Genomic DNA, 47,204 nt, shown 5'->3' with positions numbered 1-47,204 from the left:
AAAAACACATGTCCATGACATCAATTTTCATGATGATTATTGCAGTGGGGTTTTATGGCATAGGATTTGCATATTTCTGTAATAAAGCTTTTAATGGAAAAGAAAATAGACAATAACTCAGTAGCAATGATTGCTTTGATAAGTATGGAATTTTACGTTCCATACTTTTTTTATGTATAAAAACGTAAATGTTTTTAGCAAAAAATTGTAGAATTAAGATAAAGTCAATATAGATGTTTTTCATACATAAATATATTAGAATGGAGAAGTATAATTATACCTAGATTTTTTATAGGAGCTTTAAGGAGATGTAAGATGATTTGATTCAATATCTAATATATTATGTATGAGTTGTAAATTTAAATGCTTAAAAGCTTATATTTTAAATATCAAGAAGATATTAATAACATGCTAGAGGTATAAATTGCTAATGGAAAATCTGGGTTATATCATCAAAGGAGGAGATTAGAAGATGAAAAGAGCAAAATTTGTTGGTGTAATTAAAAATAATGATAATACAATAATTAGTGATTTATTATTTTCAATGTTTAAAAACAATGGATTTCAAGTGGGTTTGATGAATAATAAAACTATTAGAATAAATGAAAATTGTAAAAAAATAAAGATAAATGATAATAAAGGAATTGAAGAATTGTTATTAAATTTTCAAAACCTAGATTATATAATACTTGACAACTTGCATGAAGAATATTTATATAAATTAATAGAGAAATTCGAAATTGATGCTTTAATAGATGATAGTTTTATAGAAAATTACGAAATAGATAAAAATGTTGAAGTGAAAAAAATAATGTTTAATAATTTAAAGAGAAATGGAATTAGCATCATTAATTCTGATAATAAGTCATTAAACAAATACTTTAAAACTTTGAAGGATAAAATTGTAGTAACCTATGGATTAAATTCTAAGTCAACAATAACAGCATCAAGCTTAGATATTGATGAAAAAATATCGTTTAATTGCTGTATACAAAGGGGAATAACAACTTCTAATGGTAATGAAATTGAACAAATGGAGTTTCCTATAAAAGTTAGATCATATGATACCTTTAAGGTATCGGATTTTCTAGCTGTTATAGGATTATTTCTCATATATGAAGTATCAATTGAAATAATTCAAGATACAATATATAAGTTTGATGTAAAAATGTTTGTATAAAGGAATACGATATATTATTGACATTGAAATCCTTTAAAGTCTAAAAAAATAATATAGATTAGTTCTATTAAGAAAAGCTAATTTTTTAAATATATTTTCTAATCTTTTGTTCTATTTTATTAAAAAGAAGAATAATATATTTGTAGATTGGCTATGGGTTATTTTAAAATAACTCTACAACACAAGAATCAAAGAAATTTAAGGAGCGTAAGGGGGCTAGAAATTTGAGAGTGTTTGAAAATAATTCAGCTATTGTTATTGGGATACCATGTTCAGATCTAGAATTTAGCCATGAGGTATATGGTGAAGGTTTTTATGTTTTTAAACTAAGAATACCAAGATTAAGCAATTATGAAGATGTTTTACCTATAACTATTTCTGAAAGGCTAATATCAAATTTGAATTTTCAAAATCAGAAAGTTTTTAAAGTGGAAGGGCAATTGAGGTCTTATAATAAAGTTGTGAATGGAAGCAATAGGCTTATATTAACAATATTTGCTCGAGATATAAGTGAGGAGGATAAAAATAATATTACAAATCCAAATCAGATATTCTTAGATGGATATATATGTAAACAGCCAATTTATAGGACTACGCCATTTGGAAGAGAGATTACAGATATGCTTATAGCAGTAAATAGACCCTATAGGAAATCCGACTATATTCCTTGTATTGCATGGGGAAGGAATGCAAGATATTCTCAAAACATGAAAATAGGAGATCGTATAAAGATTTGGGGTAGAATACAAAGTAGAGAATATCAGAAAAGAATAAATGAAGAAAAGATACTTAAAAAAATAGCCTATGAAGTTTCTATATCAAAGATGAAGGTAATTCCTGAGGAAAATAATAGGCTAGAAAATGAATGAAATAATAAAACTAAATATAGTGTAATACTAAATCATATTTTTCCTTATTAATTTTTGATATCTAGAGAAAATAAAGGAAAGGTATGATTTTATTTTTTAAAAGATTTACAAAATAAGAAAATAGGCCTAAACATAATTTCAAAGTTTGAATTTCCAACATAACAAATAAATACAATATAGTTATTCTGATTTCCTTGATGATTTGGTTTAGAAATAAACCCTTGAAAAAATAACTAAAAGGAGTAAAATAATAGTTAAAGCCCATAAAAATGGAGGAAAAAATATGTATTATAAATTCATTGGTGCTTTTATTCTTTTAATTATTTTAACGTCTATTCAATACTCTTTAAATAGAGTAATAGTTTTATTAAGAGAGATTAAAGAAATTCTTTATAGATTAGATAAAGATAATAAATCATCAAGTTAATTTTATAATTTCCTGGGCAATAGATTTTTAAACCTCTATTAAATAGAATATATGGGATTTAAATAGTAAAACTTAATTTATACATGTATAAATACCCAGTTTTTCTAGGCTTTTGAACATATATAAATTAAAGTTTTTACTTAAATTCATATATTAAGAGACAAAATTTGTAAAGATAATCCCTTTTATAGGTAAATAACATTGACATTTAAAATAAATTCAAAAGAAAATAATGAATGATTCTACATTTTTTATATAATCCAAACTTTACATTCCCTTTTCTATAATGTATAATACTACTTGTCTTTAAATCTTAGTATTCAATTATATATGTCTTTTTTATTTGAGACGTTTCATTATTTTTGAGATAAAACATGTTATAATATATATCAAATTACATATTTATTAACATTATGATATAAATATTAGGTAACCATTTACTAAAAATCAACATTTGTTAAAGAAGGGATAAACATGATTACTACTGTAACTTTAAATCCAGCAATTGATAGATCCTATATAATAGGAAATTTTCAACTAGACAATAAATATAGAATAAATGATGTAACTGTTACAGTGGGAGGAAAAGGGATAAATGTTGCTAAAACTGCGTCTATATTAGGACAGAAAATAAATGCCACTGGATTTCTAGGTGGACTTTCTGGTGAATATATAAAAAGAGAACTGGTGAAACTAGGAATTTCAACTTCCTTTGTAAATATCGATGGCGAGTCCCGAAATTTTACTGCAATTATTGATCCAGTTAATAAAACCGAAACTACTGTCAATGAGGTAGGGCCCTTTGTAACAAAGGTTGAACTAACTAGATTTATTAAGGAATATATAAAAATTTTAAAATATAGTAAAATTATCATTGCTTCTGGTAGCGTTCCTAAAGGTGTTCCTAAAACCATTTATAGAGATATGGTGAAAATAGCTAAAGATAATAATGTAATACCTATTATAGATGCATCGGGTAAATTTTTAGAAGAAGCAATAAAAGCAAAACCATATATGATAAAACCTAATATCAGTGAACTTAGAGATTTAGTCGGGTACGATTTAAAAAATGAATTCGAAATAGTTCATGAATCTAGATATATATGCAAACAAGGAGTAGAAATCGTAGTTATATCTTTAGGAAGTGAAGGAGCTATATTTGCTACTAAAGAAAGGGTTTTTAAAGCTAAAGCACCTGAAATCACCCCAGTAAATACAGTGGGTTCTGGTGATGCATTGGTAGCTGGTTATGCTACTGCATTGATTGAGAACTATACCTTTGAAGATGCAATTAAGTATGGGGTGGCTTGTGGAACAGCAAATGCCCTTGAAAAAGAAATTGGATATGTTGATAAGAAGAATGTGGAAAGATTATATAAAAATATTCAACTTTTAAGATTGGAATAAGAACGATTTGCTAGGTGTGGTTAAGTTTATAGAAGGTGGTAATTAACTTAACTAATACTTTTAAAATTTTACTAGTAATATTTTAAATTCATTCTCTGCTGTTTGAATTTACTTAAATTGAAATATTCAATTTTTATATAAAAAAATTTAAGTTTCTTAACAAAAAAAGCGCACAAGCGCTTTTTTAAAATATCAAAGTATAAAATAGATATAAATAGTGTGCAAATATACCGCCGCACAAACCACCTATTGTATGGCTAAATATAGCCTTATTAGCCAATTGTCTAACGCCAAGGGCATCCATCATACCTACATGAGTACTTAAGTAACCACTCCAACACATTCCCATTGCAGTGAATACTGCAATCTCATTTGAACCTATCAATCCATTGCTTAAAAATTCGGAAACTAAAGCTAAAGCTGCTCCTACTGAGCCTAGAGATGTAATAGGGAAAGCAATGGCTTCAGCATGTTTAAAACCAAATAAAGGCTTTAATATTGGTGAAAGATATTTACCTAGTTTAGGAAGAAGATTTACGCCTTCAAAGGCGACTCCTTTATAAACTGCTATTCCATTTTCAATACTACTTGGACCAAATGTAAGTATCATAACTATTGTACATATAAATAATACCCCTGGAATAATTGCCAGTCCCATTTCAACTCCGTTTTTTCCACCCTCTAATATGGCATCCAAGGCTCTTTCCAGTATATTACCAGAACGAATTTCTCGAAGCTTATTGTAATTTACATTTTCTTCTGAGTGTAAGGGTACAATATTATAGTCTACATTATAATATTTTTTTGTATACCTGAGCATAAATTTAACACTTACTATGCTTCCGAATATTGCGCCTAGGTTTCCTATTACAACGGGGATAATGAATTCAGTTCCTTTACCTTGACTAATCATAAATGTTGATAATATAAGTCCCATGCCAAAAGCAGTTCCAAGATTACATAATACAGGAATCTGATATTCCTTAAAATATTTGGTAAACCCCTTATCCTTTGATAAAGATATTATTGCAGGATTATCAGATAAATAAGTAGTTATAGCACCTATTGAGGCTGCACCAGGAAGACCATAGAGAGGTTTCATTATAGGTGAAATAATCATATTTATGAGTGCAATAAAACCAAATTCTGATAGAAGAGCGGAAAAGGAGCCAGCTAAAACTGCAATGGCCATAATTAAAAATACTGTGTTCAATAGTAATTCATGGGCTGTTTTCATTATTACATTAAACATCACTCCAATACCCATCTTTGAACTTAAATAACTAAAGGATAAAATCATAAGTGCTAAAAAAACAAAAGTTTCCTTTGAAACAGATTTTTTCATTGTAGGTGTTGAATCAGCTATTACGATTTTTTTGTTAACGTTTTCCATAAGCATACCACCTTCTATACATTTTTAGAAACCTTTATTAGTTTTAATTTTACAATGGGTATCTATAACTTTCAATTGATTACTGACAATTAAAAACTTAAAATATTGTAATACTTTTCAACTTTCAAAAAAAAATTAAAAAAATCTCTATTTATGTGACAATCTCAAAGGTTAATATTAATAACTTAATTGACAACTTAATTAATATTAATTAGAATAATAAAATATAACGTAAAAAATGGAGGTATTACATTATGGATATAGAAAAAAAGCGAAAAGAAATATTGTTTAGTAGAGAAGATATACAAAGAAAAGTTGAAGAACTAGGTAGACAAATAACAAAGGATTATCAAGGAAAGAAGTTGTTGGTTGTTTCTTTATTGAAGGGAAGTTTTATTTTTACAGCTGATTTAGTTAGAGAAATTAAAATACCTACTAAAATAGAATTTATGGCTACGTCAAGCTATGGACATTCTACAGAAAGTTCTGGGAAGGTACAGATTTTATATGATATAAAAGGAGATATAGAAGGATACGATATATTAATAGCCGATGATATTGCAGATACTGGCATTACTATGAAATATGTTATTAATTATTTAAAGTCTAAAAATCCAAAGAGTATTAAAAGTTGTGTTTTGCTAGACAAGCCCTCAAGAAGAAAGGTAGAACTAAAAGCAGATTATGTAGGATTTACTATACCCGATAAGTTTATTGTAGGTTATGGATTGAATTATGGAGATTACTATAGAAATGTCCCTTATGTTTTTTCATTTGTTGACTAAAGAAAAGAACTCACTCGAATTAGAGGTAGGAAATTAGAGGCAAGAGACTTAGGTCCCTTTCTTTATGGTTTTGAAAGATGTGACCTATATTTTTTTACTTGGAAATTGTAACTTGTAACTAAAAAAGCGGCAATTAGCCGCTTTCTTATCCTCTTAAATCATCTAATATCTGAGTTTTATCGATGGTTTTTTCATCTTTTTCTTTTATTACTCTAGCTGGAGTACCAGCTACAACCATATTTGGAGGTACATCCTTGGTTACAATTGATCCTGCAGCAACTACGGAATTTTCACCAATTGTTACTCCTTCCAATATAACTGCGTTAGCCCCAATCATAACATTATCTTTTATTGTGACTGGAGTTGCACTTGGAGGCTCAAGAACACCTGCTAAAACAGCGCCAGCGCCAACATGTACATTATTACCTACAGTTGCTCTTGCACCTAATACAGCATTCATATCAATCATTGTACCATCACCGATTTCAGAGCCGATATTTATTACAGCCCCCATCATAATAACAGCATTTTTACCAATTTTAACTCTATCCCTAATAATAGCACCTGGCTCGATTCTAGCATCAATGTTTTTTAAGTCTAATAAAGGTATTGCAGAATTTCTTCTATCATTTTCTATTACATAATCTTCTATCAAAGAACTATATTCTTTTAAAAAGCAAGCTACATCATCGTGTTGACCAAATATCATCCAAAAATCACCATTACCAAAAATTTTGATATTTTCTTTATCTATAGATTCTAAATTACCCTTAAGATAGACCTTTACTGGAGTAGTTTTTTCTGCATTTTTAATAAACTTTGCTATTTCGTATGCATTAGTAAGATCAAAATCCTTTGTATTGTTTTTCTTTGTCATTTGTTGCACCAATCCTTTCTTTAACCAATATTATATTATTATTTGAGAAACTTGCATAATTAACACTAATAATTTTTCAATATAATATGTAGGTAGCTTTCTTGACTCTCTCTACTACATTTTGTATTGAAAAATTCTTTAAATGTATTATGCAATTTCCTCATTTATTATAATAAATCATCCATATTATATAAACCGCTTTTTTTAGTTATTAAAAATTTAGCTGCTTTAATTGCACCAGAAGCGAATATTTTTTTTGACATTGCAGTATGTTTTATCTCAATAATTTCATCAGTTCCAGCATAAATAACTGTATGCTCACCTACAATAGTACCGCCTCTTATGGCATGGATACCTATTTCTTGTTCTTGTCGTTTTGTGGATCTTCCATACCTTCCATATGTGAAGGTTTTGCGGTTTTCTAACTCTTCATTTATGGACTGGGCAATCATATAAGCTGTTCCGCTGGGAGAGTCTACTTTTTTATTATGGTGTTTTTCTATAATTTCTATATCAAAGCTGTCATTAAGAAGCCTTGTTGCTTTTTTTGCTAAATCTATGATGAGATTTATACCTAAAGACATATTGCCAGATCTAAAAATAGGAACTTCCTTTGATGCGTCTTTTATTTTTTCAATAGTTGCATCATCTAATCCCGTTGTGCAGATAATAGCTGGAGTTTTTGTCTTAATGCAATAATCAACTAAGTTAGAAGTCATGCTATGGTGTGAAAAATCTATAACTACATCTGCTTTTATATTACAAGCACTAAAACTACTAAAAACAGGATAAGAATATTGTTGTGTTTTATTCTTATCAATACCAGCAACAATACTCAAGTTACTTTCTTCATCAATTATTTCAGTTAGAACTCGCCCCATACTTCCACTACATCCACAAAGTAATACTTTTATCAATATAAACCCTCCTATTATTAAAGCAGACCATATTCTTTCATCGCTGTTTTAAGAATTTCTAAATTACTATCGGACATTTCTACCAATGGCAGTCTAAGATTACCCATAGCAAAGCCCATTAAATTCATAGCTGTTTTGACAGGTATTGGATTCACCTCTATGAAAAGTGCATCAATTAAAGGTTTTAGTTTTAATTGAAGGTCACATGAACCCTTTAAATCTCCATTAATAAATTTATAAACTAAATCATGGGTATCTTTAGGAACAATATTAGCCACTACTGATATTACACCATCTCCTTTAAGGGACATTAAAGGTACGATCATATCATCATTTCCTGAATAAATATAGAAATCATCAGGTACTAAGCGTGCAATTTCAGCAACTTGAGATATATTACCACTTGCTTCTTTAATTGCTTTAATATTTGGAAGCTTAGCAAGCTCCGCTAAAGTTGAAGGCAGCATGTTTACACCAGTTCTGCCAGGCACATTATAAATAATAATTGGAATTGAGACTTCATTGGCTATAGCAGTAAAATGAGCAATAAGGCCTTTTTGAGTAGATTTATTATAATAAGGAGTTATGACTAAAAGGCCATCAGTGCCTACTTGCTCTGCATATTTACTTAAATCAATAGCATGCTGAGTGCAATTGCTTCCTGTACCAGCGATGACAGGAATCCTTTTATTAACCTTTTGAACAGTAAATTTAATTATTTCTTTTTGCTCTTCATCACTTAGAGTTGTAGCTTCTCCAGTAGTACCGCAAATAATTATTGCATCAGTATCTTGTTTTATATGCCATTCAATCAATTCTTCAAGTTTTTCATAGTTCACCTTATTGTTCTTAAAAGGGGTAACTAATGCAACTCCACAACCTCTAAATAGGCTCATACAAAACATCCTTTCATATTTTATTTAATAACAAATAAATCTTTCTTACTCGAGAAACTTGCATAATTAACACTAATAATTTTGAAATACAATATGTAGATAGCTTTCTTGACTCTTTCTGCTACGTTTTGCACCCTAAAATTCTTTAAATGTATTATGCAATTTCCTCACTCTATTATTATACGTTAAAATTAACTTAAGAAGTAAAACAATGTATTGTATAGAGATTTAGGTAATTATACACGTCTAAAACGCCCAGAAACATTGCTTATTTGTACATGTATAAATAAAGTTCTACTATGTAAATCCTATACACATTATTATTTTTTAAAAAGCAAAAAATTAAACAGTCAAGAGCAAAAAGTGCAATTGACTGTTTGGAAGTCAGCTTAGTTTCTTTTTGCCCTGTGTGAAATAGCACACCATCAATAGACTGGGCAATCTATTGGGGACAGTACTATACTTGTTCAGCATAGTCCCAACACATAACTATGGGGTTAGAAATGTGTTTCGGCAGTCGCACCTTTCCTACAGAGAAATAATTTCCCCAAAAGTTTAATCTGAAGTACTCTTTGCAAACTGCAGCCTCTATATCACAACAACGTTATTTATTTACAAATTTTCTTTAGCATTTTAAAAGGACTTTAAAGATTTTTAATTAATTCTTCAGCAATTTGTACTGCATTAGTTGCAGCACCCTTTCTGATATTATCAGCAACAACCCAAAGATTCAAACCGTTTTCTACACTGTAATCTCTTCTAATTCTACCTACATAAACTAAATCCGTTCCCTTTGCATTAGTTGCAAGTGGATATATGTTATTATTAGGATCATCTTGTAAAACTATGCCTGGACTATTGCTTAATAAATCTCTTATATCTTTGACTTCAAAGCTTTTCTCAAATTCAATATTGACACATTCGCTATGGCAATCAAATACTGGTACTCTTACAGTAGTGGCTGTAATTTTCAAATCATAATCCCCTAGTATTTTCTTGGTTTCATTTATCATTTTCATTTCTTCTTTCGTATATCCATTTTCTAAGAAAACATCAATATGGGGAAGACAATTATTAGCTATTGGATGAGGATAAGCTTTATTTATATTATTGCCCTTTAGGCCTTCCTCTAAATCCTTTACACCTTTTACCCCAGATCCAGATACAGCTTGATAGGTAGAATAAACAATTCTCTTTATTTTGTATTTATCATGTAAAGGTTTTAAAGGAACAACGGCTTGGATAGTAGAACAGTTTGGATTAGCAATAATCCCCTTATGCCATTTTAAATCTTCAGGGTTTACTTCAGGAACAACTAAAGGTATATCCTTCTCCATCCTCCATGCACTACTGTTATCTACAACAATTACCCCTTTAGATGCGGCTATAGGTGCGTATTTTTTGCTTATATCACCTCCTGCTGAAAATAGAGCTATGTCTATATCTCTATCAAAGGAATCTTCCCTTAATTCTTCAACAGTATACTCCATACCCTTACACATTACTTTTTGACCAGCAGATTTTAATGATGCAAAGGCATAAAGGTTTTCATATGGGAAATCTCTTTCTTCTAAAACCTTTAAGAAAGTTCTGCCTACCATTCCTGTCGCACCTACAATGGCTATATTAACTTTTTTCAAAACAAAACCCCCTACTCTTCATTTGATTTAATTATAATTGATCATTGTATAGTATTATTAAATTTTATGTAGTATTATAGCAAGAACTAGTTCATTTACAATAAAAAATAAATACATCTTTAAATGTATAATATGCCCAAAGAACATAGATTGTTACATGTAATTGCTATAAAGAAACATTAACAAAAATACTGAAGTTTTCACTGGTTAACAGCAAAAAGAAAATCGCCTTCTTCACTCATTGTGTTTAAATTATATATATGGTAACATTAGAAGAATGTTATGTCAATATAAAAGATTTTAGATTATTATACAATCTATTGTGTTGTATAAAAGAATAAAAAAGTATAAAATTAAATTGTTATTCTACAGAATTGTCTATTTTATATTATATGAAATTATTGCAATGAGGTGAGTTTATGATTATAGTAAATAAGGCTTTACAGGACTTAAGTGAAGAAATAATTCAGATAAGAAGAGATTTACATCAGATACCAGAGCTAGGGTTTGAAGAATTTAAAACAAGTAATTATATTTTTAAATATATTGATAGTTTAGATGTTGATTTTGTAGAGAAAACAGCTGGAACTGGGGTTTTAGTATATTTTAAGGGAAGTAAAGGCGAAAAAACTATTGCTTTTAGAGGGGATATTGATGGTCTTCCAATTAATGAAAATACAGATGTCTCTTATTGTTCGTTACATAAAGGCAAAATGCATGCCTGTGGACATGATGGTCATACAGCAATATTATTAGGATTGGCAAAATACTTATCTATGAATAAATCAAAGATTAAAGATAATATACTTTTAATTTTTCAACCTGCTGAAGAAGGTCCAGGAGGGGCTGAAGTGATCATTAAGGAAAAGGTCTTAAAAAAATATAATGTAGATCATATTTATGGACTTCATTTATATCCTGATATTATACAAGGAAAGGTAGGAGTAAAATCTGGTCCTATGATGGCTCAGACAGGAGAATTTGATATTATTATCAGAGGAAAAAGTGGACATGGAGCAATGCCTCACAATGCCAAGGATTCCATAGTTATTGCATCGGAATTAGTAGGGTTAATTCAACAGATCATTAGTCGAAATTTAGACCCTGTTGAGCCTGCGGTTATAACCATAGGAAAAATTAAAGGCGGTGAAAGAAGGAATATTATAGCTGGAAAAGTTATTATGGAAGGAACTATGAGAGCCTTCAATGATTCGATATATAAAAAAATGAAAAGAAAAATTACTATTATAGCCAAAAGCTTAGCTATGGCCCATGATTGTGAAATTGATATTATTTTTAGAGATATGTATCCATTTGTTAATAATGATAAAAAATTAGTAGATGAATTTATTCAAGCAATAGGAAGAGAAAATATTGAAGTTATAAAACCTCAAATGACGGCAGAAGATTTTTCATATTATCAAAGAGAGCTTTCAGGATTGTTTTTCTTTTTAGGAACTAAAAATGAAGATAAGGGATTTATTTATTCACTTCATAATTCAAAGTTTAATTTTGATGAAGAAGTGTTATTGATAGGAATTCAAGTTTTCATAAATATACTAATTCATAATGATACATTATTAATGTAGAGGTGAAGCATATGGAAAAAGGGAAAATTACAATATTAGAGACAAATATATTATATCTGCTTACTGCCCTATTACTAGTTACTATAGGAGCATATACCCAAGCTTTAAACATAAAGACAGGACTTATAATTACGGAATACATGTTAGTATTATTACCTGTTATTATTTTGCTTAAGATAAAGAATATTAGCTTGAAGGCTTTTTTAAGAATTAATAAACTGAGATTAAAGCATGGATTAATTATTGTAGGAGCTACAATACTGCTTTATCCAGTGGGAGCATTTTTAAATTTAATTGTAATAATTGGTTTAAATTATTTAGGGCTGGATATCAAGCCTGCACCTATACCTGTTGCAAATAATGTAACAGAATATATTGGATTATTTTTTATTATTGCAATTTCAGCTGGAATATGTGAAGAGTTTTTTTTCAGAGGTTTTTTGTTAAGAGCCTATGAAGAAAAGTATAAGATGGCTGGAATCGTAATGAGTGCAATTATGTTTGGAATATTTCATTTTAATGTACAAAATTTATTAGGACCAATATTATTAGGTCTGTTTTTTGGATATTTAGTTTATCTAACAGATTCTATTTATGCTGGAATTATAGGGCATATTGCCAATAATGGTTTTGCTGTGACTTTAATGTATGGATTGAATATACTACAAAACAAGCTAAGCAAATATGCCGATATTACTCCAGACAATACTATGCCAGAAACCATACAATTATTTGCGGCAGCTATAATGATAGGATTTTTTTCTGCCATAACTGGTACCCTTGCTTATCTTCTTATAAGAATGATAAAAAAGGATATGACTAAAAATTCTAGTAATAATCAATATTTAGATAATGAAAACTTATCAAATGAGATGGACATAATAGTAAATCCTGATATAAAGGTTGAAAGATTCAAATTCCTTAGATTTATTCCTGTAATAATTGTTTTTGCTATGTATACTATATTTACTATTAAACAATTTTCTTAATGATTCCTATAAAAAACCTCGAAAACCAAAGGTTTTCGAGGTTAAATATATATTCTTCAATATATATTTAAAGGGGGAGTGGGGAAACAACATAACAACCATATAAAAGAATATCATCTATATATAAAAATATCAACTATAAAATGAATTTGTTACAAATGTTTAAAAAACATACAAGTTTTATGTATAAAAACTAACCCCTTACTCAATAATATTTGAGAGGGGAGTGATAAATTTGTCAAAAAAGAATAGGGATAAAAACAAGAAATTTAAAATTGAAACCCTAGAAGATAAATGGAAGTATGAGATTGCTTCAGAATTAGGGCTTTTGGATAAGGTGTTGAGTAATGGATGGGGAGCCCTTACTGCTAAGGAGACTGGAAGAATCGGTGGGTTGATAACGGTGAAAAAAAAGAAATTAAAAAAGATGCAGGAGCTACAGGAAAAACAAGAGCAAGAGGGATAGACTTTCTATCTCTTTTTTATTTCTTGCAATTTGCTTTTTACTATATATTATGTATAATTTATTATAGATTTTAATTATATGAATATTGGAAGTGGTAGTTATGGAAGCTTATACTGGATTTGCAGAGGTTTATGACTTTTTAATGAAGGATGTAGATTACATAGGATGGGTAGACTATATAGAAGAAATTTTTGGTATGGAAGGTGTAAAACCCCAAAGCATTTTAGAACTTGCCTGTGGTACAGGGAATATAACAAATAAACTAGCAAAAAGAGGATATGATGTAGTAGGGGTAGATATATCTAGTGATATGTTAACCTTTGCTAAGAATAAGGCTCACGATACAGGGGTTTTTGTTAAGTATTTAAATCAAGATATGAGAGAATTGGATTATAATAAAAAGGTTGACACCGTATTATGTCTATGTGATGGATTCAATTATATACTAGAAAAGGATGATTTGCTGAGTATATTTAAGAAAATATACTCTTTGCTTAAAGAGAAGGGGTTATTTGTTTTCGATATAAGTTCTTATTATAAACTTTCTGAGATTTTGGGAAATAATGTATATGCTGAAAGCTTTGAGGATATATCATATATATGGGAGAATTATTTTGATGAGGAAACAAGCATATGCCAATTAGATTTAACTATTTTTAAGAGAAAAGATAAATTGTTTGAAAGATACAAAGAAATCCACTATCAAAGAGCATATAAAATAGAAGAAATATTTCATATTTTAAAAAATGCTGGATTTAATAACATATGTGGGTATAAAGCTTTTACCTTTGAGGAGTTTGAATTTGATCATGAAAGGGTAAATTTTGTATGCAAAAAATAAAAAAATGTATAATATTTTTAAAATTAAACATTTTAATATAAAGAGGTTTTTTAGATATATTTGTTTGACACTGTAAGAGGGCTGTGTTAAAATTATTATGAGCTAGCTTAATTATTTTTTTAAATTTTAGGAGGATTGATTGTTACATGAAAGGTAAAGTAAAATGGTTTAACAGTGAAAAAGGTTACGGATTCATCACTGGAGAAGATGGAAAAGATGTTTTCGTACATTATTCTGCAATTCTTGGTGAAGGTTTCAAAACATTAGAAGAAGACCAAGAAGTTGAATTTGGTGTTGTTGAAGGAGAAAAAGGACCTCAAGCAACTCAAGTATCTAAGCTTTAATTTATATAAATGAATTAATAAGCTTATCAGCCCTGACTAGTTCAGGGCTTTATTGTTATGGGTCAATTTAATTACAAAATGTAAGCAGAAGCTTTTGTACTTGTCTAGGAATTTAAACTTTTTTCACAGGAAATTGCATGTTTGAAGTTAAAAAAATTCAAGCAACAGAGATTAAATAAAAATTATTACCAGTAAAATATTAGTAAAAATTGTTTTCTTTTAAAACTTATTAGAAAGACCCTAGTACTTGCAACATGGAACGCATCAAAGACGCCTTTGTCTAAACAAAGCAATTGGAGGGATTGGATTGAAAAATTATATTGTAAGAGGATTGGCTGCTAATAAAAATATAAGAGTTTTTGCAGCAATAACAACAGATATGGTAGAAAAAGCTAGGCAGATCCATAATACTACTCCTGTTGCCACTGCTGCCTTAGGAAGAACAATAACTGCTTCAGCAATTATGGGGTATATGCTAAAGGGAGATAAAAATACTTTAACCTTACAAATTAGAGGCTCTAATCAAATAAAGTCTATTGTTGCAGTTTCCAATTCAAAAGGAAATGTAAAGGCATATATTTCAAATCCCTATATTGAAGTAGCATTGAATGAAAAGGGTAAATTAGACGTGGGTGGAGCTATTGGTAAAAATGGTAAATTAATAGTTATAAAGGACCTAGGACTTAAAGAACCATATGTTGGACAATCAAATTTAATAACTGGTGAAATAGCAGAGGATATAGCTGCATATTATATGTATTCTGAACAGCAGCCTTCTATAGTATCCCTTGGAGTTTTACTTAATACTAATTGTTCAGTTAAATCTTCTGGAGGTTTTATTATACAACCTTTACCAGATGTGGGGGAAGATATTTTGATTAAGCTTGAAGAATCAATTAAAAATATACCCCCTATTTCAACCATGATAGATGAAGGGTTGACTGGTGAAAAAATATTGAAAAATATATTAAAGGATTTTGATGTAGAAATAATTGAGAAGAGTGAAATAGACTTTGTATGTGATTGTTCTAGGAAAAAGATAGAAAAGGCTTTGATAAGCTTAGGAGAAAAAGAACTAAAAGACATAATTGAGGAAGATGGTAAAGCGGAGATATCATGTCATTTTTGCAATGAAAAGTATTTTTTTAACAAAGGGGAGCTTATAAAGCTTTTAAGTAATGCTATGAATGATTAATAATTACTTTTTATGTATATATATTTATAAAGGTGAACTCATTAAAGTAGTGTTAATATAATATAAAAAATCTATTTGTTTTAGGATACAAGTATTCTAGCAACAACGAAAATTTTTATCCTAAAACAAAAGATTTTTTGTATTTTATTAATTAAAGATTTTCAAAAAAGAGATGAGAGAAAACCTCTTATTCGCATTAATTTCCAAATTTTTATGAGTCTATAACTATGTTTTATAATGAATTTTTTTTGCTAATATATATAAAAATTAGTTGACAATGATGAAAATTTATTGTATTATAATATTTGTCATCTTAAGTAAAGGGGCGCATAGCTCAGCTGGGAGAGCACCTGCCTTACAAGCAGGGGGTCACAGGTTCAAGTCCTGTTGCGCCCACCACTTAATTGAGGTGAGAAGCTAGAGGTTAGAAGTTAGACAAGATTAAAAGACCTATTAGGGTCAGACTAAGATTCTAGCATCTAACATCCAACTTCCAGCATCCAAATGCCCAGATAGCTCAGTCGGTAGAGCAGGGGACTGAAAATCCCCGTGTCGGTGGTTCGATTCCGCCTCTGGGCACCATAGGCGGTAGTGGCTCAGTGGTAGAGCATCGCCTTGCCAAGGCGAGGGTCGTGGGTTCGAATCCCATCTACCGCTCCAATATCAAGATATAGAATAAGACCAAGATTTACAGTAAGAGTGATATTAAGAATTTAAGGTATTCTTTATATTTTTTTAAAAGGTTCTTGAGAAATGACTATAAAAAGTCTTAATCTAAAACTTAATACTTAACTTCTCATGGCGGCATAGCCAAGTGGTAAGGCAGAGGTCTGCAAAACCTTTATTCCCCAGTTCGAATCTGGGTGCCGCCTCCAGTAAAAGACATCCAAAGGATGTCTTTTTGTTTTGAGTATTATCTCTAGAATAAGGTAAAGATAATAGCAATAAAACATTAGTATACTATGTATAATAGATGCAAATCTAAGCTTTTTTATATAGAACTCAAATACTTTTTAAAGAAATTTTATGTGATAGATAAAGTGATTTCAACTCATACAAGAATTTAAAACTATCACCAGTAAAATATTGGTTCGAAAATTTTTAAAAACTTATTAGAAAGACCCTAATACTTGCAACTTGGAACCTAGAACTTGGAACTCAAAGCACGCCCTACGGGTGCCTTTGTTCCTAATAAGAAGGTGAGTTTGTTTTATGGAAAGATTTATCAAAAATCCTTTTATACCTAATAGTAAAGTACAAACAGTTATAGTAGATAAAAGAATATCAAAATGTGTACGGAATAAAATACGATCTAATGGTATAAATATTATTGAGACTCCTTATTGCAGTAGTCTATATAAAGCAGTTTCATGTCATCCTGATATGCTTATACATCATATTGGAGGGAACGAAATTATTGTTGCTCCAAATATTTATGATGAAATATATAAGAAACTTAAAAAATTAAATTTTAAAGTAATTGAAGGCAATACTGTATTGAAGAGTACCTATCCTGATAATATTGCATATAATGTATGTAGGATAGGGAAATTTGCTATACATAACTTTAAATATACAGATAAAGAAATAATTAAAAGACTCGAGAAAAAAGAAGTAGAACTAATAAATGTTAAGCAAGGTTACGCTAAGTGTTCGATCTGTATAGTAAATGAAAAAGCTATAATTACATCGGATAAAGGAATTGCTAAAGTACTTGAAAAACACAATATAGATGTACTCACAATTAAAAGTGGATACATTGACTTACCAAGCCTTAATTATGGATTTATAGGTGGAGCATCTGGATTAATTAGTAATGATAAAATACTTTTTTGTGGTGATATTAGGAAACATCCTGATTTTAAAATTATCCAAAAATTTTTGGATATTTATTCAGTTGAAATTGAAATAGTAGATAACAAAAAACTCATTGATGTAGGTTCAATAATACCTATTACAGAAATAGATGAAAATCATTAAAATTAAATATCTAGAGAAAATTTTATTTTGATATGTTTAAAGATTAGGTTGATTTATCCATAAATAACATTAGACACAAAAACTGACAAAACAATATATGCATATGCTTTATTAAACCCCGTATACTACTACTGAAGGGAGGATTATAATTGTGGATTTGTTTTCTATTACTCTTTATGATGACAAGGAGAGTACTGAAAGTTTAGTAAATATGATACTTAAAAATTATAATAATAAAGATATTTTTATAAATAAAGAAATATATGAAAGTGATAAATTCAATACAATTAAATTTTGTGTTGATGAAAATATTATAAATAGAAATTATAGTAATTATAATGATTTAGTTAATGCTTTTAAGCATTGTGCGGCTATAGGAATTTCAAATTATATAGTAGATGTTTTAGAATTAAAAATAATAGAGAAGATTCTTAAGTCTAATTATTATTTCTTGAAGCCTAGTGAAAAAACAATAATAATTGAACAGCTTCAAAAAGATATAGATAATGAAATTTATGATGAAAGTGTCAATATTCCATATAAAGTAAATAGAAAAGCAAAAATAATTTATAAGTTAATGGATTTTTTGGAAGATAGCAATTCTTTAAATATAGAGGGATTTGTCAATTTTAGACTAAGGAATTATTTGGAAGATATATATGAAGTAATTGACAGAGTTATAGAAGAATACGTGATGGAAAAAGAATATAATGAATTTATTAAGCTTTTAAAGTATTTTGTTGATATACAAGAACCTAAGATTGATTTAATAAATATTATTGTAGATAAAAGAGGGAAATATCACTTTTTTGATGATAAAAATAGGGTATTAGATGATAATTACATAAGGGGATTAATTGATGATTTGGATGATAATAATCTAAATAATGATGATTTGCTTATTAGCTCCCTTATAACTATTGCACCGAAGAAGATCATTTTTCACTTTGCTAATAATGTTAAAAATACAGAAATTATTGAAACTATAAAGAATATATTTGATAAACGGGTTTATATATGCAGAAACTGTAAAATTTGCAATATGAATAGAGATATAAAAGGAGAGTAGAGTTTTTCTGCTCTCTAAAATTTATTATATTGAAATTTATGATTTGTCCTATTGAAAGGACATAATTTATATGTTATACTTTATTTTGTTTACATAAGATTAAGGGGCAAGAGGTGAAAACAATGGTTTGGGTACAAATAATATTATTATCTATAATAGGAGCAATAATAGGATGGACTACAAATGTAATTGCTATAAAATTGATTTTTAGACCCTTAAACCCTATAAAAATTCCTATTTTTAATTTTCATATTCAGGGCTTAATTCCCAAAAGAAGAACAGAAATAGCTCGCAGTATTGGACATATAGTAGAAACAGAATTGGTTTCCATTAAGGAAATAATAGATAAATTGATTGAAGAAGAAAACAAAGGTCAAATTATCTCAGAAATCAAGAAGAAAATCAGAACTATTGCTGAAGAAAAAATGCCTTCGATAATTCCTGGAGCTATTAGGGGGATGATACTTGTTTATGTAGATGAGATTATTGATAGTGAAGGCGAAAATGCAATTAATGAGTTGAGTGAAAAGCTTATTCATAAGGCAGCTAGCAAAGTAAGCATTTCTGAAATAATTGAAGAAAAAATCAATAAATTTGAGCTAGAAAAATTAGAAGAAATTATTATAAGCATAGCAAAGAAAGAATTGAAACATATTGAGTTATTAGGAGGACTTATAGGATTTGTTATAGGACTTATGCAGGCAATAATAATTTTGCAGTTTTAGAGTATAATAAATTAATAATAAGTAAAAACTTATTGACAAATAGATTTTTAATAATATAATTATAAGTAAACCTATAATGATGAGATGCTATGAAAGGGAAGAGTACTGTAGATTCTGTCTTCAGAGAAGAAATGTCATTGGCTGAGAGCATTTCTGATGTGGCTATAGGAAAACTAACCCTAGAGCAGTAATTTAGTAGTCTTAGACGAAAAATTACCGGGTAGCAACGTTAATGCTAATAGAGTGGATAACAGATCCATTAGGGTGGAACCACGGGAACAACCTCTCGTCCCTACGTAATGTAGAGACGAGGGGTTTTTATATTTGGAAATAGTTTATAAGTATATATTATTGTTTAAGAACTTAGAGGAAAGGTTAAAAGAATGGTTGAAAATAATCTGACAACGACTTGTGAGATGGACTCAAGTAGCTTAAACTCAACATAAGACTTAACCTTGACCATAAGGGAATCTAAACAGATGATAAGGAGGGCTATTTTTATGGAACAAATAAAAATTACTTTGAAGGATGGTTCTGTTAAAGAAGTAGCTAAAGGAACTACAATATTAGAACTAGCTAAAAGCATAAGTGGTAGACTTGCAAAGGAAGCAATAGCTGGTGAAGTAGATGGTGAGACCAAGGATTTAAATTATGAACTAAACAGAGATTGTAAAGTTAATGTTTTTAGATTTGAGGACGAAGAAGGAAAGGATGTATTTAGGCATACAAGCTCCCATATATTGGCACAAGCTGTTCAGAGATTATTCCCTGGAACAAAGCTGGCTATAGGTCCAGCTATTGAAAATGGATTTTACTATGATTTTGATTCTGAACATAAATTTTCACCAGAGGATTTAGAAAAAATTGAAAAGGAAATGAACAAGATAGTCAAGGAAGATCTCCATCCTGAAAGATTTGAACTTCCACGGGAAGAAGCAATAAAATATATGCAAGAAAAAGAAGAGCCTTATAAAGTAGAATTAATTAGAGATTTACCTGAAGATGCGGTCATATCATTTTATAAACAGGGAGATTTTGTTGATCTTTGTGCTGGACCTCATCTTCCTACTACCAAGGTTGTAAAAGCTTTTAAGCTTTTAAGTATTGCAGGGGCTTATTGGAGAGGCGATGAAAATAGGAAAATGCTTCAGAGGATTTATGGAACTTCATTTCCGAAAAAAAAGCTTCTTGATGAACATATCCATAGATTAGAAGAAGCTAAAAAGAGAGATCATCGAAAATTAGGCAAGGAATTAAAACTATTTGTAATGTTAGAAGAAGGACCTGGTTTCCCATTTTTCCTTCCAAAGGGAATGGAGCTAAAAAATACATTGATGGATTATTGGAGAGAGGTCCATAAAAAAGCTGGTTATGTAGAAGTGGAAACTCCAATTATATTAAATCGAAGACTTTGGGAAACTTCAGGACACTGGTATCACTATAAAGAAAATATGTATACTTTAAAAATAGATGAAGAGGATTATGCAATTAAACCAATGAACTGTCCAGGTGGAATGCTTGTTTATAATACAGAAATGCGATCCTATAGAGATTTTCCCATGAGGTTTGGCGAAGTAGGTAGGGTTCATAGACATGAGTTATCTGGAGCACTTCATGGCCTTATGAGAGTAAGAGCCTTTACTCAAGATGATGCACATATATTCATGCTTCCACAGCAGATTAAAGATGAAATAAAAGGGGTAGCAAAATTAATCGATGAGGTTTATACTAAATTTGGATTCAAATATCATGTTGAGTTATCTACAAGACCTGAAGATTCAATGGGTAGTGATGAAGAATGGGAAATGGCTGAAAATGCATTGCAGGAGGCTCTAGAAGAGTTAAAGTTGCCTTATAAGCTTAATGAAGGTGATGGTGCTTTTTATGGACCTAAGATAGATTTTCATTTGGAAGATTGCATAGGCAGGACATGGCAGTGCGGTACAATTCAGCTAGATTTTCAGCTTCCTCAAAGATTTGATTTGACATATATAGGTAAAGATGGTGAAAAGCATAGACCAATAGTAATTCATAGAGTAGCATTTGGTAGTATTGAAAGATTTATTGGAATACTTATTGAGCATTTTGCAGGTAAATTTCCAACATGGCTTGCACCAGAGCAGATTAGAATACTGCCAATAACAGATAGACATGTTGAGTATGCACAAAGCATTGCAGATATAATGAAGAAAAGTGATATAAAAGTAGAGGTAGATAGTAGAAATGAAAAAATAGGATATAAAATACGTGAGGCTCAGCTTCAAAAGGTTCCTTATATGCTTATTGTAGGAGATAAAGAAGTAGAAACTAAAACTGTTTCAGTACGTTCTAGAGATAAAGGAGAACTAGGAAATCAAGAAATAGAAGGCTTTGTAAAACAAGTGAAAAATGAAATAATGAATAGAATATTATAAATATAAGTAGTTTTTAGGGTTGTTGTAGTTTTCTATAATCATATAAAAAAGTCGTTTTAAACCTAAAACGACTTTTTTATATGATTGAAAGATTTTTAGAACTATCAAAGGCTTTGATTATTTTATTTAATTCTTCTCCAGTCAGAGTTTCTTTTTCAAATAATATTTCAGCTATTTTACCTAATAAATCTTTGTTAGATTCAATTATAGTTAATGTATCTTTATAGCAGTGAAGAATTATTTTGTTTATTTCTTTATCAATTGTGTCATAACAGTTACGAATTAGACTTGGCTCATAGAATCTATTTTGCAAATCACTCATGCCGTATTCACAAACCATCTGAAAAGCTATTTGATTAGCTTTTTTTAAGTCATCTTTTGCTCCAGTTGAAACGTTACCCAAAACTATTTCCTCTGCTGCTCTTCCTCCAAGCATTACCTTTATTTTGTTATAAAGCTCATCCTTGGTTATTAGAAAGCGTTCTTCATCAGGAGTATACATTACGTAACCTAGAGCTTGACTTCTAGGAATAATGGATATTTTAGATATTAAATCTGTATTCAATATTTTACCCATCAAAGCATGACCTGCTTCATGAAAAGAAACTCTTCTTTTTTCTTTTTCTATTATAGAAAAATTCTTTCTTTCCAAACCACCTATTACTTTTTCTATAGCATTGTTAAAATCATCGATATCTATGATTTTTTTATTGTTCCTTACTGCTAGTATTGCAGCTTCATTTGCGATGTTGGAAATATGTGCTCCAGACATGCCATGGGTTCTTTTGGCAAGGTCTTTTACATCTATTTTAGGGCTTATTGGCTTATTTCTAATATGAACTTTAAAAATTTCCTCTCTAGATTTAATGTCTGGATTTCCAATAAATATATTTCTGTCAAATCTTCCAGGTCGCTTTAAAGCTTCATCCAGCATATCAATACGGTTAGTTGCACCAATAATTATAACGGTTTGATCGTTGTTGAAGCCATCCATTTCAATTAATAATTGATTTAATGTTTGATCCTTTTCATTATTACTTTCCAATGTTCTCTTAGCTCCAATAGCATCTATTTCATCTATAAAAATAACGGAAGGAGCTTCTTTTCTAGCTTTTTCAAATAATGCTCTTACCCTTTTTGCACCAACTCCCACATATTTTTCTACAAATTCCGAACCGCTGGCTGGAATAAACTTGGAGTTAGTTTCACCTGCAATAGCCCTTGCTAATAATGTTTTTCCTGTTCCTGGAGGTCCGTGCAATAAAATACCCTTTGGGATTTTAGCTCCCATTGCCCTGTATTTATCTGGATTTTTCAAGAAATCTATTATTTCTCCTAATTCTTCCTTTGCCTCATCTAGACCTGCAACATCTTTGAATCCAATTGTAGCTTCATCTGACTTGTCATTTCTTTTTTCATTTTTTTCACTTTTAAGATTAACTGGAGCAAATTGGGGCGAATTATGGGACTTTAAATAATAAATTAAACAAATGATACTAAACAATATTAATATACTAAGAGTCGAGCTTCTAATATTAAGAGAAGCTGGAGATTTACCATTAGCACGAGAAGCTATTATTAATACTATATTTAAAATTATTGATGACAATAATATGATGAAAAGGGTTTTTCTTTTCAAATTACAAGCCACCTGCCTTTATTTATATCTTATTTAGAATCATTATATATTTTTATAGATAAACAACTTCAAGATTTAATAGATTTCAAAGAAAAAATGTACAAATATCCATTATCTTTTTTGAAATTTATTTTAATTGTTAATATAGGAATTTAAGTAAAGACTTTAATTTATACATATCCAAAACGCCTAGAAACGTTGCGTATTTGTACATGCATAAATTAAGTTTTACTATGTAAATCCCTATATTGTCTATTTATATTAAAATTTAAAACTTTATTTAATATTAGTGTACCCAAAGTCAAAATAAAAAATATATTAAAACATAAATTATATGTTTTCAGAAAATTTTATATATTGATAAAATTTTCTATATAAAATAAAAAAAGAAGAAGGAAAATTCAAAATAATGTAGAAATAAATATCTTAGTGTTATGTGCTAATATTTTCTTTGATAAGAAAAAAATATTATATATACATAAATATACAACAAAATGTAAAAAATCACAAATATTAAAAATTGCAATTTGTGGAATTAATTTTTGCCTGTCTACATAGTTATTAATTAAATAGTATTTATTAAGTAACTATCAAAACACAGTACATTTCTTTTGCTTTTAGTCAATATAGGATTTGCATAGTAATACTTAGTTTATATATTTTTACAAATATATAAAGTTTTTTTAGAACTATTAAATGTAAGTTTTTACTTAATTTCTATGCATACAATTTGACTAAAAATTTTTTCATAAATAGTAAGTATAAAACTATACTCAGGTAGAAATCTACATAATTTCTTATAAATTATACATAAAATTAAAAGCTAATAAGAAATTATGTAATTTCTCATAAAATAATTAATTAACTCATTTTGAAATGAAGGGAGGTTAAATTTTCAACATTTCAAAGTAAAAATATTTCTATGAAATAGAGGGGGATTTTTATGTTAAAGAAAGTTTTAGCTATTTTATTGGTATTGACATTAGTAGTTGGTTTAGCTGCATGTGGTCAGCAACCAGCTTCAAATGAAGAACAAAAAAGTGAAGAAACAACTTCAAACTCAAATGAAGAACAAAAAAGTGAAGAAACAGCCTCTGATTCAGGTAAAGAAGAAAATTGGAAGATCGGTATAATGACTGGTACTGTTTCTCAAAATGAAGAAGAGTATAGAGCAGCAGAGAATGTTTTGAAAAGGTATGGTGAAGAACACATAATGATTATGACTTATCCTGATAAGTTTATGGATGAGCAGGAAACAACTATAGCTAATGTGGTTAGTATGGCTGAAGATCCAGATGTAAAGGCTATCGTATTTGTTCAGGCGGTTCCAGGTGCAGCAGCTGCTATAGATAAAGCAAGAGAAGTTAATCCTGATCTTCTTGTTATAGCTGGAGTACCAGGGGAAGACCCAGGTGTAATATCTTCTAAAGCCGATATAGTTTTACAACCTGATGAATTAGCTATGGGTACAACAATAATTGAACAGGCTAAGAAACAGGGGGCTAAAAAGTTTGTACACTATTCATTCCCACGACATATGTCATATCCACTACTTGCTGCAAGAAGGGATTTATTTAAAGAAAATTGTGAAAAGATGGGCATAGAATTTATTGATGCTACTGCTCCTGATCCGACTGGTGATGCTGGTGTTTCTGGTGCTCAGCAGTTCATACTAGAGGATGTGCCAAGAATGGTTGAAAAGCATGGTAAAGATACTGCTTTCTTTAGCACAAATTGTTCAATGCAGGTACCACTTATAAAATCTGTTGTAGATCAAGGGGCTATTTATCCACAACCTTGTTGTCCATCCCCATTCCATGGTTTTCCTTCAGCTTTAGGTATTGAAGTGCCTGATGATAAAAAGGGTGATATTGATTACATGGTAGAACAGATAACAAAAGTAATTGCGGAAAAGGGAATGACTGGTAGATTATCTACTTGGCCAGTTCCAGTTGCTATGATGTTTATTGAAGGTGGAGTTGAATACGCTAAGGCATATATTGAGGGAGAAACTAACGGTAAAGTTGATGTTGAAGTTCTTAAGCAGAAATTTGAAGAATATGCTGACACTGAAATTGAAATGAATACTCTTGAAGAAAATGGTAACAAGTATGATAATTACTTTACTATATTATTAGGATTCCTAGATTTTTAGAAGATTATAAAATGGTTACACCAGTTTACAAGTAAATTTTTAAATTAGCTTTATTACTACACTTCAATACTTTTAGAACTAATCTTAGCAAAGGTTTGTTTACTAGGTTTTATGAAAAATTGTAAATTGGTAGAATGATTATAAAAATGGAAAATTAAAAAATGTAAGGTTGCCTACAGGCAACCTTGCATTTTGAAGAAAACACAAGGTGGTGAAAGTAGATGCAGGAAAAATACACATTACAGATGAAGGATATAAATAAGGAATATTATGGAAATAAAGTTTTGAAAGGTGTCAGTTTATCTGTAAAACCTGGAGAGATACACGCATTGTTAGGAGAAAATGGAGCAGGAAAATCAACCCTTATGAATATTTTATTTGGAATGCCTGTGATACATTCAACCGGTGGTTTTTCAGGAGAAGTATTTTTATGTGGAGAAAAAACCCATATCAAATCTCCAAAGGAAGCAATGGAACTAGGTATAGGCATGGTCCATCAAGAATTTATGCTTGTTCCTGGTTTTACGATTACTGAAAATATTAAACTTAATAGAGAAATAACTAAAGATAATTTTATCAGCAGAGCATTTAAAAATGACAGTTTGAAAACCTTAGATATAAAAGAGATGAAGAAGGATACAAGAAAGGCATTGGATACTTTAGGTATGGATATAGATGAATGGGCAAGGGTTGCTGGACTTCCCGTTGGTCATATGCAGTTTATTGAGATAGCAAGGGAAATAGATAAAAAAGGGATTAAGCTTTTAGTATTTGATGAGCCTACTGCTGTTCTTACAGAAAGTGAGGCAGATAATTTGATTTCAGCAATGAAAAACCTTGCAGCATCAGGAATATCAATTTTATTTATAACCCATAGGCTCGATGAAGTTATGCAGGCAGCAGATAATGTGACGATACTTAGAGATGGTGAATTAGTAGCAACTAGAAAGAAGGAGGAAACAAGTGTATCAGAGCTTGCTGAGCTTATGGTAGGTAGAAAAGTAGAAATTATTCCGACCTCAAATGAGAAAGATTATAGGATTTCCACAGATAATATTATCTTATCCATAAGGAATTTAAAAGTTAATATGCCTGGGGAAGAAGTTAATGGTATAGATTTAGATGTTAGAAAAGGAGAAATATTAGGTATAGGAGGATTAGCTGGACAAGGTAAAATAGGTATAGCAAATGGAATAATGGGACTATATGAAACTAGTGGTGATATAGTTCTTAAAGGAGAAAAATTGGAATTGAATAATACAAAGCAGTCACTAAAAAAGGGACTTGCCTTTGTTTCTGAGGATAGAAGAGGTGTTGGACTTTTACTTGATTCATCAATAGAACATAATATTGCAGTTACAACTATGCAGATAAAGGATAAATTTCTTAAGAAGATGACTGTTTTTAATCAGATGGATAATAAAGCTATTAGGCAACATGCATTAAAAATGATTGAGGAATTGGATATAAGGTGCACAGGTCCTAGTCAGCTTACAAGAAGACTTAGCGGAGGAAATCAACAGAAGGTATGTGTGGCGAGGGCTTTGACATTAGAGCCTGATGTGCTTTTAGTATCTGAACCTACAAGAGGTATAGATATTGGAGCGAAAAAATTAGTTTTAGATTTACTTGTTAAATTAAATAGAGAAAAAGGAATGACTATAATAATGACATCTAGTGAATTAGCAGAGCTTCGTTCGATTTGTGACAGAATAGCAATTGTGTCTGAAGGAAAGGTTGAAGGTATTCTTAAACCTACAGATAGTGACAGAGACTTTGGGCTTATGATGGCAGGACAATATCACAAAATGCGATGTAAGGAGGCAAAATAATATGAATGAAGCTATTAAAAGAATTTCTGACAGGGTTGGCTTGCCTAGACTTATAATTTCTTTGTTATTTTTTTCAATATGTGTAATGGCATTAATATTAAAATTGCCAGCTTCATCCTTGATTTCAGATGTAATAAGGCGTTTTGGTATGTTCGGTATATTGGCTTTAGCTATGATACCATCTATACAATGTGGGACAGGTCCGAACTTTGCTTTACCATTAGGCATAGTATGTGGGCTTTTTGCCATGACTATTACCATACAATTTGGGTTAACTTCATTGATATGGGGCAATGGTTTTTGGGCTTCCGTCATTATAGCTATACCCTTTGCAGCACTTGCAGGCTGGATTTATGGTATGATGCTTAATAAAATAAAGGGGTCAGAGATGCTTGTAGCAACCTATACAGGTTTTTCTATAGTATCCTTTATGTGCATTATATGGGTGGTTATCCCCTTTAAAAATCCTGAAATGGCATGGCCTATAGGAAAAGGGCTTAGGGTTACCTTTGCTTTAGATAAATCCTTTGCATATTTCTTAAATAATTTCTTGATGATAAAGATTGGGGAAATAATAATACCAACGGGATTATTACTATTTTTCTTTGGGACTTGTTTAGCAGTTTGGGTATTTTTAAGAAGTAAAATTGGTGTAGCATTGAGGGCTGCTGGAGATAATCCTAAATTTGCTCAAGCTTCAGGAATAGACGTAGATAAGTGTAGAATCATAGGTACAGTATTATCAAATGTTCTAGGAGCAATAGGAATTATTGTATATGCTCAAAGTTTTGGTTTTGTACAATTGTATTTAGCACCACTGTATATGGCTTTTCCTGCTGTTGCTGCTGTTTTAATTGGTGGAGCTTCTGCAAAAAAAGCAAAAATATCTCATGCAATTTTAGGTGTTTTTTTGTTCCAAGGTTTGCTTACAGTTGCACTCCCCGTTGCAAACCAAATATTTAGCGAGGGCAATTTGTCAGAGGTTTTAAGGATGATAGTTCAAAATGGAATCATTCTATATGCAATAACTAAAGTAGGGGGTGCTGACTAATATGGATGAAATGAATAATATTAGTGTACAGGAATATAAAGACAAGGGAAAAAATTTAAAACGATTTTTTATAGAACACAGTGCTACGATGTTATTTTTAGTTATGTGTATTATTGCAAGTTATTTTTCAGGGTATCCTGTATCATCAATAGTAAGAGAGATTGTTACAAGACTTTCTAGAAATGCATTTTTAGTGCTTTCTCTTATTATACCTGTTCTAGCTGGGATGGGACTCAATTTTGGTATAGTTATAGGAGCCATGGCTGGACAGATAGCAATAGTAGCAGTAACTCATTTTGGAATATATGGAATTAAAGGTTTTTTACTTTGCATTGTTTTATCTACTCCACTGGCTATTATATTTGGTATATTGATAGGAAGATTACTGAATAAAACTAAGGGGCAAGAAATGATAGCAAGTCTTATTGCAGGCTTTTTTACAATGGGTTTATATCAATTTTTATTCTTGTTTATGATAGGAACAGTTATTCCAATGAAAAACAAGGTTCTTATGTTGAGCGGAGGCGTTGGAATAAGAAATACTATCGACTTGGGTAGAAATGATAAAGGTATAAAATATGCTCTAGACAATCTATGGAAAATGCCTTTATGGAAGCTTATGATTATAGCATCGATTATTTCTACTATAGTAATAATAACGATATATTTTTGGAATAAAAGGAAAGGAAAAGATGTAAATACTAGAAAGCTGATATTCAATTTGGGAATTAGTTTTTTAGTATTGCTCGGTGGTATAATTGTATTGAATGGAGGAAAGAGATTCGTAAGGATACAGGTACCAATGGTAACAGGAATGGTTATAGCTGGACTTTGTATATTTAATGTTTTAATTGTTAAGACTAAACTTGGACAAGATTTTAGAACAGTAGGGCAAGATATGCACATAGCAAAAGTTTCGGGAATAAATGTAGATAAAATAAGAATTATAGCTGTAACTATATCTATATTACTTGCTGCTTGGGGTCAAATAATATTTCTTCAAAATATTGGGACTCTTAGTACATATGGAAGCCACGTTCAGATAGCTACATTTTCAATAGCTGCCATACTTATTGGTGGAGCTTCTGTTTCGAGAGCTACAATTGGGCAAGCATTGCTTGGAGTAGTTTTGTTCCATACATTATTTTATGTTTCACCAAAGGCTGGAAACAATCTTTTTGGTGCAGCACAGATTGGAGAATATTTTAGAGCCTTTGTTGCATATGGTGTAATAGGTATATCACTAGGACTTCATGCATGGAGGAAGGCAGTAGGTAAAAAATAAAAAAAGGTTGACAGTTTATTCTAATAATGATAAACTTATTGTTAGAAAAGGATATTGAATACTAAAATAAAGTAGGAACATTCGTTTCTCACCTTATGATTATGTCATTAAGGTTAATATGGCCTAAACGATTATATTGTATTTATTGTTTTAATGTTTATAATTATGGCTATAAGGCGAATGTTTTTACATTCGTCTTTTTGTTTGAGGGCATTTTCTAGGAAAATCTGACCCGAAGCGTGGGGACTGGATATCCCTAAGTTCTTTTATTTTATATTAATTATGCTTTTAAAATTATCAGGAGGTGGACAATTATTAAAAATAAGCATGAGATTAACGAATCTATAAGAGACCGTGAAGTGAGACTCATTGACTCTGATGGCAATCAAGTAGGAATAGTATCATCGAGGAAAGCACTTGAGATGGCAGCACAGCAAAAACTTGATTTAGTGAAAATAGCTCCAAAGGCTAAACCCCCAGTGTGTAAGATTATGGATTTCGGAAAATTCAAGTATGAACAGTCCAAGAAAGAAAAGGAAGCTAAGAAAAAACAAAAAATAATCAATGTTAAGGAAGTTAGATTAAGTCTTAATATAGAAGATCATGATTTAAATACAAAGGCTAATAGAGCAATAAAATTCCTTGAAAAAGGTGATAAAGTAAAGGTTTCTTTAAGATTTAAAGGAAGAGAGCTAGGACATACTCATTTAGGTGTAGATGTCTTAAATAGATTTTTTTCTATAGTATCTGAAGTAGGTTCTATGGAGAAAAAGCCTAAAATGGAAGGCAGAAGTATGATAATGATTTTGGCTCCAAAAAATTAATATTAAAATGCTGAAGGGAGGAATTTAAATGCCTAAAATGAAAACTCATAGAGGGGCTGCGAAAAGATTAAAAGTTACTGGTTCTGGAAAGATCAAGAGAGCTAAGGCTTATAAAAGTCATATATTAACAAAAAAATCTTCTAAAAGAAAAAGAAACTTACGTCAATCTGGATTAGTTTCTAAAGGCGACCTAAAAAGAATTAAAAAAGTTATTCCATATTTATAGATACTAGGATGAAAAGTAAGGGAGGTAGGACAAAATGGCAAGAGTTAAGAAAGCTCTAAATGCTAAGAAAAAGCATAAAAAAATATTGAAGCTTGCTAAAGGATATTATGGTGCAAAAAGTAAACTTTTTAGACCTGCTAATGAAGCAGTTATGAGGTCTTTAAGATATGCGTATATAGGACGCAAATTAAGAAAGAGAGATTTTAGAAAACTTTGGATATCTAGAATTAATGCTGCAGCAAGAATGAATGATATTTCATATAGCAGATTAATCAATGGATTAAAACTTGCTGGTGTTAGTATAAATAGAAAAATGCTTTCAGAAATGGCTATTCATGATCCAGAAGGATTTAAACAGCTTGTTGAAGTTGCAAAGTCAAAACTGAATGCATAAATATAAATTTAGAAAAGTAAAACTTAGGGGATATTATAATATGTCTTCTAAGTTTTACTTATACTTGTAGCTAAAACTCACATTTAAGCTATATGGGCAAGTGCTATATTCTTTTTGTTGTTTATACTTTTAAAAAACAGATCAAAGTGGTATAATAAGGGATATGAAAAAAAGCACCTAATATTAGCTTTTTTAAACATTAAAATATTGATGCAAATTATTTTCTCTTAAAACTTACTAGAAAGACCCTAGTACTTGCAACATGGAACTTGCAACTTAAAACGCATCGAAGACGCCTTTGTTCTCCCCTATTTAAATGCTAGTAGACTTTATGGGGATAATTAATACAAGGTATGAAATACATAAAAAAGGAAATAAGAAGATATAATATTTTGAGTATATCTCTAAATATAAATCAAAATATTCGATTGGGGTGATTACAATCGAACAGAATAATACTATAAATAATTATAGATTAAATCCTGCACAAATATTAGTTTTAGGATTTGCAAGCATAATTTTGCTTGGAGCTATATTGCTTAATTTGCCTATTGCTTCAAAAACTGGTGAAAGTGTAGGGTTTGTGAATTCTATTTTTACTGCTACTTCAGCAGTATGTGTAACAGGATTAGTAGTTGTAGATACTGGTACATATTGGACTATGTTTGGACAGATTGTTATTTTAATGCTAATCCAAATTGGTGGTTTAGGTTTTATGACTATGGCTACTTTGGTAGCCTTTGTTATCGGTAAGCGTATTTCTTTGCGTGAAAGGTTAATTATGCAAGAAGCTTTAAACCAATTCAATATTTCAGGGCTAGTAAGACTTACTAAACATATCTTATTTACCACGTTTATAATTGAAGGTATAGGAGCATTCTTTTTGTACTTAAAATTTATTCAAGAATACGAGGCTCCAAAGGCTATACTGTTCGGAATTTTCCACTCTGTATCTGCATTTTGTAACGCAGGTTTTGACTTGATTGGAGAAGGTAGAAGTTTAACTCCCTATGTTGATGATATTTTAGTCAATGTTATTATATGGCTTCTTATTGTCATTGGAGGTATGGGTTTTACTGTTATAATGGATTTACTTACCTTTAAAAAATTTAGTAGATTGACATTACATACTAAATTGGTTTTATCTATAACAGGAATTCTTATTTTAACAGGATTTGCCTTCAGTTTTATTGTAGAATTTAATAATCCTGATACTTTAGGAAATCTTAGCATAAAGGGAAAGCTTCTAGGAAGTATGTTTCAAGGGATAACTCCTAGAACTGCTGGATTTAATACTTTGCCTATGGATAAACTTAGAATGGCATCAAAGTTTTTTATAATAATCCTAATGTTTATTGGAGGTTCACCTAGTTCTACGGCTGGAGGTATAAAGACTACTACTGTTGGTGTCCTAATTTTATCTATTATTTCAATAATAAGAGGGAAAAATGATACAGAAGTTTTTAATAGAAGAATAGCTAAAGATGTAATAAATAGAGCATTGGCCATAGCAGTTATTGGTATGCTGTGGGTAGCGGTTGTAACTATGATTCTTTCTATTACGGAAGCGAATAAAGATTTTCTTGATATTTTTTTCGAGACAGTTTCTGCTTTCGGCACAGTTGGATTATCACTTGGCATTACTTCTAAGCTTAGTTTGATAGGAAAGCTCGTTATATCTCTTACTATGTTTGCTGGAAGAGTTGGCACTTTGACTATTGTATTTGCTTTAGGTAGAAAGCAGCAGAATAATAAGGGTTTAATAAGGTATCCTGAGGGGAAAGTTATGGTAGGTTAGAGGGGTGACTTTATGAAAAAACAATTTGTAATTATTGGTTGTGGAAGATTTGGTTCAAGTGTTGCCAAAACTTTATATAGTATGGGACATGAGGTTCTAGTAATAGATAGAAATGAAGAAATAATACAAGCTGTTGCTGAACAAGTTACCCATGCTGTTCAAGCTGACGCTACTGATGAAAACTCAATAAAATCTTTGGGTATAAGAAATTTTGATGTTGCTGTGGTTACTATTGGATCAAATATTCAGTCTTCTATATTAGTTACTTTGATGATTAAGGAACTTGGAGTAGAATATGTTGTAGCTAAAGCTCAAAATGAGCTACATGCAAAGGTATTGTATAAGATTGGAGCAGATAGGGTTGTATTTCCAGAAAGAGAAATGGGAGTTAGAGTTGCTCATAACCTAGTTTCCTCAAATATAATGGACTATATAGAACTTGCGCCAGATTATAGTATTGTTGAAATTGCTACTTTGCATGAATGGATAGGAAAAAGCTTAAGGGAGTTGGATATGAGATCAAGATATGGAATTAACGTTATGGCTATAAAACGTGGACCCAATATTGATATTTCACCCATGGCTACTGATTCCATTGAAGAAGGTGATGTTTTAGTTGTTATTGGACATAATGACGATATACAAAAAATTGAGAGAAGATAGGTGTGTTATAGTTGTATTTAGAGATAACATCCACGGCTAACAATAATATTAAGCATGTCAAAGCACTGCATAAAAAAAAGTATAGAGAAGCATATAATGAATTCTTGGTAGAAGGTTTAAGAATCATGGAATATGCTTTAGATAATAATGCAGAGTTTAATTGTGTATATTATAATAACGAAATAACTAATAGCCAAAGAGGTAATGAATTACTAAAAAGAATTTCTAGTAAGAATATAAATTTATACAAGGTTAATAATAAAATATTTAGACATATATCTACGACTGATAGTCCTCAGGGCATTTTAGGGGTTGTTAAAAGACAACATTATGACTTAAAAGAAATAATGAAAAAAGACAAATTTTTTCTTATAATTCTTGACAGGCTTCAAGACCCAGGAAATGTTGGTACTATTATCAGGACTTCAGATGCAGCTGGTGCTGATGGCATAATAGCCTTGAAGGGTACCGTAGATATTTACAACAGTAAGACCATTAGATCTACTATGGGATCGATTTTTACAATTCCAATTATTAATATAGACGATGTAGATGAATTAGTTAAAGTTTTAGAGTCAAATGGGGCAGATATTATAGCTACAACCTTAAAGGCTGATAAATATAACTTTGAGGTACAGTATGGAAATAAAAATGCTATTATTATAGGGAATGAAGCAAATGGCATTTCAGATAAGTTAATTAGGTATTCTAATATAAAAGTAAAAATACCTATAATTGGGAATGCTGAATCATTAAATGCATCCATAGCATCAGGAATAATTATATATGAATTAGTTAGGCAAAGTTATTTTCAGAAAATTTGATAATTTATCGAAATAACTACTTGTAAACCTTTTTTTACTGTGCTATAATTTAACCAAAGTAGACTAGTGAAAAGGGGTGCATCTATTATGCTTCATATGGCTCAATTCTTTTGGAAAATTTTTATGTTAACTGGAAATTTAGATGCGTATCTCTTATATAAGCAAATAATGGGTTGTTAAATTTATATTGAATCAGCTATGAAGGAGAAAAGTAGGATAAATGCTATTTACAGAGAGGAAATGCCATAGGCTGAGAGCGTTTCTATATACAGGTTTATCCGAAGTTCACTCTAGAGCTATAAGGCTGAAATTTAGTAGGCTTTATCGGATGACATCGTTATAATGTCCAAGAGAGGTTAGGTATATATATTTACCTTTTTCTATATTTTTTATAGGTATTAAAGGAGTAAATATATTCATAGCTTATCAAATAGGGTGGTACCGCGATTATAACCTTCGTCCCTAGTGGATGGAGGGTTTAATATTTTTTGAAGAATATAGAGTGACTATAATAAACTTTTAGTTTTATCTATCTAAAGAAAGGAGATTAACAATGAAGGAACAACTTTTACAGATTCTAGAAAAAGTTAAGAATGATATTGCTGCTGCTGAAGCCTTAAATCAATTAGAGCAAATTAGAGTAAAATACTTAGGTAAAAAGGGAGAGCTTACCCTTTTACTAAGAGAAATGGGTAAACTTTCAAAGGAAATGAGACCGATAATTGGTAAATTAGCAAATGAAGTAAGGGATTCCATAGAAAAAACCTTAGAAGAGAGTAAAGCAAAAATAAAGGAAAAAGAAAAAAAAGCTAGATTGGAAAGAGAAGTCATTGATGTTACCATATCTGGAAATTATAGAAAAATAGGACATAAGCATCCACTTACACAGGTATTAGATGAAATAAAAAGCATATTTATAGGTATGGGCTATAAAATAGCTGAAGGACCTGAGGTTGAAACTGTTTATTATAATTTCGATGCATTAAATGCTCCAAAGGATCATCCTTCTAGGGATCTTTCAGATACATTTTATATAAATAAGAACATTCTACTTAGAACTCAAACATCACCTGTACAAGTTAGAACCATGCAAAAGGCAAAGCCTCCAATAAGAATAATTTCACCTGGTAGATGCTTTCGTTCAGATGAAATAGATGCAACCCATTCCCCAATGTTTCATCAAGTAGAAGGTCTCGTTGTGGATGAAAATATTACTTTTGGAGACTTAAAAGGGACTTTAGATGCCTTTGCAAAACGACTTTTTGGAATAAATACTAAGACTAAGTTTAGACCCCATTACTTTCCATTCACTGAACCAAGCGGTGAGGTAGATGTGTCTTGCTTTAAATGTGGTGGTAATGGATGTAGAATGTGTAAAGGCAGTGGATGGATTGAAATATTAGGCTGTGGTATGGTGCATCCAAATGTATTGAAGGAATGTGGAATTGATCCAGAGGTTTATAGTGGCTTTGCATTTGGTATGGGACTAGATAGAATAACCATGCTTAAGTATGAAATTGAAGACATACGTCTTTTCTTTGAAAATGACATGAGATTTATAGATCAGTTTTAAGATAATTAATAATTATAGGGATTTAAGTAGAGTCTTTAATTTATAGCATTGGAAATATATATAATTAGCTGTTAAACAAGTAAGGAGGAAGAATATGTTAGTGCCTGTAAGTTGGTTAAAAGATTATGTTGATATAGATAATATCCCAGTAGAAGAATTGAATGAGAAATTAATATTATCAGGATCAAATACTGAGGGTGTTGTGAAGGTTATAGAAGAAGCAAAAAAAATAGTTATAGGAAAGATAATTGAAATTAAAAAGCATCCTAATGCTGATAAATTAATAATTCCTATGGTTGATATTGGTGATGAGATTATCCAAATAGTAACAGGGGCTGAAAATATTAAAGTAGGAGATTATGTTCCTGTTGCATTAGTTGGATCTAGACTGCCTAGAGGGATTAAGATAAAAAGAGGTAAGCTTAGAGGAGAAGTATCCAATGGTATGCTTTGTTCAGCAGAGGAATTAGGCTTTAATGATAACGTAATTCCAAAAGAAATGAGAGATGGAATACTTATACTTAAGGGAGAATATACTCTTGGTATGGAAATCCAGGAAGCTTTAGAACTCAATGACTATGTTATAGAATTTGAAATAACTCCTAATAGACCTGATTGTTTAAGCATGATAGGAATGGCTAGAGAAACCTCTGCTACCTTTAATCTATCTGTAAATTATCCTCAGATAAGCCTGAAGAATGAAACAGAGAATATAAAGGATTATGTATCTATAGAGGTTAAGGATTTTGACCTATGCAGAAGATATGCTGGTAGAGTTGTAAAGGATATTAAAATTGAGCAATCACCTAGTTGGCTTCAACTAAGGTTGATGAAAGCAGGGGTTAGACCTATTAATAATATTGTTGATATAACAAACTATGTTATGCTCGAGTACGGTCAGCCATTGCATGCCTTTGATTTAGACAAGCTAGAAGAAAAGAAAATAATTGTTAGGAGAGCTGCTGAAGATGAAAAAATAATAACTTTAGATGGTGTAGAAAGGAAACTAGACAAAGAGGTACTTGTTATTGCAGATGCTCAAAAACCCGTAGCTTTAGCTGGAATAATGGGAGGACAAGACTCTGAGATATCAGATAATACGAAGACTATATTTTTAGAATCTGCCAATTTTAACAGAAAAAATGTAAGAACTTCTTCAAGAAAATTAGGACTTAGAACAGAAGCTTCTTCAAGATTTGAGAAGGGCATAGATCCAAATATAGTTGAAATAGCTGTTGACAGGGCATGTCAACTAATTGAAGAGCTCGGTGCAGGCAAGATTATAAAGGATAAAATAGATATCTATAAGGATGAACTTAAGGAATGGACAATCAAGGTTAGACCAAATAGAATAAATAGGCTATTAGGAACTAAGCTGAGTATAGATGAAATAAGTGATATATTGAAAAGATTAGAGCTATTAGTAGAAAGACAAGGAGAAGAGCTTTTAGTTATCATTCCAACCTTTAGACAGGATTTAGTTAAGGAAATAGATATCGTAGAAGAAGTTGCAAGAATATATGGATATAATGTTATAGAATCAACACTTCCAAAGGGGTCAACCTGGGGAGCTAAGACCAATGCTCAAGAAGTTGAAGATTATACAAAAGATATATTAAATGCTTTAGGATTTAACGAAATAACTACATATTCCTTTGTTAGTCCAAAGAGTTTAAATCTGATAAATATTCCTGAAGATAGCTTTTTAAGAAGAAGTGTTGAACTGATTAATCCATTAGGTGAAGAATATAGTATGATGAGAACATCCCTAGTGCCTAATATGATGGATGTGTTATCTACTAACTATAAGAGAAAGGTACCAGAAGCTTTAGCCTTTGAATTAGGTAATATTTTCATTCCCCATAATATTCCTGTGAATTCACTGCCTATAGAGAAGAAAATGTTGACTTTAGGTATGTATGGAGATAAAGTTGATTTCTTCAGTTTAAAGGGTGCTGTTTGTGAGTTTTTAAATAGATTAGGTATCAAGGATTTAGGTTTTGAGCCAGAAAAGAACCATCCTTCATTCCACCCAGGTAGATGTGCTAGTATTGTTTATGGGAATCACATCCTAGGGACTTTAGGAGAAATTTATCCTGATGTATTAGAAAACTATGGGTTTGACAGTAGGGTGTATATTGCAGATATAGATTTCAATATTTTACTTCAAATAACAAGGCTGGATCGAATTTACAAACCTCTACCAAAATATCCTGCAATCTTTAGAGATATGGCAATTATTGTAGATGAAGAAATATACAATAAGGAAATTGAAGCTATTATTTTAGAAAATGGTGGCTCTATACTTGAGTCATGTACATTATTTGATATATATAGAGGACAGCAAATTTCTAAGGGACAAAAAAGTATGGCCTACGCTTTGACATTTAGGGCACAGGATAGAACTCTTACAGATGAGGAAGTAAATAAAGTATTTGATAATATTTTAAAACAGCTAAGGGATAAATTAAATGCTGAATTAAGATAGTATAAGTTAAGAAAGAAAAGTAAATACTAAATAGTCGTTACTGATTAGTTTAATATACTAAATTATCAATTATGATAGGAACTATTTCAATGAGTTGATTTAGGTATATAAGAAGTAACGACTATTTTTTTGGCTTCATAATATATTTCAGACTTATTAGACTTAAAATATGGTAAGATTAGTATATAGTCAGTATTGATTTTTCATTGTAAAATTTTACATTTTGATATTTATAGGAGGAAATTTTATTATTGTATAGAAATATTTATTTAAGTGATTTGTTAAGTCTAAAGGGGTTGTATAATATATGACAAATAAGAACAGGGTCATAGTAAAAATATTAGGACAAGAATATACAATGGTTAGTGATGAACCAAGGGAGTATATGCAAAAGGTAGCTAATTATGTTGATGATAAAATGGTAGAAATTGCTGAAAAAAATAAAAAATTTAGTACAGCTATGGTAGCGGTTTTAACTGCCCTAAATATTGGAGATGAATATTTTAAATTAGCTGATGATTACCACAAGATTAAGGGAGAACATGGAAAGCCTGTGGAGGAATTAGAGAAAGCCAAGGAGCTTCTATCGTTATCATCTATGAAAATGGAAAAAATGGAAAAGGAATACGAAGGTTTATTAGAAGAATATGAAGAGATGCAAGAGAATTTTAGAAAAATGGAAGCAAGCTACATGGAATTAAGGGAAGAAGTAAATAGACTTAGCTATGAGTGTAATATAAAAGATAATAAGCTTAAAAAAGCAGAAAAAATTAATGAGGACTTAAAAAATAAACTTATGCAAAGTGAAATTAAATTAGTACAAACAAAAAAAGAACTTCAAGAATTTATTGAAGCTTTTGATGAATAGCATAGATGTTCAAGTAAAACAGTTGATTTATGCACATCAAAAATCCTTAAAAGCTCTGGATATTTTGATATATATAAATTAAGTTTTACTATGGGAAATCTATATATCTAGACTATTAAAGAATAAATGAAATTTATCTTGAAAGTAGTGATATAATAATATTACTACTTTTTTGATGAGTAGAAATTTGATATCTTTAAATAAAGTTTTGTAAACAATAGGTAATAGCTATAACCTATAAAATAATTTTAGGAGTGATTCTGTGAAAAAAGTAGAACTCTTAGCTCCTGTCGGAAGCTTTGAAGCTTTAGTAGCGGCTGTGCAAAATGGTGCCGATGCAGTGTATTTAGGTGGTAAAAAATTTGGTGCAAGACAATATGCTAATAACTTCGATGAGGATACATTGATAGAGGCGGTAGAATATTGTCATATAAGAGGAGTAAAGGTCTATGTAACTATTAATACTCTGGTTTCAAATGATGAATTCGAGGAATTCATGAAGTATGTAGGGTTCCTATATGATATAGACGTTGATGCAGTAATTATTCAAGATTTAGGAGTCTTAAAGGCTATCAAAAGAAATTTTCCTGATTTTGAAATCCATGCCAGTACACAGATGACAATCCATAATCTTGAGGGAATTAAATTATTAAAGGATTTGGGAGTAAAGAGGACAGTTTTAGCTAGAGAAATGAAATTAAGGGATATAGAGTATATAAAAGAAAATAGCGATATGGAAATAGAAGTATTTATCCATGGTGCTTTATGTATTTGTTATTCGGGGCAATGTCTGATGAGCAGCCTGATAGGGGGAAGAAGCGGTAATAGAGGAAGATGTGCTCAGCCATGCAGACTTCCATATAAGTTATTAGATATCGAAACTAAAAAAGAGATACAAGCTTTTAATGGAGATTATATACTTAGCCCCAGAGACTTAAATACCATAGAGGATCTAGATAGATTGCTAAAGCTAGGAATCGAATCCTTAAAAATTGAAGGAAGAATGAAAAGGCCAGAATATGTTGCTACCGTTGTAAAGGCATATAGAAACGCCATTGATATGTATTATAGAGATGGTAGAATAAAAATTGATCATGAGACAAAAAAAGATTTACTACAAATATTCAATAGAAAATTTACCAAAGGTCATATTTTTAATGAAACAAATAGTCAGATAATGGGCTATGAAAAGCCTGGTAATAGAGGTGTAGAGATTGGTCATGTTATTGCATTTGATAAAGAGAAGCAAAGAGTTAAAATCAAGTTAAGTGGAGAAATAAATATTGGCGATGGCATTGAGATTAGAAATAGTAAAACTAAGGATAATGGTACAAAGGTTAGAAAAATATTTAAAGATAATAAAATTAAAGAAAGCGCCTTAAAAGGAGAGATAGTCGAAATAGAATTAAGGGGGCAAGTCCATAAGGGGGATAGAGTCTTTAAAACCTCTGATAGCAAGCTTCTTGAAAAAGCAGCAGAAAGCTACAGGAGGGAAAATAAAATAATTCCTATTTCTGCAGCTGTCAAGGGAAGGTTAGGAGAAGTATTAGAGCTTTATATTTGTGACGATAATGATAATTATGTTTCTGTTAAGGGAAAACAGAAGATTGAAAAAGCAATAAATAGACCTTTAAGTAAAGAAAGAATAATAAAACAATTAAAAAAATTAGGAAATACGCCTTATAGCATAGAAAAAGCTGAAATTGACATAGATGAAAATATATCAATACCAATAGGTGAAATAAACAGCATAAGACGTGAAGCAATTGATAATTTAAATGATATGAGAAAAAGGATTAATAATAGGAGAAAAACAAATATTGATATTAAAGTTATCGATGGCACTAATATTAAAGATAAAAAAACCAGTATTTCTTTAGCTGGGTATGTTAATAATCTAGAACAGCTAAAGGCTATATTGACTACTAAAATAGATATAATATACTATTCCAATATGTTGGATATTCATAGGGCATATGATATGTCCCATAAAAATAATAAGCTCCTTATACCGGCATTAAGCAGAATTACTAATAATGCTGAACTTGATGTTTTATATAATAAAAAAGAAATAATTAATAGAAATAAACATATCTTATTATCAAATCATGGTCAGCTTAATATGTTTAAGGATTATGATATAGATATACATGCTGATTTTTCCTTTAATATTTTTAACAGCTTAGCTGCTCAGCAAATGAGTGATTTGAATGTATCAACCATTACACTATCACCAGAGCTGAATTTTCAACAATTAAAGGATTTAATTTCTAAAGCTGAGATTGATTGTGAAATGATTGTTTATGGTCATCTACCAATGATGATAACCGAATATTGTCTCATAAATATATTAGCTGAAAAAAATGATAAAAAAGGCTGTGGTATATGTAAAAATAAAAAATATGGTTTAAAGGATAGATATGGATTGGTGTTCCCTTTGCAAACAGATACCAATTGCAGAACACAAATATTAAATTCAAAGAAACTGTTTTTAATTGAATACATGAAAGAAATTATTAATAGCAATGTTGGTATTATGAGATTACAGTTTACAAATGAAGATAAAAATGAAATAATAAGTATAGTAAAGGCTTATAATGAAACATTGGCTAGGATTCTAAAGGGTCAAAGGGGACTTACTAGTGAAGCTAAAGAATTAATTGATAGCTATAAGAATAAAGATGATTATACTAAAGGACATTTTTCCAGGGGAGTAATTTAGGAATATAAGGAGAATGAGTATGAATGAACGAACCATTAGGGTTTTAGAATATGAAAAAATAAAAAACAAGCTTAAAAAACAAGCAACTTCACAGTTGGGTAAAGAGCTTATAGAAAAACTAGAACCTATAAATGATTTTAATGAGGTACAGCAAAGATTGATGGAGACTTCTGAAGCTGTAAGTCTAGTTATTCAAAAGGGCAATATACCTATTGGTCCAATATATGATTTAAAAAGATATCTAAAGATTGCTGAAATTGGGTCATATCTATATCCAAAACAGCTTCTTGAGGTGGGTGATACACTTAGAACTGCCAGAGTTCTTAAAAATTTTATTAAATCTGAGGATTCCGATAAATTTTCACCCCTTCAAAGTCTGATATCCAATATTAGTACCTATAAGAATATTGAGAGTCGTATAGAAGAAGCTATTATAGGGGAGGATGAAATATCTGATAATGCAAGTCCAACTTTAAGGAATATCAGAAGACAGATAGAAAACAAAAACACTGCCATTAGAAATAAATTGAATTCAATTATTAATTCCTCAAGAACTCAAAAATTTTTGCAGGATGCAATAATTACAATAAGACAGGATAGGTTTGTAGTACCTGTAAAAGCAGAAAATAAAAAGGATGTTCCTGGACTTGTTCATGACCAATCCGCCAGTGGTGCAACACTTTTCATCGAACCTATGGCTATAGTTGAAATGAATAATGAGTTGAAGGAGCTTAAGTTAAAGGAAAAAGCAGAAATTGAAAGAATCCTTAGAGAAATTTCTGGACAAATTGGAGAAGTAACAGGAAATATAAAGATTAATCAAGAAATCCTAGCAAATATAGACTTTATTTTTGCAAAGGCAAAACTATCACTTTCTATGAAGGGGATTGAGCCTAAGTTAAATAATCGTGGCTATATCAGAATAAAAAAGGGGAGACATCCACTAATCGACCCCAATGAAGTTGTACCTACTGATCTGTGGATAGGAGACAAATTTGACACGCTACTTATAACTGGACCTAACACTGGTGGGAAAACTGTAACTCTAAAAACCGTTGGACTTATGGTGCTTATGACTCAATCAGGTTTGCATGTGCCAGCAGATTATGGAACTGAAATTTCCATATTTAATCAAGTATATGCAGATATAGGTGATGAACAAAGCATTGAGCAGAGTCTTAGTACATTTTCATCCCATATGACAAATATTGTTGAGATATTAAAAAATGTCACAAATAGTGATTTGGTGATATTGGATGAATTGGGATCAGGCACAGATCCTACCGAAGGAGCTGCTCTTGCTATGTCTATATTAACTCATCTTTATAATAAAGGTGTAAAGACAATAGCTACTACCCACTATAGTGAATTAAAGCAATTTGCACTTTCGAATGAAGGTATAGAAAATGCATGTGTGGAATTTGACGTTGAAACCTTAAGTCCCACATATAGGCTTCTTATTGGAATACCTGGCAAGTCCAATGCTTTAGAAATATCAAGAAGACTTGGTCTAAGTGAAGATATAATAAATAAATCTAAGGAATTTATAACCAATGAAGACATTGAATTTGAAAAAATAATTTCAACTATTGAAAGTAATAGAAAAACTGCTGAACAGGAAAGAGACGAAGCAATTAGACTAAGATTAGAAGTTCAAAGACTTAAGGAAAATTATGAAAAGAAATACGAAAAATTGCAGCAGCAAAAGGATAGAGAAATCAGAAAAGCTAAGGAAGAAGCAAGAAAAATATTGAAGGAAGCAAAAAGAGAAGCAGACGAAATAGTTAAAGAGCTAAGAAATATATCCAAGGATGTTGGGAAAGAAAGAAATAAGAGAATAGAAGAGCTTAGAAAAAAGATGAAGTCAAATATGGAAGACCTTCATGAACCTGTATTTTTTGATGAAGATATGTCCTTTTCGGAGCCACCAAAGAATTTAAATATTGGTGATTCTGTCAAAGTTCTAAATCTTAATCAAGAAGGAACTGTTTTGACTAAACCTAATCAAAATGGTGATTTAAATGTTCAGGTTGGAATAATGAAAATTAATGTAAATATATCTAACCTAAGGCTGATAAATGAGGGAAAAGAAAGCTCTAAAAAAACCAATATAGGGTCTATAATGAAAACAAAGACGCAAAATATAAAAAAAGAAATAGACTTAAGGGGTCAAACATTGGAGGAAGCATCGATTAATCTAGACAAGTATTTAGATGATGCTTATTTAGCAAAGCTGGAAAGTGTCACTATTATTCATGGAAAAGGTACTGGTGCATTGAGAAAGGGAATAAAGGATTTTCTTAGGAGACATGCCCATGTTAAAGCCTTTAGAGAAGGAATATATGGGGAGGGTGGATCAGGAGTAACCATCGTAGAATTAAAGTGATAGCTTATGAGGTGATATATGTGATTTTAATTAGTGCATGTTTACTCGGCTTGAATTGTAGATACAATGGAGGCAATAACTTAGACAAAGAGCTTATGAAATACCTAAAGGATAAAGAATATGTTATAGCCTGTCCTGAACAACTTGGAGGATTACCTACTCCTCGAAACCCTAGTGAAATAGTTTTTGGAGATGGAAAGGAAGTTTTGGATGGAAAATCCAGAGTGAAGGATAATAAAGGACAGGACGTAACTATGTCATTTATTAAAGGTGCTAGAGAAACCCTCAAAATAGCTAAGCTTTACAATGTAAAGACTGCTATATTAAAGGAGAAAAGCCCATCCTGTGGTAATGTTGCTATTTATGATGGAAGTTTTTGCGGCAAGCTTAAAGAGGGTAGTGGGATTACAGCTGAGCTGCTTAAGCAAAATGGCATCTTGGTTTTTAATGAAAATAATTATAAAGAAAATATTTAGTGGAGATTTTAATTAAGGGGGAAAACAAATGAAAAGAATAGTAAGTTGTTTACTTATAGGAGTTTTAATTTTAGGTATGCTATCTGCATGTAAAAAGAAGGACGAAGCGGAAGAAGTAAGTCTTGAGCAAACTCCTTTAGAAAATCAAGCTGAAGAAGTAGAAGCTAATAATGATTTTAATGCAGAAGAAGAGCTTCCAGAAGAGGTCGAGTATATCTTATATTTAAGATATAAGGACAAGCCCTTTTTATATGATGAATATTTTACTGTTAATATAAATGATGATAATTTCAAAGATAAATCCATAGAAGAATTTGTTATTCAGCAGCTTATGGACTATAAAAAAGAAGGGGAATTCATTACCCCTGTTCCAGAAGGAACTAAATTATTATCCATAAAAAGAGAAGGGAAGAATGTTATAGTTAATCTTTCTAAGGAGTTCAAAGAAAAGAAAATGTCTACCACTGATGCTAAGCTAACAACTGGTGGAATAATAAATTCACTCGTGGCACTGCCAGGTAATGAAACTGTACAAATCATGGTGGAAGGTGAAATTCTAGAAAACTTCAATGGAGTGAAGCTTTCTGAGCCATTATATTTCATAGAGGGATTGTTTCCAGATAAATAGCATCCAAAAAGTAGCCATTTTTAAAGGCTATTTTTTTGGATTGCATCTAAAATTTCTTTGGCTTCCACAAATTTAGGATTTATTTCTACTGCTTTCTGAAAATGATATATAGCCTTTTTAGTATTACCCTCAGATAAATATATATGGCCTAGATAATAGTAAAAAACTTCGACAGTATTATTTCTTGAAAGACCAATGATGAATTGTTCCTTTGCTTTAATGATTTTATTTTGTTTTAAATATTCTTCACCTTTATAAAGGTTGTATTCCCAATCATTTTGATTGAGACTAATACCTGTTATTAGTGATATACATATTAATAAGATAGTCAATATTTTAGCTGGTATTTTCTTAGGAGAAAGAAATTTTTCAACTCTAATACCGACGGACCAACTAACGATAAATCCTCCGATTAGACCACAAATATGGGCCCAGTTGTCTATATTTGGAAAAATGATTCCAAATAATAGGTTTATTCCTATGACCGTTAATAGATTCTTAAGAAAGGCGATGTTAAATACATCGGGTTTACTTATATAAAGATAAATATAGGCTCCAAACAAGCCAAAAATAGCTCCAGATGCACCTACGGCAACTGATTTCGTAAAGATAAAGCTGCCAATACTACCAAATATTCCAGCTGTTAAATAGATTATGATAAACTTATACTTTCCGTATATAAGCTCTATATTTTTACCTAATATATTTAGAGCATACATGTTAAATAGAAGGTGAGTAAGATCTGAATGTAAAAATATAGGAGTAATTAATCTATAATACTGCCCTGAGGCAACCATTGGATTATATTTGGCTCCAAATCTTATTAAAGTGTAGATGTTAAAATTAAAGGATTTATCTACAAAAAACATAAGGATACAGATTAAAGCATTAATTAATATAATAATGTGAGTCAAGTATAATTTCTTAATTTTAATCATAAATTAAATAAATACCTCCATTTAAAAAGGATATAATAATTTTAACAAATAAATCAAAGAAATAAAAGAAATAAAAGAAATAAAAAGGTAACCTTTGATAATTAATTGAGCTTAGTGTAAAATTATTGTAGGAAAAAAATAAAAAGAGAATAGCTTCTTATGTTAAGATGGAAGTGTATAAGCAACACATCAAAACATATGAAAGGAGCTATTCTCATGAATAATATTATACAGGAAATTATGACAAAAATCATTAAAGATAACAATAAAAATATGGAAAAACTATTTACAGAGCATAAGGACATTTCAAGATATATTTTAGATACTAAGAAAATGCTTGATGAAATAGGAATAGCTATAGTAGAAGAAGCATTGAAGATATGTGATGAAATTATAAAAGAATCTTCTAATAGGAAAAAGAATTGGTATGT

Annotated in this window: 41 protein-coding genes, 4 tRNA genes, 1 riboswitch and 2 other annotated features; of the genes, 38 read left to right on the top strand and 7 right to left on the bottom strand. The window is 30.5% G+C overall.

Annotated elements, in window-relative coordinates; genetic code table 11:
• Positions 1 to 472 precede the first annotated feature (472 nt).
• The 4 genes from BUB36_RS11550 to BUB36_RS11540 all read left to right on the top strand — a co-directional run bounded on the left by BUB36_RS11550 (position 473) and on the right by BUB36_RS11540 (position 3,883).
• Positions 473 to 1,180 (top strand): Mur ligase family protein, encoded by a 708-nt coding sequence (locus tag BUB36_RS11550; RefSeq protein WP_073150193.1) that lies wholly within the window; start codon positions 473 to 475, stop codon positions 1,178 to 1,180.
• Positions 1,181 to 1,410: 230 nt separating this feature from the next.
• On the top strand, positions 1,411 to 2,049 hold the full coding sequence (locus tag BUB36_RS11545) for a single-stranded DNA-binding protein (protein ID WP_330390493.1): 639 nt from the start codon (positions 1,411 to 1,413) through the stop codon (positions 2,047 to 2,049).
• Positions 2,050 to 2,332: 283 nt separating this feature from the next.
• A complete protein-coding gene (locus BUB36_RS19720; protein ID WP_165613078.1) occupies positions 2,333 to 2,476 on the top strand; it encodes a hypothetical protein in 144 nt (47 codons plus the stop codon).
• A 474-nt stretch (positions 2,477 to 2,950) separates the two neighbouring features.
• Entirely contained in the window at positions 2,951 to 3,883 is a 933-nt protein-coding gene (locus BUB36_RS11540) for a 1-phosphofructokinase family hexose kinase (protein ID WP_073150187.1), read from the top strand.
• Between the two features lie 184 nt (positions 3,884 to 4,067).
• On the opposite strand, the gene BUB36_RS11535 is transcribed toward BUB36_RS11540, so the two are convergent.
• Positions 4,068 to 5,276 carry a CD0519/CD1768 family membrane protein gene (locus BUB36_RS11535; RefSeq protein ID WP_242655791.1) on the bottom strand — a complete coding sequence of 403 codons (1,209 nt, stop codon included), beginning with the start codon at positions 5,274 to 5,276 and terminating at the stop codon, positions 4,068 to 4,070.
• Between the two features lie 254 nt (positions 5,277 to 5,530).
• On the opposite strand from BUB36_RS11535, the gene hpt reads away from it, so the two are divergent.
• Positions 5,531 to 6,061 carry a hypoxanthine phosphoribosyltransferase gene (hpt, locus tag BUB36_RS11530; RefSeq protein WP_084111985.1) on the top strand — a complete coding sequence of 177 codons (531 nt, stop codon included), beginning with the start codon at positions 5,531 to 5,533 and terminating at the stop codon, positions 6,059 to 6,061.
• A gap of 145 nt (positions 6,062 to 6,206) precedes the next feature.
• On the opposite strand, the gene dapD is transcribed toward hpt, so the two are convergent.
• From dapD to BUB36_RS11510, 4 genes are all read right to left on the bottom strand, one after another.
• Entirely contained in the window at positions 6,207 to 6,938 is a 732-nt protein-coding gene (dapD, locus tag BUB36_RS11525; protein ID WP_073150184.1) for a 2,3,4,5-tetrahydropyridine-2,6-dicarboxylate N-acetyltransferase, read from the bottom strand.
• A gap of 167 nt (positions 6,939 to 7,105) precedes the next feature.
• Positions 7,106 to 7,855: a 4-hydroxy-tetrahydrodipicolinate reductase gene (gene dapB, locus BUB36_RS11520; protein WP_073150181.1), complete on the bottom strand. Its 750-nt coding sequence runs from the start codon at positions 7,853 to 7,855 to the stop codon at positions 7,106 to 7,108.
• 17 nt (positions 7,856 to 7,872) lie between these two features.
• Entirely contained in the window at positions 7,873 to 8,751 is an 879-nt protein-coding gene (gene dapA / locus BUB36_RS11515; protein ID WP_073150178.1) for a 4-hydroxy-tetrahydrodipicolinate synthase, read from the bottom strand.
• Between the two features lie 407 nt (positions 8,752 to 9,158).
• A riboswitch (Lysine riboswitch) is annotated at positions 9,159 to 9,350 on the bottom strand.
• A gap of 45 nt (positions 9,351 to 9,395) precedes the next feature.
• Positions 9,396 to 10,391 (bottom strand): aspartate-semialdehyde dehydrogenase, encoded by a 996-nt coding sequence (locus BUB36_RS11510; RefSeq protein WP_073150175.1) that lies wholly within the window; start codon positions 10,389 to 10,391, stop codon positions 9,396 to 9,398.
• 419 nt (positions 10,392 to 10,810) lie between these two features.
• Between BUB36_RS11510 and BUB36_RS11505 the strand changes: the two genes are divergently transcribed.
• The 14 genes from BUB36_RS11505 (at position 10,811) to thrS (ending at position 22,003) form a co-directional block, all read left to right on the top strand.
• The gene (locus BUB36_RS11505; protein WP_084111983.1) at positions 10,811 to 11,980 is read left to right on the top strand and encodes a M20 metallopeptidase family protein; all 1,170 of its coding nucleotides are present in this window, start codon (positions 10,811 to 10,813) and stop codon (positions 11,978 to 11,980) included.
• A gap of 11 nt (positions 11,981 to 11,991) precedes the next feature.
• Positions 11,992 to 12,969: a CPBP family intramembrane glutamic endopeptidase gene (locus tag BUB36_RS11500; RefSeq protein WP_073150172.1), complete on the top strand. Its 978-nt coding sequence runs from the start codon at positions 11,992 to 11,994 to the stop codon at positions 12,967 to 12,969.
• A 235-nt stretch (positions 12,970 to 13,204) separates the two neighbouring features.
• Entirely contained in the window at positions 13,205 to 13,435 is a 231-nt protein-coding gene (locus BUB36_RS11495) for a small, acid-soluble spore protein, alpha/beta type (protein WP_106406506.1), read from the top strand.
• Positions 13,436 to 13,535: 100 nt separating this feature from the next.
• Positions 13,536 to 14,276, top strand: a complete 741-nt coding sequence (locus BUB36_RS11490) for a class I SAM-dependent DNA methyltransferase (RefSeq protein WP_073150169.1) — start codon at positions 13,536 to 13,538, stop codon at positions 14,274 to 14,276.
• Positions 14,277 to 14,422: 146 nt separating this feature from the next.
• The gene (locus tag BUB36_RS11485; protein ID WP_073150167.1) at positions 14,423 to 14,620 is read left to right on the top strand and encodes a cold-shock protein; all 198 of its coding nucleotides are present in this window, start codon (positions 14,423 to 14,425) and stop codon (positions 14,618 to 14,620) included.
• 307 nt (positions 14,621 to 14,927) lie between these two features.
• Entirely contained in the window at positions 14,928 to 15,815 is an 888-nt protein-coding gene (gene hslO, locus BUB36_RS11480) for an Hsp33 family molecular chaperone HslO (RefSeq protein ID WP_073150165.1), read from the top strand.
• A 323-nt stretch (positions 15,816 to 16,138) separates the two neighbouring features.
• Positions 16,139 to 16,214, top strand: a tRNA-Val gene (locus tag BUB36_RS11475).
• A gap of 107 nt (positions 16,215 to 16,321) precedes the next feature.
• A tRNA-Phe gene (locus BUB36_RS11470) sits at positions 16,322 to 16,397 on the top strand.
• 3 nt (positions 16,398 to 16,400) lie between these two features.
• A tRNA-Gly gene (locus BUB36_RS11465) sits at positions 16,401 to 16,475 on the top strand.
• A gap of 140 nt (positions 16,476 to 16,615) precedes the next feature.
• Positions 16,616 to 16,690, top strand: a tRNA-Cys gene (locus BUB36_RS11460).
• 337 nt (positions 16,691 to 17,027) lie between these two features.
• Positions 17,028 to 17,795, top strand: a complete 768-nt coding sequence (locus BUB36_RS11455) for a DUF6873 family GME fold protein (protein WP_073150162.1) — start codon at positions 17,028 to 17,030, stop codon at positions 17,793 to 17,795.
• Between the two features lie 151 nt (positions 17,796 to 17,946).
• Positions 17,947 to 18,864 carry a putative sporulation protein YtxC gene (gene ytxC, locus BUB36_RS11450; protein ID WP_073150159.1) on the top strand — a complete coding sequence of 306 codons (918 nt, stop codon included), beginning with the start codon at positions 17,947 to 17,949 and terminating at the stop codon, positions 18,862 to 18,864.
• A 122-nt stretch (positions 18,865 to 18,986) separates the two neighbouring features.
• Positions 18,987 to 19,589 carry a DUF445 domain-containing protein gene (locus tag BUB36_RS11445; protein WP_073150157.1) on the top strand — a complete coding sequence of 201 codons (603 nt, stop codon included), beginning with the start codon at positions 18,987 to 18,989 and terminating at the stop codon, positions 19,587 to 19,589.
• Positions 19,590 to 19,669: 80 nt separating this feature from the next.
• Positions 19,670 to 19,886 (top strand) — a binding site (T-box leader).
• A gap of 203 nt (positions 19,887 to 20,089) precedes the next feature.
• A complete protein-coding gene (gene thrS, locus BUB36_RS11440; RefSeq protein WP_106406505.1) occupies positions 20,090 to 22,003 on the top strand; it encodes a threonine--tRNA ligase in 1,914 nt (637 codons plus the stop codon).
• A gap of 76 nt (positions 22,004 to 22,079) precedes the next feature.
• On the opposite strand, the gene ftsH is transcribed toward thrS, so the two are convergent.
• Entirely contained in the window at positions 22,080 to 23,642 is a 1,563-nt protein-coding gene (gene ftsH, locus BUB36_RS11435) for an ATP-dependent zinc metalloprotease FtsH (protein ID WP_073150154.1), read from the bottom strand.
• Positions 23,643 to 24,585: 943 nt separating this feature from the next.
• Between ftsH and BUB36_RS11430 the strand changes: the two genes are divergently transcribed.
• From BUB36_RS11430 to BUB36_RS11345, 18 genes are all read left to right on the top strand, one after another.
• Positions 24,586 to 25,797, top strand: coding sequence for a DUF3798 domain-containing protein (locus BUB36_RS11430; RefSeq protein ID WP_073150151.1), 1,212 nt, complete (start codon positions 24,586 to 24,588; stop codon positions 25,795 to 25,797).
• A 221-nt stretch (positions 25,798 to 26,018) separates the two neighbouring features.
• Positions 26,019 to 27,629 (top strand): sugar ABC transporter ATP-binding protein, encoded by a 1,611-nt coding sequence (locus BUB36_RS11425; RefSeq protein WP_073150148.1) that lies wholly within the window; start codon positions 26,019 to 26,021, stop codon positions 27,627 to 27,629.
• A gap of 1 nt (position 27,630) precedes the next feature.
• Positions 27,631 to 28,680 (top strand): ABC transporter permease subunit, encoded by a 1,050-nt coding sequence (locus tag BUB36_RS11420; protein ID WP_073150145.1) that lies wholly within the window; start codon positions 27,631 to 27,633, stop codon positions 28,678 to 28,680.
• A 1-nt stretch (position 28,681) separates the two neighbouring features.
• Positions 28,682 to 29,965, top strand: coding sequence for an ABC transporter permease subunit (locus BUB36_RS11415; protein ID WP_242655789.1), 1,284 nt, complete (start codon positions 28,682 to 28,684; stop codon positions 29,963 to 29,965).
• Positions 29,966 to 30,240: 275 nt separating this feature from the next.
• Complete coding sequence (infC, locus tag BUB36_RS11410; protein WP_073150142.1) at positions 30,241 to 30,789, top strand: translation initiation factor IF-3; 549 nt, start codon at positions 30,241 to 30,243, stop codon at positions 30,787 to 30,789.
• A 28-nt stretch (positions 30,790 to 30,817) separates the two neighbouring features.
• Positions 30,818 to 31,015: a 50S ribosomal protein L35 gene (rpmI, locus tag BUB36_RS11405; protein ID WP_073150140.1), complete on the top strand. Its 198-nt coding sequence runs from the start codon at positions 30,818 to 30,820 to the stop codon at positions 31,013 to 31,015.
• A gap of 34 nt (positions 31,016 to 31,049) precedes the next feature.
• A complete protein-coding gene (gene rplT / locus BUB36_RS11400) occupies positions 31,050 to 31,409 on the top strand; it encodes a 50S ribosomal protein L20 (RefSeq protein ID WP_073150137.1) in 360 nt (119 codons plus the stop codon).
• A gap of 433 nt (positions 31,410 to 31,842) precedes the next feature.
• A complete protein-coding gene (locus BUB36_RS11395; RefSeq protein ID WP_073150135.1) occupies positions 31,843 to 33,207 on the top strand; it encodes a TrkH family potassium uptake protein in 1,365 nt (454 codons plus the stop codon).
• Positions 33,208 to 33,219: 12 nt separating this feature from the next.
• Positions 33,220 to 33,870, top strand: a complete 651-nt coding sequence (locus tag BUB36_RS11390) for a potassium channel family protein (RefSeq protein ID WP_073150132.1) — start codon at positions 33,220 to 33,222, stop codon at positions 33,868 to 33,870.
• A gap of 11 nt (positions 33,871 to 33,881) precedes the next feature.
• Entirely contained in the window at positions 33,882 to 34,694 is an 813-nt protein-coding gene (locus tag BUB36_RS11385; protein ID WP_073150130.1) for a TrmH family RNA methyltransferase, read from the top strand.
• A gap of 87 nt (positions 34,695 to 34,781) precedes the next feature.
• Positions 34,782 to 34,874 carry a YqzL family protein gene (locus tag BUB36_RS20655; protein ID WP_073150127.1) on the top strand — a complete coding sequence of 31 codons (93 nt, stop codon included), beginning with the start codon at positions 34,782 to 34,784 and terminating at the stop codon, positions 34,872 to 34,874.
• Between the two features lie 9 nt (positions 34,875 to 34,883).
• Positions 34,884 to 35,161, top strand: a binding site (T-box leader).
• Positions 35,162 to 35,247: 86 nt separating this feature from the next.
• Positions 35,248 to 36,267, top strand: coding sequence for a phenylalanine--tRNA ligase subunit alpha (gene pheS, locus BUB36_RS11375; RefSeq protein WP_073150124.1), 1,020 nt, complete (start codon positions 35,248 to 35,250; stop codon positions 36,265 to 36,267).
• A 94-nt stretch (positions 36,268 to 36,361) separates the two neighbouring features.
• Positions 36,362 to 38,755, top strand: coding sequence for a phenylalanine--tRNA ligase subunit beta (gene pheT / locus BUB36_RS11370; protein WP_073150122.1), 2,394 nt, complete (start codon positions 36,362 to 36,364; stop codon positions 38,753 to 38,755).
• A gap of 307 nt (positions 38,756 to 39,062) precedes the next feature.
• Complete coding sequence (locus BUB36_RS11365; protein WP_073150119.1) at positions 39,063 to 39,623, top strand: cell division protein ZapA; 561 nt, start codon at positions 39,063 to 39,065, stop codon at positions 39,621 to 39,623.
• 262 nt (positions 39,624 to 39,885) lie between these two features.
• On the top strand, positions 39,886 to 42,345 hold the full coding sequence (locus BUB36_RS11360) for a DUF3656 domain-containing U32 family peptidase (protein WP_073150116.1): 2,460 nt from the start codon (positions 39,886 to 39,888) through the stop codon (positions 42,343 to 42,345).
• 19 nt (positions 42,346 to 42,364) lie between these two features.
• On the top strand, positions 42,365 to 44,731 hold the full coding sequence (locus BUB36_RS11355) for an endonuclease MutS2 (protein ID WP_073150113.1): 2,367 nt from the start codon (positions 42,365 to 42,367) through the stop codon (positions 44,729 to 44,731).
• A 20-nt stretch (positions 44,732 to 44,751) separates the two neighbouring features.
• A complete protein-coding gene (locus BUB36_RS11350) occupies positions 44,752 to 45,207 on the top strand; it encodes a DUF523 domain-containing protein (RefSeq protein WP_073150195.1) in 456 nt (151 codons plus the stop codon).
• Between the two features lie 28 nt (positions 45,208 to 45,235).
• On the top strand, positions 45,236 to 45,835 hold the full coding sequence (locus BUB36_RS11345) for a GerMN domain-containing protein (protein WP_073150111.1): 600 nt from the start codon (positions 45,236 to 45,238) through the stop codon (positions 45,833 to 45,835).
• A 20-nt stretch (positions 45,836 to 45,855) separates the two neighbouring features.
• On the opposite strand, the gene BUB36_RS11340 is transcribed toward BUB36_RS11345, so the two are convergent.
• On the bottom strand, positions 45,856 to 46,773 hold the full coding sequence (locus BUB36_RS11340) for a rhomboid family intramembrane serine protease (protein ID WP_073150108.1): 918 nt from the start codon (positions 46,771 to 46,773) through the stop codon (positions 45,856 to 45,858).
• A 216-nt stretch (positions 46,774 to 46,989) separates the two neighbouring features.
• Here BUB36_RS11340 and BUB36_RS11335 point away from each other — a divergent pair.
• Positions 46,990 to 47,204: hypothetical protein (locus tag BUB36_RS11335; RefSeq protein ID WP_073147045.1), on the top strand; the 215-nt coding region annotated here is incomplete at its 3' end.

Origin of the sequence: Paramaledivibacter caminithermalis DSM 15212 (assembly GCF_900142245.1) — a bacterium.
Taxonomy (GTDB): domain Bacteria; phylum Bacillota; class Clostridia; order Peptostreptococcales; family Caminicellaceae; genus Paramaledivibacter; species Paramaledivibacter caminithermalis.
The sequence above is the reverse complement of the archived record's forward strand: the minus strand, read 5'-3'. Positions and strand labels throughout refer to the sequence as shown.

What these genes read in the sequence shown, in the direction of transcription:
- BUB36_RS11550 (WP_073150193.1), top strand. Translation starts at nt 473, where the DNA reads ATGAAAAGAGCAAAATTTGTTGGTGTAATTAAAAATAATGATAATACA.
- BUB36_RS19720 (WP_165613078.1), top strand. Translation starts at nt 2,333, where the DNA reads ATGTATTATAAATTCATTGGTGCTTTTATTCTTTTAATTATTTTAACG.
- BUB36_RS11540 (WP_073150187.1), top strand. Translation starts at nt 2,951, where the DNA reads ATGATTACTACTGTAACTTTAAATCCAGCAATTGATAGATCCTATATA.
- BUB36_RS11535 (WP_242655791.1), bottom strand. Translation starts at nt 5,276, where the DNA reads ATGGAAAACGTTAACAAAAAAATCGTAATAGCTGATTCAACACCTACA.
- hpt (WP_084111985.1), top strand. Translation starts at nt 5,531, where the DNA reads ATGGATATAGAAAAAAAGCGAAAAGAAATATTGTTTAGTAGAGAAGAT.
- dapD (WP_073150184.1), bottom strand. Translation starts at nt 6,938, where the DNA reads ATGACAAAGAAAAACAATACAAAGGATTTTGATCTTACTAATGCATAC.
- dapA (WP_073150178.1), bottom strand. Translation starts at nt 8,751, where the DNA reads ATGAGCCTATTTAGAGGTTGTGGAGTTGCATTAGTTACCCCTTTTAAG.
- BUB36_RS11505 (WP_084111983.1), top strand. Translation starts at nt 10,811, where the DNA reads ATGATTATAGTAAATAAGGCTTTACAGGACTTAAGTGAAGAAATAATT.
- BUB36_RS11500 (WP_073150172.1), top strand. Translation starts at nt 11,992, where the DNA reads ATGGAAAAAGGGAAAATTACAATATTAGAGACAAATATATTATATCTG.
- BUB36_RS11490 (WP_073150169.1), top strand. Translation starts at nt 13,536, where the DNA reads ATGGAAGCTTATACTGGATTTGCAGAGGTTTATGACTTTTTAATGAAG.
- BUB36_RS11485 (WP_073150167.1), top strand. Translation starts at nt 14,423, where the DNA reads ATGAAAGGTAAAGTAAAATGGTTTAACAGTGAAAAAGGTTACGGATTC.
- BUB36_RS11455 (WP_073150162.1), top strand. Translation starts at nt 17,028, where the DNA reads ATGGAAAGATTTATCAAAAATCCTTTTATACCTAATAGTAAAGTACAA.
- BUB36_RS11445 (WP_073150157.1), top strand. Translation starts at nt 18,987, where the DNA reads ATGGTTTGGGTACAAATAATATTATTATCTATAATAGGAGCAATAATA.
- thrS (WP_106406505.1), top strand. Translation starts at nt 20,090, where the DNA reads ATGGAACAAATAAAAATTACTTTGAAGGATGGTTCTGTTAAAGAAGTA.
- BUB36_RS11430 (WP_073150151.1), top strand. Translation starts at nt 24,586, where the DNA reads ATGTTAAAGAAAGTTTTAGCTATTTTATTGGTATTGACATTAGTAGTT.
- BUB36_RS11425 (WP_073150148.1), top strand. Translation starts at nt 26,019, where the DNA reads ATGCAGGAAAAATACACATTACAGATGAAGGATATAAATAAGGAATAT.
- BUB36_RS11420 (WP_073150145.1), top strand. Translation starts at nt 27,631, where the DNA reads ATGAATGAAGCTATTAAAAGAATTTCTGACAGGGTTGGCTTGCCTAGA.
- BUB36_RS11415 (WP_242655789.1), top strand. Translation starts at nt 28,682, where the DNA reads ATGGATGAAATGAATAATATTAGTGTACAGGAATATAAAGACAAGGGA.
- rpmI (WP_073150140.1), top strand. Translation starts at nt 30,818, where the DNA reads ATGCCTAAAATGAAAACTCATAGAGGGGCTGCGAAAAGATTAAAAGTT.
- rplT (WP_073150137.1), top strand. Translation starts at nt 31,050, where the DNA reads ATGGCAAGAGTTAAGAAAGCTCTAAATGCTAAGAAAAAGCATAAAAAA.
- BUB36_RS11390 (WP_073150132.1), top strand. Translation starts at nt 33,220, where the DNA reads ATGAAAAAACAATTTGTAATTATTGGTTGTGGAAGATTTGGTTCAAGT.
- BUB36_RS20655 (WP_073150127.1), top strand. Translation starts at nt 34,782, where the DNA reads ATGCTTCATATGGCTCAATTCTTTTGGAAAATTTTTATGTTAACTGGA.
- pheS (WP_073150124.1), top strand. Translation starts at nt 35,248, where the DNA reads ATGAAGGAACAACTTTTACAGATTCTAGAAAAAGTTAAGAATGATATT.
- pheT (WP_073150122.1), top strand. Translation starts at nt 36,362, where the DNA reads ATGTTAGTGCCTGTAAGTTGGTTAAAAGATTATGTTGATATAGATAAT.
- BUB36_RS11365 (WP_073150119.1), top strand. Translation starts at nt 39,063, where the DNA reads ATGACAAATAAGAACAGGGTCATAGTAAAAATATTAGGACAAGAATAT.
- BUB36_RS11355 (WP_073150113.1), top strand. Translation starts at nt 42,365, where the DNA reads ATGAATGAACGAACCATTAGGGTTTTAGAATATGAAAAAATAAAAAAC.
- BUB36_RS11345 (WP_073150111.1), top strand. Translation starts at nt 45,236, where the DNA reads ATGAAAAGAATAGTAAGTTGTTTACTTATAGGAGTTTTAATTTTAGGT.
- BUB36_RS11340 (WP_073150108.1), bottom strand. Translation starts at nt 46,773, where the DNA reads ATGATTAAAATTAAGAAATTATACTTGACTCACATTATTATATTAATT.